Source organism: Acinetobacter soli, from assembly GCF_000760595.1.
Lineage (GTDB): Bacteria > Pseudomonadota > Gammaproteobacteria > Pseudomonadales > Moraxellaceae > Acinetobacter > Acinetobacter soli.
The window spans coordinates 346,029-403,699 of sequence record NZ_BBNM01000002.1; the positions used below are offsets into that span (position 1 = coordinate 346,029).

The following is a 57,671-nucleotide window of genomic DNA, read 5'->3' on the forward strand; positions in this document are numbered from 1 at the left end:
TGGCCCCGATTCGTCGGGGCTTTTGATTTTATATTGCGCTAAACTTCGCTAACATAGCGTGTATGACATGAAAACAGAACAAGACCAATGACGACATTTTTTAAATTGAGTGTATTACTTTTAGGCACTGCAATCGCACAAATTAGTGCTGCCGAAATTTCATATGAACAAGAACTTAAGCAAGGCTGCGCCAAGATTAAATCCTATGCACAGCTAGGGAAAAAATATTACGATCAGCGCGACTATGCCAAAGCGATCGATCAGTTTGAATTACAGGCGTCATGGACACATTTTTGTATTTTAAATCAGGAAGAAAGTGGCTCTAAATTGACTGCACGCGATATGGATCTGGCCAACAATAATGTGGGGCTCAGTTATGCCAAAAATGGACAGCCGCTCTGGGCGCGTGCATGGTTCTTGCGCGATGGCACGACAGATACCAGTCGTTTTAATTTAAAACAGTTGCCTCCACCTGCAATCTCTAGCAGCCTTGAAGGCACCTATGTACGACCAAATGGTTTCGGGCAATGGAATTACGTTTTTGTCAGCAAAAAAGCCAAAAGCTATCAAATCGATTTTCAAGGTTATTATTTTGGTTTACGCGGTCTGATTTATGGCCCCAATATGGGTAACTTCACGATTCAAATGCCGCTGAGTCAAAAACAGGCACAGTACCGTTATCAAGACTGTAAAATCGATTTAGCATTTAATGCAGATACCAAAATCGGTCAGTTTATTACCATCAAACAAAGTGAAAGTGACTCCGCATGTGGCTTTGGTCACAACGTATTTGCCGATGGCATCTATCAAAAAGTCGAGTCGGACTTAAATCAAAAAACCAGCAAAGGCTCGCCATAACTTCAAAATACGGAAATACCCATACACAATGATGCGTTAATGCGAAAATAGACAGACTTGTATAAATATTTACTTAACTCTATAATTTTTAAAATTTTATTACGATTAAAAAAATCCTTAATAAAAATTAGGGTCTGTCGAGTTTAAGTTATGGTCATTGAAGTTTTTTTACGTGCATTTTTACTGCTTTTTATTTCCGGAATTGGTTGGGGCGTTGGTAAAAGGTTTAAGTTAGATTCTAAAGATATTGCGGCACTCTTGGTCTATGTAATTTCGCCATTTGTTATTTTTTACGCCATTACTGAGTCACCAGCCAACTGGCGCTATTTAAAATATTCTGCTGGTGCTTTCTTATTGGCTTCTTTTATGGCCATGCTGGGGCTGATATTCGCGCGACTCTTCTGGAAAGACAGTCGTGTCCATTTATTTGGTTTTGCCGCAGGAACAGGAAATACGGGTTATTTTGCCTTGCCTCTGGTTTTGGCAATTTTTGATCCAACACAAATCGCGATTGCCATATTTATTATTATTGGCATCAATTTATATGAATTTACAGTTGGCTATTTTATTACGGCAAAAGGCAACAGTACGTATCGAGAAAGTTTGATCAAAGTCATCAAAATGCCAATTATTTATGCGGCGATACTGGGTATATTATTTAAATATCTCGATCTGAATCTTAATCCGATCGTGTCATCATTTTTAAGTAATTTTAAAGGCGCTTATAGTGTTTTAGGAATGATGACGATTGGAATCACCATCGCGAAATTCACCAAGATCGAATTTGACTGGCTCTATTCAATTTTATCAATTTTCTGGAAACATATCGTGTATCCGGTGGTGGGTTTTGTCATTTTCTATCTCATTTTTCCGACTGATATTTTAGTGCTACAAGTGATTGCCTTAATGGTAGCAACACCTATGGCCGCCAATGTGGTGGTGATTTCAAATAATTTAGGTTTACATCCAGAAAAAGCTGCCACTTCGGTGATGCTCAGCACCGTACTTTCCGTCGTGACTGTTCCGCTCGCGCTGTACTTCGTCACTCAGTATTTGTAGGCTTAAATTGTTCTATAAAAAACCCTGTTTTCAAACAGGGTTTTTTTCATTAAACAGCAATATCAGCCAAGTTGCCTTTTTGTTCTAACCAGTGCTTACGGTCGGCTGAGCGCTTCTTGGCCAGTAACTTGTCGAGTAAACCCGCGGTCATGTGTGCATCATCCAGATCCAGCTGAACCAGTCTGCGCGTATCTGGGTCCATGGTGGTTTCACGCAGCTGACTGGCGTTCATTTCACCCAAGCCCTTAAATCGGGTAATTTGCGGATTTTTGGTTTTTAGCTTGCTCAGGATTGAATCGAGTTCTTCATCGTCCAAGGCATAAAACACATCCTTTCCGGCATCGATTCGAAACAAAGGCGGCATGGCCACATACAAATGCCCTTCTTCGACCAAAGCTGGAAAATGCTTTACAAACAAAGCGCACAGCAAAGTGGCAATATGCAAACCATCCGAGTCCGCATCGGCCAGAATACAGACTTTACCGTAGCGCAGTTCTGATAAATCATCACTGCCCGGATCGACACCAATGGCAATCGCAATGTCGTGCACTTCCTGTGAGGCCAGTACCTCATCTGACGACACTTCCCACGTATTTAAAATTTTGCCGCGAATCGGCATGATGGCCTGAAAGTTTTTATCTCGCGCCTGCTTGGCACTGCCCCCTGCCGAGTCACCTTCGACAATAAACAGCTCAGATTCTTCTCGGGTTTGGCCCACACAGTCGGCCAGTTTGCCGGGCAATGCCGGCCCTGAGACTATTTTTTTGCGCTCAACTTTTTTTGCGGCTTTTAAACGACGCCCTGCTTTAGAAATGGCCATTTCCGCCAGTTGCATGGCAATTTCGGCATGCTGATTCAGCCACAGCGCAAAGGCATCTTTGGCAATATTGAGTACAATTCCCGAGGCTTCACGGCTCGATAAACGCTCTTTGGTTTGGCCAGAAAATTGCGGCTCTTGAAACTTAAGCGACAAAATAAAATTCACGCCATCCCAAACATCTTCTGCCGAAAGTTTAAGGTTACGTGGCAATAAGTTACGTAGCTCACAAAACTCACGCAAGGCTTCTGTCACGCCAGAGCGTAAACCATTGACATGCGTACCGCCTTGCGCCGTTGGAATGAGGTTGACATAACTTTCCTGAATCTGCTCGCCACCTTCAACATTCCAGCAAATGGCAAATTCACAGCTGGCGCGCTCTGCCTGTCCGCTACTTAAAAAAGCTGGTGCAGGCAAAATCTCACGATCTTCGAGTTCGTCCATGAGATAATCGACCAAACCATTTTCGAATTGCCATTCGATGGTTTCGTTATTGATTTGATCCTCATAAATAATTTGTAAGCCGGCTGCCAAAACAGCTTTGGCCTTTAAATTGTGCTTGAGTGCTTTCAGTGCAAATTTAGGTGAATCAAAATATTTGGCTTCTGGCCAGAATCGAACCGTGGTTCCGGAGGCACGTTTCGGCGCTTTACCCGTCTGTACTGCTAAAGGGCCAGTCGGTTCACCATGCTCAAATACCATTTTATACAGGTTGCCCTGACGCTGAACATCGACCTCTACCCGGCTCGACAAGGCATTGACCACAGAAATGCCCACACCGTGTAATCCACCAGAAAACTGATAATTATCGGTGCTAAATTTTCCCCCAGCATGCAGCTTGGTCAAAATAATCTCGATACCGCTTTGGCCATATTCTGGGTGGATATCCACCGGCATGCCTCGACCGTTATCTTCGACCGATAACGAGCCATCTTGATACACGGTGACGCGGATTTTGTTGGCGTGCCCGGCCAATGCTTCATCGACAGCATTGTCAATCACTTCCTGCGCCAGATGGTTTGGTCGTGTTGTATCGGTATACATACCGGGACGACGACGAACCGGATCTAAACCTGACAAAACTTCAAGTGACTGAGCCGTATATTGTGACACGTTGGGGGACTTCCTTTATTTTAGCGAATAGGATAAAAATGCCAGAATAAATGGCAGTTTTTTTTCAAAATCTTCCATGGCATGGTTACCATGTGCATCCGTGAAAATCAAGGATACAGGCGATGACTGAGTATAATAGCGCTGTGCTTCGCGATAATCCAAAACTTCGTCGCCCTGTTGTAACAGCACGAGTATTTTGTCGGCAACCTCGATTTGAGCGACCGCGATCTGTTCAAGTTCAATCAGTTGCTGATGATCAAGCGTCCAGCCAGCTGCCACGGTATATGGCAAGGCTTCATCTGCAAACAGCTCGCGAAACAGTTGCCATGGTCGCATGGCCGGATTAATGAGCACAGCAGGCAGATGATGTTTTGCGACAAGTTGAGTCGCATAAAAGCCGCCCAGACTACTGCCGACCAGCGCGACATCGGAAAGTGATTCAACCAATTGATCAAGTTTTTGCATGACCTGAAGCGGCGGCAGATTTAGATCGGGTAAATGTACAGATACCTCTGGATCGTTCTCGGCAAATTGCTTGAGCTGCTGCCCCTTGATGGACTGCGGGCTGCTTCTAAAGCCATGTAAGTAGATCAGATTCATCACGGCGAACCACGTATAATGAGTAAAAACGGTAAGGCTATATAGGTTTTTTGTTGCAATACGCGATTGTCAGACAAAAAACATCTCTCTACGCGCCATTCATCAGTATGTTGAAACATTGCACTGTATAGCGCTTAAGATGACATATAAACTGTTTTATAGCCTGAAGCATATGAAAAATAAAGTATCGGGCCTTGTGAGTCGGGGAAAATAATCATGACCAGTCTAACTCCACTTCATGAGACATATTGCAAATGGGACCGTACACCGCCCAGTCAAGCGGATGTACTTGAAGGCCTTGCGCAACTGGTGAGCACCAGCTTGTGGGGGGTGCATGATATTGTGCAAATCATTCATCATGAAATTTTAAAAAATACGCTGGGGATGAGCGAACAACAATCCAGCCGGTTTTTGCGTATTCCGCAAGTTCAGAATATCTACACCTTTTCATACAGCATGCTGCAGCGTTATGGCCGTATGTTTATTGCACCCAGCTTGCGTCGTATTATCGAAAAATTTCCAATTTTGCATGACAAACCGCTGACCCCGATGCTGCATTTTTTGGTGGGCGCATTAAACGGTGTGCTCGGTGATTATTTACTCAAATATCAAAATCCGTTGGCACTTCCGATGGTGCTTTATGATCATTATGGCGCCTTGCAACAAGGTGATCTGGCTGGCCGTGTGGTAATTTTTGTGCATGGCCTGTGCATGAATCATACCGATTGGTCAAACCGTAATTTTGGCGGCATTGGAGAGCGGCTGCTGGCCCAGCGCGACAACAATTTTATGTTGTATCTGAATTACAATACGGGTCGGCGTATTTCTGCCAATGGCCGTAGCCTGTCAAATACACTTGAAGATCTGATTAACCGAAATCCGGGCATTACCAGTATTGATTTAATCGGTCATAGTATGGGTGGACTGGTGTCGCGCAGTGCGCTGTTTTATGGCAAGCAAAATATGTATCGCTGGATACAGATGGTCGATAATCTGGTCTGTATTGGCTCGCCTCACCACGGCGCGGTACTTGAGCGTTTTGGCTTTTCATTGCAAGATCGACTCGGGCGCTTTCCCTTTGTGAAGTTAATTGGCCATCTGGTCAATATTCGCAGCAACGGGATTTTAGACTTGCGTCATGGCAGTGTCCGAGATGATGACTGGGAACATTTAGAAGCCCGAATTGGGCTCATGGATGACAATCGTAAACCGGCTCCACTGCCGTCTCATATCAATACCTTTTTAATTGCGGGCACAGTCGAGTTTAAAAACGTTAAAAACAAGGCCCTGTCGATTATTGGAGATTATCTGGTCAGTGTAAAAAGTGCTTTGGGCGAACATCCCAATCCACGCTTTCATTTAAAAGTTCCCGATGCCCACAAAGCGGTTTTTAATGGACTGAACCATTTTGAAATTCAGTACCATTCGAGTGTTGCAGAGCAGATCACACGCTGGTTTTATCCTGAGCATCAAGATTATGTCACCACAGGTGTCCAAACGCATATGATCAATGTTCCTCAGCATTCAACGCCATCACTTCATGGCATTGCGGAAACCTAAAATCAACTCGAAAAAAATCCCGAATGATGCAACATCATTCGGGATTGTGTATTGCATTTCTATTTTTTCTTGGCGTAGATCGGGTAATGGCGTAAAAGCTGCCACACGCAGATCGCCAAGATGAGCACAAAATACGCCAAAGACCATACCGGTAAGGACTGACCCAGAAAGGTCCAGTCAATTGCGGCACACTCACCAGAGCCTTGTAACACTTGCTGCATGACAGTTTTAAGTGGCAATGCATCGAGCAAATAGTTCAGGCCCGGCCCACAGCTAGGTACTTGATCAGGTGGTAACGTCTGTAACCAGACATGACGCGATGCCACACCCACCGACCACAAAATCCCCACTGACGCCAAGAAGGCATAAAAGCGTTTCACTGCATTCGAAACTGGATTATGCAAAAATGCGATCAGTGCAATGATGCCCATCGCCATCAGTCCGACACGCTGAAAAATACACAGCGGGCAAGGTTCAAGTCCTTTTACATGCTCCAAGTAGAGCGCAAAAGACATGCCGACAATACTGGCCAGAACCAATACACCACTTACGAAGCGATAACTCCACTGCATGCGCATTCCTCAAAATTGTTATCGAAATTGAGCAAGATAATCCTCAAAGCTGAGCGAGGATTCTTGTTCGAGTTGATACTGTTGTTGACGTGACTGTTGAGCAAGCTGCTCGAAATAGGCTTGTTTTTCAGCACTTAACGAATATTGATCATAGATATTTGCATGTTGCTCGGCCAAAACACTGCCAAAGCTCCATGTTCCACCGTGGGTCAAGGTGTCTTTTATCACTTGTGCCGACAAAGACTGATTCACGTCATCAATGCGCTGCTGCATAACGCGCAAAGCATCACTGTACAACGATGTCTGGTAGCTTTCATCGAGTAACTCGGCACAGGCTTGCATTTCATTCACATGCTGACGCGCCCAGTCACGTACAGCGTAAACTCCGTCAGAGGTCTCAATTTGAGCCGTTTTCGCGCGACCCCGATTGACCACTTCAGTTTGGTTACGCTCAATCATATCTTGCTCATCACTCTCAAGTGGCGGGCTGTCCAGAAGCAAGCAATACAAAGCGAGTACCTCTAAAAAGCCTGCTGTGTTTTCATCAATTCCGATCGGACTATACGGATTGACATCAACAGCACGCAACTCTACATAGCCAACCCCACGGTTGCGTAACGCATCCGATGGCGTTTCACCGCCTTGCGGCACCTGCTTTGGGCGCACCAGACTGTAATATTCGTTTTCGATTTGCAGCACATGATCATTAATCTGGATCGGCTTACCTTGAGCATCATTTAAGCCCAGCGCGCTAAAGGCCTCATACGGCGTTTTTACCGCATTTTGCAAACCTTCCAGATATCCATTTAGATTGTTGTAATGAATGCCGAGTTTCTTCTGGGCCGAGTTTTGATAACCCAGACGGCCCATTCTCAATGCGGTTGCATCGGGTAAATATAATGTTCCACGAACCAGTGGCAGCAAATGATGCTCGCGTCCAGTCAGAAAACAGCGGCATACGGACGGACTGGCCCCAACCAAAAAAATTACCAGTGGCGTCAGGCGGATAAAATTACGAATCAGGGCAAAATAGCGATGGCTTCGATAATCTTGCAAGTTCATCTGCTGAAGCGCGTGGTCGGTTTCATGCGCCTGCAAGGCTTCAAACAACGTGTCTGGAAATGACAGATTGTAATGCACACCCGAAATAGTTTGCATACGACGGCCGTAGCGTACACCTAGCCCGCGTCGATACAGCGTTTTAAAGCGACCAATATTGGATGTGCCATAATTGGCCAGCGGAATTTGTTCTTCTTCATCATCGAGCATACATGGCATTGAAAGTGGCCATAACTTCTCACCTTCATCGAGATGCCCATGCACCACCGCATGAATGTCTTTAAGTTCGCTTAAAACTTCTTCAATACTGGCTTTGGGCGGTGTAATAAACTCCATCAAGGCTTCAGAGTAATCGGTGGTGATGCGTGAATGCGTCAGTGCCGAGCCCAGACCGTGCGGATGGGGTTGCTGTGATAAAAAGCCGTTGCCTTGCATGCGCAAGCTCTCGCGCTCGATGCCCCGCAACATGCCGTTTAATAATGACGAATCCACCCAAGTTTGCACTACAGATTGAGAGGTCGAATTGGGTTGACTCATGGACAATGCTCGCTAATGATAGAACTACTACACAAAATCATAATGTTATTAGTATAACGTGAATTATGTTGGGCATAGCAGCGGCAAAACTAATTTCGAAAAAATTGAATATTTTCATTTCGGCACTTTTTTATCACAAACTTGGTATTTAAGACATGCAAGATTTGTGATTTTATTGAAGAATATCTGCTAAAGAGCTGTAATTTCGATGAATTATCAAGACGTATTGGATTTCTGGTTTGCCCCCGAACACACCGATTTTTGGTATGCCAAAGACCTGGCATTTGATCAGCTGATTCGAACACGTTTTGAGGCAATACATCGGCAGGCCTGTGCCGTCGAGCTTTGGTCATGGCGACACACACCAGAAGGCCGTCTGGCCGAAATCATTGTGCTAGATCAGTTTTCACGCAATCTTTATCGTGACAACGCCAGTGCATTTGCTCAAGATCCACTCGCGCTGGGCCTTGCACAAGAGGCGATCGCGCTCAAACTCGATGCACAGTTAAGCCCAGAGCAGCGCTCATTTTTATATATGCCGTTTATGCACAGTGAATCCAAAGCCATTCATGAGTTTGCGCTCAAACTGTTTCAGCGCTTGGGCAATGAAACCAACCTAAGCTTTGAAAAAAAGCATAAGCAGATTATTGATCGATTTGGCCGCTATCCGCACCGTAACGCCATTTTGGGGCGCACCTCCAGTGCGGAGGAGCTTGAATTTCTTACCCAGCCCGGCAGTCATTTCTGATGTGTCTGGGCTAATTTTGCCTCGTCCTTGTTGGAGGTTGTTATGAAATATCTTCCTGTTTCGATATTGCTTGCCACGAGTCTGGCTTTTACCGGCTGTGCCAGCTTACCGCATAAACCCAGAACCTTCGATCAACTGGGGCAATTTTCCAGTTATCCGCTCAATAGCCAAAGTTTTCGCATTGGATTTAAAGCGGATTCCTCCGTGAGTTATGGCGCCGCAGAAGAAATCACCTTGGTCAAGGCTGCGCAAACAACACTCAAAAATGGCTTTCGCTTTTTTAAGGTGCTGAATGATCCAAGCAATATGGCCCAGAAACCACCGCGTCAGGCTGTAGTGTATTCATCACCAAGTATGTATTACCCTTACGGTTATTACCGACGCCATCCTGCCTTTTGGCCGGATCCATTCTTTGATACCCCACAAGTGGTCAATCTCGATCCGGTTGAAGTGTCTTATACTATTGCATGTTTTAAAGATCAGAAAACAGCGCCTTCAGATGCTTTTGATGCCAATTTGATTCTTCGCTCACTGGGTGCCAAGTATGGTTTGGGCCCAAATGGCGAAGTGCTTATGCCTCAGCCTGCTGCTGCGCCGAATATGCCCAAAAACTGACCCCAAGGACTAAGCAAAGCCTATGCAGCCAGCGTCTACAACCCACTCTCCCAACCTCCACCGTAGCAAACGTCTGGCGACGATCGCGCTGATCAGTGCGGTCGTGATGTGGATTTTGCTGATGATTGCAGCAAAATTCTTCCCTGAATATGCATGGGTGATCCATATTTTTATGCTGGGTGCCGAAGCGGGCGTGGTGGGTGGGCTCGCAGACTGGTATGCCATCACAGTTCTGTTTCGCAATCCTTTTGGAAAAATTCCAATTCCCAAGTTTTTACTTGATCACACCGAAATTATTCCGCGTAATAAAGCCCGAATTGCCGAGTCGATGGGACGCTTTGTACAGGAAAACTTTCTGTCGCCGCAGGTGGTCGAGCAAAGCCTGAACAAGACCGACCTGAGCCTGGCAGTCGGTCAATGGCTTGAAAATCCTAAAAATAATACCCAAGTGGTGCAGTTGATCCAGCAGACCGTGCCGAAATTATTTGAATTTGTAGGGCAGCAGCAAATCGCGCAGTTTATTCAGAGTAACAGCGTAGAGTGGGTAAAAAGTACTAAAATCAATGCACTGGCCAGCGAAATGCTGCGTGCGGTGCTTGAAAATGACTTTCATCAGGATGTGTTGCAGCGTGGTCTAGATCTCGCACATGAATGGATTGTGACGCACCCAGAACAAGCCCGTGAACTGACCCGTACCTTGTTTAAAGAGCTGGGGGTATGGAAACTGGCCAAAGGAGCCAGCTGGATTGGAATTGATGTACAACAACGTACCATCGATTCACTGATCGAAAAAGTGGAATCGATGCTGGCCGATCCTGAACATCCGTGGCGCCAAGGTATTGAAGAATATACCCAAACCCTGATGCTGCAACTTTCGGATGGTCAAAGTGATGCCAGCCAGCGCCTCAATGCAGGCAAAGATGCCTTGCTGGACAGTCCACAGGTCTTAAATTTTATCAGCGGTGCCGTGGTGATTTTATGTGATGCCGTGAAGCGCGATTTACTTAAAGCCGACTCTGGCATTGCACACAACTTGCAGGTGGCCATTCAGCAGGTGGGGCATAATCTGGTTCAAAACGCGGCCGTGCGTCAGGTACTTAACGAGAAAATGACTGGCTTGGCCATCGTCTTTAGTGATCAGTACAGCGATAAAATTATTCGCTACATCAGTGAACGCATTCACGAATGGGATTCCAGCGAAATGATCGGAAAGATTGAAAATGAAGTGGGTGGCGATTTACACATGATCCGGGTCAATGGCGTGGTCGTGGGTGCCTTTATTGGACTGACGCTCGGGATTATCCGTGCATTGTTCGATTATATGCTATAACCGATTGATCATTATTGCGTGGACATTCAACCAATGCAGCCCCTTCAGTTTAAGCTGGCCAATCAGGGTGTGACCATTTTCAGCACCATGACTGCTCTGGCGCAGCGCCTTAAAGCCATTAATCTGTCTCAGGGATTTCCTGACTTTGCCGCACCCGATGCACTGATTGAAGCCCTGTGTGATGCGACACGCAGTGGTTATAATCAATATGCACCAGGCGATGGCTGGCTGCCCCTAAGGGAACAGGTTGCAGCATTGTTTCTGAGCCGCGATCAGCTCCTGATTGATCCTGTGCATGAAGTAACCATCACGCCGGGAGCCACCATTGGGATTTTTGCAGCGATTCAAGCGGTGGTGCAGGCAGGCGATGAAGTGATTGTATTTGATCCCAGCTATGACAGTTACGCACCGGCAGTGCGGGTCGCGGGTGGAATTCCGGTCCATATTGCGCTTAAGGCACCCAATTTTGCGGTGGACTGGAGCGAGGTGAAGGCCGCAATCCGCCCACATACCCGCATGATTATTGTCAATACCCCGCATAATCCCACTGGAACATTATGGTCATTAGACGACTGGCAGCAGCTGATTGAGCTGATCGAACAACATGACTTACTGGTGTTGTCCGATGAAGTCTATGAGCATCTGGTCTTCGATCAGCAGCGTCATTATAGCGCATTGCATTTTCCAGCGCTCAGGGCACGTAGTTTTGTGGTGGGTTCATTTGGCAAAACCTTTCATGTGACTGGCTGGAAAACCGGCTACTGCGTGGCCAGTCCAGTGCTCATGCAGGGCTTTCGGCAAATTTATCAATATGCCAATTTTTGTGGCAATACCCCAGCACAAGTTGCCTTGGCTGAGTACATGCGCCAGCACCCCACTCATATTCCAGCACTTCCTGATTTTTATCAGGCCAAACGCGATCTGTTTAATCAAGGGCTCAGCACAAGCCATTTTCAGTTTACGCCCACACCGGGAACATATTTCCAATGCGTCGATTACAGCGCTATTCGACCCGATTTAACCGATGTGGAGATGTGCTATTTCTTGGCTGAACAGTATGGTGTGGTGGCTATTCCCTTAAGTGTTTTTTATCAATCACCCGATCCGAAGATGCGTTTAATCCGCTTCTGCTTTGCAAAAACAGAACAGACACTCACACAAGCGACACAGCGTCTTGCAGAGTGCTCGCCTTGGCTATCATAAAATAGAAAATATATTCACTATACCCTACCCCGCACGTGCTATTTTGAAATCAAAGATCAATAAAATCGCACGTGCCAAGGAGAGCCAATGTCCCCAAAACGCTCGTTGATTACAGAGCAGAAGTTATGGAAAACTTTTTTAATTTTTTTGCTTCCTTTAATTGCAACCAATACCTTACAAAGTCTATCGGGAACCATTAATACCGTCTTTGTCGGACAAATGATGGGTGTCAATGCCGTTGCGGCAGTGGCCGTCTTTTTTCCAATTCTGTTTTGTATGATGGCGTTTATTATTGGGCTATCGGCAGGCTCTACAGTCTTAATTGGTCAGGCTTGGGGCGCACAAAATATTGAAAAAGTCCGAACCGTAGTCGGCTCTACGTTGTTTATGACCCTCATCATAGGTTGTGTGATTGCAGGACTCGGCGTGTTCTTTAGCCGTGAAATTCTGACCCTTCTGGGCACCGATGCCAAAGTGATGCATTTGTCGTTGCCCTATGTGCAATGGATGCTGGCGGGTAGTCCGCTGTTGTTTGTCTATATTATTTATACCTCGATCTTACGTGGTGTAGGCGACAGCATCACGCCACTGATTGCGCTTGGTATGACCAGCTTGATTGGACTGGTGATCACACCCGTGTTAATCGGCGGTTATTTTGGTTTTCCCAAAATGGGCATTGTCTCACCCGCCATCGCAACTATTTTCGGTTATGTACTGGTTTTAGGGTTTCTGGCGATTTACCTGAATAAAAAGAATCATCCGCTGAAGCCTGACTGGGCACTGCTGCGTCATATTCGGCATAACCGCGAAGTCAGTCCACTGATTTTACGTTTGGGTATTCCAACCGGTATTCAGATGATCACCACCTCGGTGGCCGGACTGGTCATTGTCGGGCTGGTCAATCGCTTCGGTGCCAATGCAACTGCGGCCTATGGTGCAGTGAATCAAGTGTTGAATTATATTCAGTTTCCGGCACTCTCTATCTCGATTGCGGCTTCTATTTTTGGGGCACAAGCAATTGGTATGGGGAAATCGGATCTATTGTCCCGAGTCACGCGTACGGCTTTAGGAATGAACATCGCCATTACTGGTAGTCTGGTGGTTTTAGCGTATTTATTTTCAAAGTACTTAATGGCACTGTTTATCACTGATCCAAGTGTGGTCGAGTTGGGTCAAGAATTGCTGTTTATTGTACTCTGGTCGATTTTATTTTTTGGCGCCGGTTCAATTTTTGCCTCGATCATGCGTGCCAGCGGGACAGTGAATGTGCCGATGATCATCAATATTGTGGCCATTTTATTGATTGAAGTCCCTTGTGCTTATTGGTTCAGTTCAATGTGGGGCTTAAAAGGTATCTGGATTGCTTATGCGCTGGCTTTTGTATGCTTGAGTTTTTTACAGGCGGCTTATTATCAGTTTGTCTGGAAGAAAAAGGCCGTTCGCGCACTGATTTAATTAGGGCGATAAAAAAGGACCGATACAGTATCGGTCCTTTTTTTCAGCGCATAGCATGAAATACTTAGAATTTTTTACTCATCGACGTCGCCAGTGCAGTCACTTTCTGGTATCCCGTTGGGAACAGACGCTGCATTAGATCCAGTGTCTTGGCATCGTTACCAATCAGTACACGGCGCTTGTCTTTACGCACCGCATCTAAGATTTGGCGAGCCGCCTCTTCAGGTGGACAACGCAACAGCTTATTAAACGATTTGATCGATTTTTCCGGATGCATTCCCAGTGTTTTCAAGCTGTCATTCATTTTGGCAGCGTTGGCAATATTGGTTCGAATTCCTCCCGGATGAACACATAATGCGCTCACGCCACAATTTTCAATATCCAGTTCTTGACGCAACGATTCGGTAAAGCCACGTACTGCAAATTTTGATGCATTATAAGCCGATTGGGTGGGCTGCGCCGTCAAACCAAAAAGACTGGAAATATTGATAATATGCCCCTCTTTGCTTTGTTTAATCAGCGGCAAAAACTCTTTGGTGCCATAAATCACGCCCCAAAAGTTAATGTTCATTATCCATTCCAGATCTTCATAGCTTTCGCCTTCAACTGTTGAACCAAGCGCGACACCGGCATTATTGAAGATCATATTGACCGAGCCGTGGTTTTGCACGGTTTCTTGTGCCCACTGCTTAACAGCGTGGCGGTCGGCCACGTCGACTTTTTTGGTGGTCACGCGAATTTGATAGGGTTTGAGTAGCGCAACTGTGGCCTCTAAGCCTGCTTCGTTTACATCACTCAACGACAAGTGACAGCCTTCTTTTGCAAGCAATAGCGCCAATTGCTGACCAATCCCTGAACCTGCACCGGTAATCGCTGCCACTTTATTTTTAAAATTTTTCATGTTCGCTTCCTTCAAGTTTGAGCGATTGACCCATTTTGCCACGTCGCACTCAACATCACTATATTTTTGACAATCCACATTGTCAATATAGTCCAAGTACCAGCAAATACCAACACCAGCCGATGACTGATTCGGTCATTTGTAAAAAAACTTGCTACACTAACAACAGACTTTCGGAGAACCCTTGCAGCGATGACCGCAGCCAAACTTGATCGACACAGTGCGTCGTCTTCCAAAAAAAAATCGCAGGAGCGCCAGTTTAAGGGGCTGTCCCTGACCGAGCGGAAAACGGCAAGACGAGAAAAACTTATCGAAGCTGGAATTGAAGCCTATGGCACTTCAGGCTTTTTTTCTGTAACCGTCAAAGACATTTGTAATCAAGCCAAGCTCACAGAGCGTTACTTTTACGAATCTTTTAAAAAGAGCGAAGACCTGTTTCAGACGATCTTTTTAAAACAGATCGAAACGCTGCAAAATAATGTGATGCAAGCCGTCATGAAACACAACGCCACGCCGGAAAACATGATCGATGCGGGCTTAACTGCCCTCTTGCGCACGCTTAAAGACGATCCACGCTTGGCACGTATTATTTATATCGATGCCATGCTGGTACAGGAATTACATAATCAGGCCACCATACAAGAAACCATGATGCGTTTTGATCGCATGATTCAGGCACTGGTGATGCTGAGCATGCCCAATCTGCGTTATAGCGAGCAAGAGCTTTCACTGGTTTCTTCAGGTCTGAACGGTTATGTCACACAGGTGGCGATTCGCTGGGTGATGGGTGGCTTCAAACAATCTCTAGATGATGTGCTGTTTGCCTGCCGGATTGTGTTTGTGTCGCTGCTGGAAAAGCTGTCACACGATCCGGCTCAATCTAAAACTTGACCACAGCCTAGATCGATGAAATCTCAATGACGACGCCCGTATTAAACGATCGGATTGTGGGTTTATTTGTCACAATTCATTGCAAAAATCCACTTCAGTGCAATTTTTGCAATGATACTGTCATAATTAATCTTTGTAATAAGCCTGTCATAAATAAAAGCGGTTTACCGTTTGAACCCCTATAGGATATTGCGCTGTGAAAGATGACTATATTTTAATCGTCGATGATGAATTACCCATCCGCGAAATGATCCATACCTCTTTGGATATGGCAGGCTTTCAATGTTTGCAGGCAGAAGATGCGAAACAGGCACATCAGATGATTGTCGATCAGCGCCCAGTTCTGGTATTACTCGACTGGATGTTACCCGGCGGGATCAGTGGGGTCGATCTGTGTCGCCGTCTGAAACGTGACGAAAATCTGGCTGAAATTCCAGTGATTATGCTCACTGCACGTGGCGAAGAAGACCATAAGGTACAAGGCCTAGATGCAGGTGCAGACGACTACATGACCAAACCGTTTTCCACACGTGAATTGGTTTCTCGTATTAAAGCCGTGTTGCGTCGTGCCAATGCACTCAGCGGTGAAAAAGTAATTGATGCCAACGGCTTGATTTTAGATCCAGTCAGTCAGCGTGTCAGTTTTGGCAGCAATATCTTAGACATGGGGCCAACCGAGTATCGTCTTTTGGCCTTTTTTATGACCCATCCTGAACGCGCCTATACCCGCGCACAGTTGCTCGATCAGGTCTGGGGTGGCAATGTTTATATTGAAGACCGAACTATTGATGTACATATCCGACGCTTGCGTAAGGTACTCGAACCTTTTGGTGTCGATCGTTTTGTACAGACCGTGCGTGGCACGGGATATCGCTTCTCGACCCGCGCAGATTTGGCAGCAGGCTAAGACTTGACTATGTACGAACCGTATCCTGTCCCCGAACTGGCACGTGAGCATAAACGTTTTCGTTACAGTAGCTTATGGGCATTTGCCAAACAGGATTTACGCCTACTGGCCTTTCTTCTGGTGATTGCCGCCTGTATTGGTCTGGGTTTAGGCTACTTTTGGGCCGGTATTTTTATTGCCTTTCTGATTTTTTTTGGCTTGCAGCTTCGGTCGTTGTACATTGTCAATGAATGGATCTCGAATCGTCCCTACGATACCCCGCCCAATTTAAACGGTATCTGGGGCGCGTTGTTATTCAATGTATATCGCGCACAGCGTCAAGAGCGGATTGTACAGGCCGAAATGGTCGGACTGATTGACCGTGCGCAATCGTCATTGATTGCACTCAATGAAGCCGTGGTGCTAATTGATGACCTGCACCAGATTGAATGGTGTAACCCAGCGGCAGAAGGTTTACTGGGCATCAAGATTCTCGATCGCGGTCACAATATTTTAAGTATTTTACGCCAGCCCAAATTTATTGAATATTTTAATCATATTGATCAGGCGCCCGACGGCATCAAAATCAAATCGTCGTTGTTTGACGATCAGTATGTACAGATCAAACTGACTCGTTTTGGCGAGCAAAGTCGTTTGCTGGTGGCCTACGATGTTACTCGAATTCACAATCTTGAGCAGATGCGTAAAGATTTTGTCGACAATATTTCGCATGAATTGCGTACGCCTCTGACCGTTTTGAGCGGCTATATCGAAACATTCACCGATCAGGAAGATTTAAATCCACGCTGGAAACGCGCTTTCGATCAAATGCAATCACAAACCAAACGCATGAATGCACTGGTGAATGATCTGCTGTTACTTTCGAATCTGGAAAATAATAAAACCATTGCCAAAAATCAGATCATTGAAATGCCAAGTCTGATGAATCAGCTTTTTGACGACGCCCAAGCCTACAATGTTGACTACGGACATACCCTAAATCTGGATATCGACAGCCACTGTGATCTGATTGGCTCCGATATGGAAATTGCCAGCGCCTTTAGTAATCTGATCACCAATGCCATCAAGTACACGCCCAAGGGCGGAATTATTACCATTGGTTGGCACGACGATGGCGAACACGGCTACTTTACCGTACAAGACAACGGCATTGGTATAGATCCCAAACACTTGCCGCGTTTGACCGAACGTTTTTACCGTGTCGACAGTGCCCGCAGCCGTGCCACAGGCGGAACGGGCCTTGGGCTAGCTATCGTTAAACATGTGCTGATGCAGCACGGCGCTTATCTCGATGTCGTATCTAAAGAAAATGAAGGTTCGACGTTCAAGGCCATTTTCCCCAAAGAACGTTTGTACCAGATGATGTAAACACACCCTCTGCTCTGTATTGCTGGGCAGCACAATATGCTGATTCCATCTGTTAAAACCGCCACAATCTGCGTATAGTGGCGGTTATTGTTTTTATAATCATAACAAATCTTGATTAAGCCCCCTTCAAGATGGGCTATACGAGCAATCGACATGACACAGTACACCGACCAGAGCCCAAAACAGTACTATCAGGCTCTGATTCAGCAGCAAGCCATTTTGGCTGATCCTTCGCAGCAGGCGGCAATTGAACAATTAAATGGGATCTGGGAGAAACTGGAACGCCCCAAAGCATTTTTTATACAGCGCCCTATTCGTGGGCTTTATATGTGGGGCAGCGTTGGCAGCGGAAAAACATGGCTGATGGATATTTTTTACCAGTCCTTAAGCTATAAAAAGAAAGTCCGCATCCATTTTCATCATTTTCTCAAAAATATTCATCAGCAGCTGGTGCATTACCGTGGCACGCGTGATCCACTTCAGCACATTGCCAATGATCTGATTAAAAAATATAAACTGATTTGCTTCGATGAGTTTTTTGTCAGCAATGTCACTGATGCGATGATCTTGTCCAATCTGTTTAACTTACTGTTTGCCAAGCGCGTGATTTTAGTGGCAACGTCGAATATCGATCCAGATAATTTGTACAAGCATGGCTTACATCGAGAGCGTTTCTTACCGACCATCCGCCATATTCATACGCATTGCCACATTCTCAAGATTGGCAATGCCCTCGATTATCGCGTGGTAAAAGGCCACCATATTCTGGATCAGTTTTTCTATTCGCCCCTCGATGCAACGGCCGATGCATGGTTAAGCAGTATTTATCGGCATCTGACCCAGCACAATGCACATCCCACGCTGATTCAAATCAATCATCGCGATTTAGAGGCACTTGGCGTACATGAGCGCGTGGCGTGGTTCAGCTTTGATCGGCTGTGCCGCGATGCACGTAGTCCGGCAGATTTTATCGAGCTGTGTCGTCGCTATGACCATGTGCTGATTAGCAATATCACCGAGTTAACGGACGCCATTTACGATGCAGTGCGACGCTTTATTTATCTGATTGATGAGTTGTATGAGCAAAAAGTAGTGCTGTATTTGACTGCTGAGCAGCCGATTGAACAGCTCTACACAGGTGAAAAGCTCAAATTCGAATTTCAGCGCACCTTTTCGCGCTTACAAGAAATGCAAAGTCGTGACTATCACGAGGCACGTATAGCCGTCACGCACAAAGAGATTCATTAACACCATAAGCTGCTGCGTAGAGGTCTTGCTTGCCACATCTCGATCTCGCGCAGTCGATGATTCACACAATAAAAACGGAGTTTAGCGTGGCTTTTATCGATTTTTCCATCGTTCAGATCAGTGTCATGCTCATGGCTGTTCTGTGTTCGTATATTATTTTTGGCATGATTGGCTTTGGAACGGCGCTGATTGCCAGCCCAGTTCTCCTCCAGTTTTTACCATTGGCCGAGATTATTCCATTACTGGCACTTCTAGATTTATGTGCTGCCCTGTCGAATCTCATCAGGGATGGTAAAAAAGCCGATATGACCGAGCTTAAACGGCTGATTCCACTGATGTGTGTGGGTAGTCTGATCGGATTTTTATTGCTGCTTAAAATTAAACCTGAAACGTCTTTATTGGCTTTTGCGGTATTTATTTTACTTTATGCGCTTTATGCATTAAGTGGAATTCAACCTGAGCGTCGCTTTGGCCCTAAACATGTCGTTCCTTTTGGATTCAGCGGTGGGTTATTGGGTGCCATGTTTGGCAGTGGCGGATTTATGTATTCGATTTATTTAAATGGTCGCTTACAAGATCCACAAAAAATCCGTATCACACAAACCACACTCATTGGCTGTAGTACGCTGCTACGCGTCATCCTATTTGCACTTGCTGGGGTGTATTTTTCGTGGCACATCTTCGCACTGATGCTGCTTTTTATACCATCGATGCTGATTGGCAGCTACGTGGGCAAACACATCACGCTTAAACTCTCTAAAGCGCAATTTTTAAAAATTATTCATGTGGTGATTTTTTTCTCTGGGCTTTCAATTTTACTGAAATATGCTTTGACCCATTCATAATTTTTGACCATGTACAGCCTGTCTACTCAGGCTGTACACGACACACATATTGATTAAAGCGTGTGACCGAGTCTCTCACCCATGACCACCACCGAGTTGGCTTTAAACTGGCTTTCCCAAGCCATTTTGTCTTTTTCAAACAAAACAATCGCGGTAGAACCCAAGTAAAAACGACCCAACTCATCGCCTTTTTCAAGCACCACATCATGATGGTTCAGCTCAAGGCGTCCAGTCGGTTTCACCTTGCCTGTGACCACGGTTTCAATTCCAGCCACAATCATCGCGCCCACCAGCACAACGGCCATACGGCCCAGCTCGGTATCAAACAGGCACACCATACGCTCGTTACGTGCAAACAGACCCGGAATATTTTCGGCTGTCACCTGATTCACCGAAAACAGCTCCCCCGGAATATACAAGGTTTCGGTTAAACGGCCTGTTAGCGGCATATGCACACGATGATAATCGCGTGGCGATAGATACACCGTTGCAAATTGCCCGTGTTTAAATGGCTGCGCCAGTTGCGGATCGCCAATCAGTTTTTCAACCGAAAAAGACTGTCCTTTGGCCTGAAACACCTCACCGTCATCGATACTGCCGATTTGTGAAATAGCACCATCGGCAGGCGACACAATACTGTCTTGGGCATTGTCGACCACACGGACGCCATCTTTTAAGGCACGGGTAAAAAATTCGTTAAAAGATTTGTACTTTAGGGCATCGGCCTGTTGTGCAATCGATAAATCAATGCCGTATTTGCTTTTGAACGCCTGAATGACCGCGGTTTTGACCAGCAGATTTTCGCTCTCGGCAAGCTTACCCACCACGCGACTTAACTGATGCTGTGGCACAAGCGATTGTGCTTTTATAAATAAATCTTTTTTTAATCGTGACGTTAAGCTCAAAATGGCTGTTCTCCGGTAATCACAGGACTATCGAGGCGATTGCCCCATTCACTCCATGCCCCGTCGTAAGCACGCACCGGCCAATCAAGCAAACGTGCCAAAATATACGCCAATCCCGAACGATGGTGGGACTGACAATACACAATAACAGGCTGGTCAAGACGAAAGCCGAGCTGTTGCAATCGGTGCTGAGTGCGTTCAAATGGATGCAATTTTAGATGATTTTCGCGGTTTAGGGCAGTACTCCATTCAAAATGAAGTGCGCCGGGCATATGTCCACCGCGTCGGGCAGCCAGTCTTAATCCGGTATATTCGTCATGTGTGCGGCAATCCCAAAGCTGTACCGATTGACTGTCAATCAAGGCGCGCAGCTCATCATACTGGATTTGATATTGGGCAGCATGTGAAGTATCAACCGGGTATAAATGACTGACGGGTTCAATCGTATCCACCTCGGACGTGGTGGGTAATCCGGCGCCAAGCCACGCATGAATCCCGCCATTAAGCAAACTGGTTTGGGTAAATCCGAGGCAGTGTAAGGTCCAGATCAGTCGTCCTGCCCATGCACCACCCTCGTCGTCGTAGACCACCACATGATGTGAGGGTGAAAGATTCAAATGGCGAATTAGGGCTTCAAGTTGTGCCTGATCGGGTAAGAGTCCCGTAGCGAGTTCTTCCTGACGAACCAGTTGTGCCGGACGAAGCGCGTAAGCATGTGCCAAATGCAATTGTTCATACACCGAGCTTCGGCTTAAATCGACAATACGCAACTGCGGATGATCCAGATACGCCAGCAGTTCGTCGGGCTCTATCAATAAACCCAAATTGATTTCAGGTACGGCCATTTCGTTTTAATCACATTCTCTAGGTTTGCCATGCCTCATCTTAGCATAGGCTTTTTTCAGGTCTTTCTGTTTTTCATGCATCTTTAGCAGAAAAAGTGCAATCACTTTTACACCAGTGCCACATCTTCAATGTCAAATACCTGACGTAAATAGGCCAAGAACGTGTCGTTATCGGTCATGGTTTTGCCCGGACTGTCTGAAATTTTCGCCACAGACTGTCCATTGCACTCGACCAGCTTTAATACGATATTGAGTGGGGTTTGTCCCATATCATTGGTGAGGTTGGTGCCAATCCCAAAACTGACTTTAAAGCGATCTTTAAAATACTGATGCAATTCCCATGCCTTTTGTAAGGTCAGGCCATCGCTGAAAGTTAGCATTTTGGTTTTGGTATCAATTTTTAATTGTCGATAATGTGCATAGGCCTTGTCGCCCCATTCGTACGGGTCGCCACTATCGTGACGCAACCCATCGAACAGCTTGGCAAAGTACAGATCAAAATCGCGCAAGAACGCGTCCATCCCCACCACATCGGTCAGGGCAATACCCAAATCGCCACGATATTCTTGTACCCATGCCTCTAGGGCCGCTTTTTGAAAATTGCGTAATCTTACGTCAAGCGCCTGAAATGCCTGCAAAAATTCATGTGCCATGGTACCAATTGGCGTAATATTTAATTCTTTGGCCAGCAATACATTGCTGGTACCCCGAAACACATGCGGTGAGCTACGATGAAACGACTCGACCACGTGCTTTTGCCATTCTAGACTGTAGCGACGACGGGTACCAAAATCGGACACCAGAAATGGCGGTTCGTCGTTTGCGTGCTGCGCTTCATACTGCTTGAGTAATTCAAGTTTGGCTTGCAGGCGTCGTTCACCCTCTTCAAGCACAGCCTCAGTACGAATACGTCGGAAATACAATTCATTGACAATCGCCAGTACAAAAATCTCAAACATCATGGCCTGAATCATCGGGCCTTCAACACTAATGTCCAAACGGCCTTTGGCATCGATACTGGCACGAATAAAACGGCGTTTGAGCTGAAACAGCTCTAAATAATCGACAAAGTCGCTTTTAATAAATCGAAAGGAACGCAAATATTGCAGTTCATCATCTTTGAACTTGAGCGCACATAAGTGATCGAGTTGTTCATTCAGATCATCCAGAATATCCGTCAGTGGATAAACCGTTTGATCCAGATTACGGCAGCGAAACTGGTACACACTGTGCGTCTGGGGGAATTGATGTAGCACCACCTGCAACATGGTAAATTTATAAAGATCGGTATCGAGTAATGAATGAATGATTGGAGACATAGACAACAAACATGCAGGTTAGCTTTATGCATTAAACCACATTTTTTTGGCAAGAATCACCTTGATTTGTATAAGACCTTTGTCCTGTCAGCACTGTGGCAATGTGCTGACTTTTGCTGTATTTCTGATAGTATTTTGCACATTTCGTTTTTGAGATCTGTCATGCGCGCACTACTACAACGCGTCCTTGAAGCCCACGTGGTGGTCGATGGACATACCACTGGAGCGATCCAGCATGGACTTCTGGTTTTTTTAGGTCTAGGTAAAGACGATGACCTCGACAAAGGTAAAAAACTGATCGATAAGATTTTAAAGTACCGGATTTTCGATGATGAAAACGGCAAAATGGGCTGGAATATCGATCAGGCGCAGGGTGGCTTACTGCTGGTGTCACAGTTTACCTTAATGGCCCAGACCCAAAAAGGCTTGCGTCCCGATTTCGGGCCAGCGATGCCACCGCAAGACGCCAAAGTACTCTATGAACAATTGGTGGAGTATGCCAAATCGCAATTTTCTCGGGTTGAAACCGGAATATTTGCAGCCGATATGAAAGTGCATCTGATCAACGATGGCCCAGTGACGTTTCAGCTCGAGATTTAAAACTGACCTTAAAAAAACAGGCGCCCGATACCGAGCGCCTGCTGTACACATCTCTTCTGACTTAGAACGATTTGCCGGTTTTTTCTTTTAAAAACTGGCGAGCTTGCTTGATCTTGAGCTTCACTGGCTTTGGTAGCTTTGGTGGAATCAGTTTTGCTGCCTGATTAAACCAGACCAACAGACTAAAATCGCCTTCCATTTTGATCGTGCCATTTTGCATCCCCGTCATAAACGCGGTTGGATCACCTTTGATCAAGGTTTTAACGCCCTGCTCACTGTCGGCAAATTGCAAAATAAAATCTGCTTTTTCTGCACTGCCCGCGGCTGTCTCGATTTGACCGTGATTGACGATGATTTGGCGCGCAAAACCCAAATCGGTGCCAATCTGAATACGAAAGGCACGGTCATGTGTGAGTTCAATAAATTTCGGGCAGGTACGTGCCAACTGCTTCATACGTAAAGCCAAACCCATGACCAGTAAGTCAAGCGGATCGGTACTTAAGTCGACCAGAGGTAACTTCACGACAGGTAGAGAAGAAAGTTTCATGACATTTAAGCCTATTTGTATTCTTATCAAAAAATGAACTGGGTCATCCTAGCACAAATGTATCGGCAGCTATACTGTGTTTCGTTCATAAAAGATGATAAAAAAAGTAAAAAAGGCGCAGCCGTACTGCACCTGATTTATGACTGGATCACACCGTTTAGCGGCTCGAATATTGCTGCTGATCGTCCTCATAGACAGGGGTGTGTTCGATATACTGACGATTTGCCAAGGCTTTTTGTGCGCGCTTGTCTTCTCGCAGTAGAATGATGGTGACCGTGACCATCGACAGGCTTAATGCCGCAAGATAACTGTAGGTGACCGGCAGTTCAAATACGGTCTGTACCCCAAAACGTACAACCTCGATCAAGCCCCAAAAAAACATACCTGCAAACATGAAACCGAGCCAATGACGGTACGGCGAAAAGAATACAACAGCTAGTGCAAGCACGATCATCCCGACACCAAGCAGTGTGGCGAAGCTGGCTGTTACCATACTAAACCTCCGTCTAAGATTAAGTTTCTGCATCCCGAGCAGAACATCAAGTTAAGTCCCTTCACGCATTCAACATCGTGCATTCAACAACGCATCTGTTTTTGTCTGTAGCTGCATTATGGAGGGTTTTTTTTAGAAAAAAAGAGTCAAAATGGCTTGTGACGACACACCCTGTCGCAACATTATTTTGTCATTACACATTTTCAACCATCAAAAAAAGCGCCGTTCTAGAGCTGATCGTTGTTGGCGTGTCATTACAACGCCATATCCTCAAAAAGCTGTGTTTTTTAATTTTTTTTTGCGCGATACGTTTCAAAATTTATCAATCGACGTATTGGGCTAAAGGGCTGGATTGGATGGGAATTTCATATAAAAAACGCCGCTCATCGAGCAGCGTTCAAAGCCTGAAAATCGAGCCTTTTAGGCACGTGTCAGATCCTTGTCATGTACCCCAAGTAAATACAGTACACCGTCCAAACCTACACTCGAAATGGCCTGATTGGCATTTTGACGCACCAATGGCTTGGCACGAAATGCCACACCCAATCCGGCAATCGACAGCATTGGCAGATCGTTCGCGCCATCACCAACTGCAATGGCCTGTTCAAGTGAAATGCCCATTCGCTGTGCCAGATCACGCAACAGTTCGGCTTTACGGGCGCCATCAACAATGGCACCTTTTACCTCACCAGTCACCACACCTGCCTCAACATCTAAAATATTGGCATGTACTTCGTCTATGCCGAGTTTATCTTGTAGATATTCGGCAAAATATTGAAAACCACCCGATAAAATCGCGGTGCGGTAGCCCAATGCTTTTAAAGTCGAAATCAGGCGCTCTGCCCCTTCGGTAATGGTCAGACGTTCGGCAATACGCGGCAATACCGAGGCATCCAAACCTTTAAGCAGCGCCACACGTGCACGGAAGCTTTGCTGGAAATCCAGCTCGCCCTGCATGGCACGCTCGGTAATTTCAGCCACCTGCTCGCCAACCCCTGCTTCACATGCCAGTTCGTCAATCACTTCTTGCTCAATCAGGGTCGAGTCCATATCGAAACAGACCAAACGACGATTACGGCGATAGGCGTTGTCTTCTTGAACTGCCACATCGATATTGAGTTCACCAGAAAGACTTAAACATGCCGCACGCATGGCCTGAGCATCGAGCATTTGCCCACTTAAACCAAACTGTACACAGGCACGTTGCGGTGCATCTTGCTGCGAACCCAGTGCTGGGCGGCCCGACAAACGGGTCACTGTTTCAATATTGAAGCCCTGATCGGAGACAATTTTGGTAACAGCTTGTAAATGTGAAGCGGTCAATTCTGGCGCCAATGCAGTCACGATATAGCGTGTACGGCCACCTTCGCTGACCCACTGATCGTATTCTGCACTTGAGATGGGTTTAAAGCGCACAGTCAGTCCAATATCATGTGCTAGAATCAAAATTTCCTTCATCGCTAGTGCTGTAGCGGTTTCGTCATCGGATGCAACCACGATGCCCAAGGTGAGCTGATTATGAATAACGGCCTGGCCGACATCTAGAATATGTAAGGAATGAACGGACAATACCTGCATTAATCGGGTGAACTGATTAGGTTGGTCGGGTCCCAAAAAAGAGATAAGAATGATTTCTCGCATGAATTGACTCGGGTTTGAGCTACAACTATTGTAAGAATCATAATCGAAATTGAATCTATTTGCCTTGGAAGTTTACGTTGAATGCACCTCGACAAGGGCTATTTGCTAGCCTATTAATCGTAAGTTTTGCTTTGCATACCTTTTTAATGGTGATTGCAACCACCCATCAACTCAATGAGAACCGTGCGAGTCAGGGGCAACTGATGACCAGTCAACTGGTCACCGACAGTCTGACCGAGCTGGAACCGGCCAATACGGTATCCTTGGCATTGATTGCCAACCGTTATGCCACCAACCCAAGCGTGGCCTCAATCCGTATTCTGGATGCCAACAAACAGGTACTGGCCACCAGTGGTATGGAAAAAACTCGCCAAGGCGAAGTGTTTGTACGGGATGCACTGCAAAACGAAAAGAAAGTCGGCACCATTGAAATCACGCTGATTAAACCCAGCATTGGTGAAATCTTAAGAACCCAGTGGTTGACCATTTTGGCCATGTTTGTCATTCACTTGCTCCTCTGGCTGGCATATCGCGCCATTGCTCGACCAAGCCGCAGTGAATATTTGGCACGCATCAACAGTGAAACTCGCTTAAAGCATGAAATCCAGCAATTGATTCAGGCGCTTGAAACAGAAAAGCAAAATACCATCACCTTGGTGGCACAGGCCAAACAGCAGGCGCAGCAAAAAGCCATTCAGATTCCAGACGTGGTATTGCCTGAGCACACACAAGGCGATCAGGCGGTGGCACTGAATATTCAGTTTTACGATCCGAAACAATTACTCAATAGCGTCAACCAGTCTGTTTCGGTGCCCTACTTCAAGCTCTGCCAGATCTTTTTACAAAAAAGCATTGAGCTGAGCTGCAAGCATTACCATGTGAATCCAAACGAGATTCAGGTGGTCAATGAATTTCAGCAGCAGGGCGCCAACTTGATCATGAGTAAGCCAACTACACAAGGTACACTGTGTTTACTCATGACAGGTGCCGTGTTCCAGTTGCTTTCTGACGTACTGTACAAGCGTTATCGTGAAGACAAACGTTTTGCCCTACAAACCCGTTTTGCCGTCTCGACTGCCGTTGAGGCCATGCAACTTAATCCACTCGAGGCAGCGCAGCGCCTGACTGGCTATTTGCATGCCAAAGAATCTGCATTGCACCTCAATCACCATCAGCTTAAAGTAGTGGGTGAGGCCTTCCAGTTGGTTGCCATGCCGAATCCAAGTAATGTGATGACCCGTCATGCCTTTATGATGAACGGTATGAACAATGACTGCGCCGAGACTGCACAGCGTATTCGCACCGAGATTCTGATGGGAAAAAAGGCGCGCGCATCGATTGATGCCTCTTTAGACCATACCTCAAAAATCTAAGTCTGCTTTCACATCACCAAAACCCGCGCTGGCGGGTTTTTTTTGTTTTTTTATGGGCTGAATTATCAGAAAATGCGAAAAGTTCATTCTTTTTATGACTAAAACGTTGATTATTTCGTGGACAGAATGCTTTAATTTCGATCCATTTAGGCTTTTCAAGTGACTTCGGTTCTGTGTATAAAGGGATGCCAGAAAGTAAATGCATGCAGCATAGGCAAATTCGGTGAAAACACGCTAAACTATGCTGCAAATTGTGAAAGATAATCGTCTTCGGACACAGTGAGAAGGGAAAGGCTTATGCCACTAAGTGATGTGGAAGCGCTTGTCGAAGATATCCGTGCAGGCAAAATGGTCATTCTAATTGATGATGAAGACCGTGAAAATGAAGGTGATCTAGTCATTGCTGCGACGCATGTACGTCCGCAAGACATCAACTTTATGATCACGCACGCGCGTGGACTGGTCTGCCTGACCCTAAGCCGCGAACGCTGCCAGCAGTTAAACCTGCCGCTCATGGTCGACCAGAACGGCGCACAGCACAGCACGAACTTTACCTTGTCGATCGAAGCCGCAGAAGGCATCACCACCGGTATTTCGGTAGCAGAACGTGCCCACACCATTCGCACTGCCGTGGCTGCGCATGCCAAACCAAGCGATATTGTACAACCGGGCCATATCTTTCCTTTAATGGCACAACCAGGCGGTGTTCTTCACCGTGCCGGTCATACTGAAGCAGGCTGTGATCTGGCTCGTCTAGCCGGGCTTGAACCTGCGTCGGTGATTTGCGAAATCATCAACGAAGACGGCACCATGGCACGTCGCCCCGATTTAGAAGTCTTTGCAGAAAAGCATGGTTTAAAGATTGGAACCATTGCCGATCTCATTCATTACCGTATGACCAACGAACAGACGGTCGAGCGCTTGAGCCAGCAAACTATCGAAACCGAATACGGTCACTTTGAGCTCTTCCGCTACCGTGAAGTTGGAAATCCGGATATCCATCTGGCACTGGTCAAAGGTGAGCCGCGTGAAGGCGTTACCACCGTGCGTGTTCATGGCTTTAACCCGACCCGCGACTTGCTCAAACTCAATAAGCAAGGCGGTGAGCCGGCGTGGAATCTGGATCGTGCTTTAAGCACCATTGCTGCCGCAGAGCGTGGCGTACTGGTCTGGATTGGACAGGATCATTTACAAGATTTGGGCCCTGCCCTTGAAAGCTTGACCAAACCGAAACCGTTAAAATCAAATGCTGCGCTGTCACAGCAATATCAAACGATTGGGGTCGGTGCACAAATTTTACGTGATTTGGGCGTGGAAAAAATGAATCTGCTCAGTTCACCTTTACGTTTTAACGCGCTGTCTGGCTTTAACTTGGAAGTGGTGAAATACATCACCGCAGATCAAACTCTAGAAAACTAATCGAGGTTGTTATGGCAATTCGCCGTATTGAAGGTTTATTACATCTCGCGAGCGAAGGCCGTTACGCGATTTTAGTGGGTCGTTTTAACAGTTTTGTCGTTGAGCATTTACTCGAAGGTGCAATTGACACCTTGAAACGTCATGGCGTTAGCGAGGATAATATCACTGTTGCTTACGCACCAGGTGCTTGGGAATTGCCAATCGTTGCTAAAAAATTGGCTGATTCTAACAAATTTGATGCCATTATTGCTTTGGGCGCAGTCATTCGTGGAAGTACTCCACATTTCGACTTCGTTGCAGGCGAATGTGCCAAAGGCCTTGGTGTGGTTGCACTTGAAAGTAGTCTTCCGGTTATCAATGGTGTATTGACAACTGACAGTATCGAACAGGCAATTGAACGTTCGGGTACAAAAGCAGGTAATAAAGGTTCTGAAGCAGCCTTAACTGCAATTGAAATGGTTAATCTGTTAAAGGCAATCTAAAGCATGTCGCAAACACTCCAAGCCGCTTATGCAGCGAAACGTAAAGCACGTCGTTTTGCTGTACAAGGCATTTATGAATGGCAAATGAGCCACAACCCTGTGCATGAAATTGAAGCACGTACCCGTGTCGAAAATGCGATGCACAAGGTCGATCTCAGCTACTATCATGAATTGCTCACGCAAGTGGTTGCACAACATGAAACATTGGATACGTTACTTGTTCCGGTACTAGACCGCGAACTCAGTGCCCTGGATGGCGTCGAATTGGCAACCTTACGTTTAGGTGCATATGAACTTCGAGACCATCTCGAGATCCCGTATCGTGTTGTTCTGGACGAAGCGATTGAGCTGGCCAAACATTTTGGTGGTGCCGATAGCCACAAATACATCAATGGTGTTCTTGATCGTTTGGCTTCTCGACTTCGTGAAGCTGAAAAACAACAAGCCAACTAAGGCGTGTTGCGTGCATGGCTGAGTTTTCTGTAATTGACCAATATTTTTCCCGTTCGGCCTTACATGGCGATGAACTCGGTGTTGGTGACGACTCAGCCCTGCTTACGCCGCCACATGGCCAGCAACTGGTCATCTGTACAGATACCCTGATTGCGGGTCGGCATTTTCCACTTAGCACCTCTGCCCATGCCATTGGCTGGAAAAGTGTTGCAGTTAATTTGTCTGATATTGCTGCAATGGGAGCTAAACCACACAGTATTTTGCTGGCACTTAGCCTTCCAGAAGTCGATCATAACTGGTTAAGTGAGTTTAGTCGTGGCCTATATCAATGCTGTGATCAATTTGGGGTACACCTCATTGGTGGCGATACCACACAGAGCCCGCACCTCACCATTACGGTGACGGCGCTTGGTTATGTCGATCAGCAGCAAGCCGTATGCCGATCTGGCGCACAGGTGGGTGACTATGTGGTGGTCAGTGGTCAAGTGGGTGACGCTGCCTATGGTCTGGCACATTTAGGCTCTGCCTTGCAGCAGCGACTGGATTATCCAACACCACGCTGCGAACTCGGACAACGCCTGAAAGGGTTTGCATCAAGCATGATTGATGTTTCCGACGGTTTGGCCCAAGATCTGGGGCATATTTTAAAAGCATCTCATGTTGGGGCGCAGCTCGATCTTGAGCAGCTACCGCTCGACCCTGCACTCGAAGCGCTTGAAAATACAGCCAAGTGGCAGTTTGCACTTGCAGGGGGCGACGACTATGAGCTGTGTTTTACCATCTCACCTGAACATTTTGAACAACTTCAACAGTATTCTCTCGATACCAAAATCACAAAAATTGGTCAGATTACCGCACAACAACAATTGACCTATCATTATCAAGGACAGGACTACCCGCTTCAACTGCATGGATACCAACACTTTGCCTAAACCTTCAATCGACTTTAAACGCATGTCTTGGTTCAATCGCTGCATCGTATTTTGTGGTGTTGGCTTTGGTTCAGGCTTGGCGCCCAAAGCACCCGGCACTTTTGGCTCGGCCTTTGCCTTACTGTTCATTCCGTTTTGGGTCTGTATCGGTTTTTATCCAAGTGTGGCTCTGATTGCACTGATGAGTGTAATCGGGATTTTTTTCTGTGGGAAAACCGCAGAACTGATGGGTGTACACGATGATGGCCGGATTGTCTGGGACGAATTTGCAGGACAATCGATTACCGTATTGCCTTTAATCTATTTTAATGTAATGGATGTAAAATGGGCCCTCATCAGTTTTGCCCTATTCCGGCTGTTCGATGTGTGGAAGCCGTGGCCCATTCGAGTGATTGATCGACAGGTGCACGGCGGATTTGGCATTATGCTTGATGATCTGATTGCAGGGCTCTGGGCTGCACTGTGTATTTTGATATATTTATCACTGGTCTAAACCGTTAAGTAGGTTATTCATGACAACGACCGTTATTATTCTTGCTGCGGGCAAAGGAACGCGTATGCGCTCTAGCCTTCCTAAAGTATTACAGCCTTTGGCGGGCCGTCCTTTGCTCGGACACGTCATTCAAACGGCAAAACAACTGCATGCACAAAATATTATTACCATCTATGGACACGGTGGTGAACACGTTCAGCAACAATTTCAGCAAGAAAATATTCAGTGGGTTGAGCAAGCCGAACAACTGGGCACAGGTCATGCGGTTCAGATGACGTTACCCGTGTTACCACAAGAAGGCATGTCACTGATTTTGTATGGTGATGTACCGTTGGTGCGCCAAGAAACTCTCGATCAGCTCCTTGCCGTATCAAGTGCGACAGGCATTGGCATGATTACGCTCAATGTGGACAATCCGACCGGATATGGACGCATCATTCGTGACAACGACAAGATTCAGGCGATTGTGGAACATAAAGATGCCACTGAGCAACAGCGTCAGATTCAGGAAATCAATACCGGCATCTATTGCGTCAGTAATCAGAAACTGCACGCATGGTTGCCAAAGCTATCGAATAACAACGCCCAAGGTGAATACTATCTCACCGATATTGTGGCCATGGCCGTTGCCGACGGTTTGGAAATTGCATCAATTCAGCCCGAACTGGCCTATGAAGTAGAAGGCGTCAATGACCGTCTACAACTGGCAGCGCTCGAGCGCGAATTTCAATTGCAACAAGCCAAAGGACTGATGCAACAGGGTCTCACCTTGAGTGATCCGGCTCGTTTTGATATACGTGGTACGCTCAAAATCGGACAAGATGTCAAAATCGATATCAATGTGATTATTGAAGGTGACTGTGAACTGGGCGATTTTGTCGAAATTGGCGCGGGTTGCGTATTAAAAAATACCCGTATTGCTGCTGGCACAAAAGTGCAACCTTACAGCGTGTTTGAAAATGCGGTTGTGGGTGAAAATACTCTGATCGGACCATTTGCGCGCTTGCGTCCGGGTGCAGAGCTGGCCAACGACGTACACATCGGCAACTTCGTTGAAGTGAAAAATACCCGTATCGGGGTCGGCTCAAAAGCCAACCATTTTACCTATCTGGGCGATGCCGAAGTTGGTGCTGGTTCGAATATTGGTGCAGGGACCATTACCTGCAATTATGATGGTGCAAATAAATTTAAAACCGTGATTGGTGATGCTGCATTTATTGGCTCCAACAGTTCACTGGTTGCACCTGTACATATTGGTAATGGTGCCACCGTGGGTGCAGGTTCGGTGATTACTCGTGATGTGAGCGACAATGCACTGGCATTTGAGCGCGCGCAACAAATTGAAAAAGCAAATTATCAACGTCCGCAAAAGTTGAAAAAATAAGAGGTATTAGGCATGTGTGGTATCGTCGGAGGCGTTGCAGAACGCAACATTAGTGAGATTTTAATTGAAGGTCTCAAACGCCTTGAATACCGCGGATACGACTCTGCGGGCGTTGCATTGGTGAGTCCATCGCATATTCTGCGTGAGCGCCGTGTGGGAAAAGTGGCTAATCTGGCCGAGGCCGTTGTACAGAGCAAATTAAGCGGCTCTTTAGGTATTGCACATACACGCTGGGCCACGCATGGTAAACCGACCGAGCACAATGCGCATCCACATATTTCGGGTGATGTGGCTGTGGTGCACAATGGTATTATTGAAAACTACCAAGAGCTTAAAGACGACCTAGAAGCGCTAGGCTACATCTTTACCTCACAAACCGATACCGAAGTCGTGGCGCATCTGGTGCATCACGCACTCAAAAAGCAACCAAGCCTGCTCGATGCCGTTCGTAGCGTAGTGCCAGAGCTTAAAGGCGCCTATGCACTAGGCATTGTACATAAGGATCATCCAGATGAGTTGATCACCGTACGTGAAGGTTCGCCTCTGGTGATTGGTGTGGGGATTGGTGAAAACTTTATCAGTTCAGATCAGTTGGCGCTTTTACCTGTGACCAATCGCTTTGTGTATTTGGAAGAAGGTGATATTGCCCGTCTGACCCGTGACAGCATTGAAATTTATGCACATGGCGAAAAAATCGAGCGTCCGGTTAAGGAGCTTGATGCTGCGGTCAGTAATGCATCAAAAGGCGAATACAAGCACTACATGCTCAAAGAGATTTATGAGCAGCCTGAAGCCATTCAACAAACCATTTCACAAGCCTTAAATGGCAATGCATTGCGTGATGATTTCTTGCACTTGGCCGAAGTGGATTTTAAACAGATCCAAAACGTACAGATTATTGCCTGCGGTACCAGTTACCACGCCGGTATGATTGCCAAGTACTGGTTTGAGCAATTGATTAATGTGCCGTGTCAGGTGGAGATTGCCAGCGAGTTTCGTTATCGCTCACCAGTGATTGTGGCGAATACTTTGTATATCTGTATTTCTCAGTCTGGTGAAACTGCCGATACCTTGGCAGCGCTACGTGACACACAAAAGCGTGCCAAAGCCAAACATATTCAGATCTCGACTCTGACCATTTGTAACGTGGCCACCTCATCGATGGTACGCGAAACAGATCATCATTTGCTAACCCTCGCAGGCCCAGAAATTGGCGTGGCTTCGACCAAAGCCTTTACCACCCAGCTTGCAGCATTGATGCTACTCATTTTGAAAATTGGTCAGGTGAAGCAGCAAATTGCCGCTGAACAAATTTCAGAGATTGCATCGCAATTGTGGCATTGTCCAAAAGTCATGCTCGATACTTTGCAACACAATACGGAAATTTTACGTTTATCTGAACTGTTTGTTGAAAAGCAGCACTGCTTGTTCTTGGGCCGCGGTACACATTATCCGATTGCCCTTGAAGGTGCATTGAAACTGAAAGAAATTTCGTATATTCATGCCGAAGGCTATGCCGCGGGTGAATTAAAACATGGCCCGTTGGCCTTGGTCGATAACGAAATGCCTGTGGTCATTTTGGCGCCGCAAGACGATATGCTCGATAAACTAAAATCGAATATGGAAGAAGTTCAGGCACGTGGCGGTGAACTGTTTGTGTTTGCCGATGAAAACAGCGGTATTCGCGACAAAGACCGTCAGCATGTGGTTTTAATTCCAGATGTGAATGCTTGGCTGGCACCGATTGTGTACAGTATTCCGGTACAGTTACTGTCGTATCATGTGGCGGTATTGCGTGGTACAGATGTCGATCAGCCACGTAACCTTGCAAAATCAGTTACCGTAGAGTAAGCAACTGATTTTGAAAACTAATTTTTGTATGAGAGTAATAAATATATACTTAGTGAAATCATATAATCAAACCTAATCAAAAAAGATCTGTTCTTAACAAAACAGATCTTTTTTTATTCAAAATAAAAGTTATATTCTAAGTAAAACTATAATCAAATAATCTAAGGACAATGCAATGGACTTGGTTAGATTGAATGCAAAAGTCTATAGAAGTAAAACAGGTGTCTACACTGAAATTCCAGTCCTTTTGACGGAGTATGGGGTCATAGACTCCTTTGTTGAGTTTTTCCTTGATCATAGCCATATACGTAGCAGAAGCTGGATGGAGAAACACATAATAGCCATAAAATTATTTTTAAATTTTTTAGAAGTAAACTTTCAAACTCTCAGTACTCCAAAAGAATTATTCAAAGTTTTTGTTCAACAATTATACACTGGTAGTATTGGTTTAGATGGATTTGATCCATCTAAACTTTATTGGAAACCTAGAAAAATTACGACAGCAAATAGTCTGATTAATTCATTAACAGATTATTTTGATTGGATTTCAGAAAATAAAAATCTTGAAAGTATTAATCCTTATATACCTAGCAGTAGCTATGAAGAAAAGTTATTTTGGGGTGCATGGCATCATAAGCATAATCGTTCCTTTTTAGCACATACTTGGGATAAAAATGCAGCACAAACCCTTTCTGAAAAAACTAGATTTTCTCAAAAAGCTCGCAACATATCCTCACACTTAGATCCTGTGAAATTTTTCCCCGATCAATATTTCACTCAATTATTGTTTGAGGGATTTACAAATTATGGAAGTGAACAATCATTATCAGTTTTCGAAAAACTAAATATTAGAGATATTTTAATTACATTACTGCTCAATGGTGGTGGTTTAAGAACTAGTGAACCATTCCACCTATATTTATCAGATGTAACTTTAGATCCAATTTTATACAGAGAAAAACATATCGAAACTGCTCTTGTAAGAATCTATCACCCCTCAGAAGGAACTGCACCAGAGGGTTGGAGCAATGCCAATCCCAAGGTACAAAGAACACATAGAGAAAGTTATCTCAAAAGCAAGTTTGGTCTATTGCCCCGCAATAAGGTCAGTGATAGAACTTATAGAGCAGGCTGGAAGATTCGTAAATTAGATAGTGAAAAAGAAAAATTTATAACAGTGCAATGGTTTCCCCAAATTTATGGTCAGTTGTTTTATAAACTATGGAAATTATACCTAGTACAAATTAGAGAGATTGAAAAGAACCATCCTTTTGCCTTTATCACATTATCAGGCGCAACAATAGGTTCACCTTTATCAATTTCTGCCTATTATCAAAACCATGCCAATGCAGTTAAAAAAATTGGACTACCATCAGCTAAAAATAATGGCACTAGCCCACATGGTCATAGGCATGCATATGGTCAAAGACTTAAAGATGCCAATATAGATCCGATTATTAGAAGAAATGCCTTGCACCATGCAAGCCTAGAGTCTCAGCTTGTTTATTGTGAACCTCAAGTTGAACAGGTATCAAAAATTTTAAACTCGATCGAAGATAATATTGCTTCAAGTAAAGCATCAGACCCGAATATTAAAGTGTTTTTAGAAAACTGCTTTAAGGATGTAGATCCTACTGAACTATTATCAGGACAATCATGGTTATTAAAGGGATAATAAAATGGGAAAATTACATGCAAGAGGTAATGGCATTACAGAAGATATCGACTTTAATTGGTTATATCAAATGTATGGCATGGAATATAAAAATTGGAGCAATTTGGCACAGAGATGGCTGAAGCTACAACCCAAAGCTCTTTCAAGTAGAAGAAATTCGCTCAGCCGTTTTTTTCGCTCCTTTTTAATTCCATTAAAACTACCAACTAACCCATTAATTTTCTTCGATCGTAATACAAATATTCCTGACTTTTTTGAGGAATGCATTCATCCAAGCCGAGATGACCAAATCTCAATTACTCATAGACAGGCTGTAACCTATAACAATTATGTACGTGAATTTTTAGATTTTTCTTTACAAGAATTAGTCGGAATTGAAGATGATTTTGGTCACAACACAATTCCAAACCAATATAGAAATCCGTTAAAGAAAAAAACTCGTTCAGGTATTACGGTTTCAGAAACTATAAAAACTCCCTTACCTTATAACTATATTCAAGAATTACGAGAAATTATTTGCTCTGCTGAAGCGACCAGTTTCAAGGATTGGAAATGGGCGCAAGAGGCTGGTGATGCTATAAGTTTAGGCAAATCTGGCGGTGACTGGTACGAGGTAACTTCTGAGAATATTAATTTCGAAGATCCTAATTGTGTATGGCGTAAACGTATTATCCCCAAAGGAAAAATGTATCAAGGTTTAAAATTATATAAAGATCGATCAGTCCTAGAGATGTGGTGTCCTGCTAATGCTGTTGCCTTATATGTAAAATTAGAATTACCGCTTAGAACCTCTCAAGTTCGTTGGCTTGATTCAGGAGAAGCTGATTTATGGCGTTACGAAAATGGTAATTGGATACTTAACTCTCATCACCTAGCTCCAGTAACTAAAATAGAGCGAGCCAATTATTCCATAGGTCGTGGAGTATTTAGAAAAGTTTCTGATCTTCAAAATAATTCAACTTCTTTATTTATCAATACAAATAAGACAGCGGATGTTTATAAAGATGGGATGTCAAAAGGATACACAATTCCGTGGCAGCACGAACGTGTCCTAAAGTGGCTAGAGGCTCTCCGTAATTGGCAAGAAAAATATAATCCAATTGAACGACCAACGAGATGGACTGAATTAAAACGGAAAAATATTGGTGATTTAAAGAGTGAACAACAACTAAAAGAGATGCCTCCAACGTGCTTTTTATTTAGAAATAGAGCTGTTGAACTAAGTGAAGATTTTGCATTTCCTGTTTCAGACAAAGATGTTATGCGTTTATGGTTCAAATTATTAAAAAATCTTGAACAACGATGCTTTAATCGTGGTGAGACCTTAACAAACGGAGAGCCCATTCAATTTGTCAAACCAAGCCAAGGTATTTTTACCAACTACACTACAACATTCTTTCCTCTGCACTCTCTAAGAGTGTCATTAATTACGAGTTTTGCTCTTGAAGGTGGTGTACCTATTCCGATCCTTTCTAAGCTCGTTGCTGGTCATAGTCGAATCATCATGACTTTGTATTACACAAAGGTTGGACAAGCCTATATGCAAAAAGTTATGAATGAAGCAGAATCAAAACTAGAACTTACATCAAAAGAAAAATTTAAAGAATTTCTTATCAATTCAGAATATGAACAAATCAAAAACTCGGTAGCTTTTCAGGATATTTCATCTCTAAATGCAATTGCTACGAAAACAGAAGTAAGTTGGCAAATGATGGATCGAGGGATCTGCCCCGTTGGATGTCAAGGATGTGAAAATGGTGGAGAACAATTTGCTAAACTTGGAAATGCCCCTATTAGTTATAGTCCAGTAGCTCGTGATTTTCAGGGAAACTCCAAAAATTGTGTTCGTTGCAGATGGTTTATTACAGGACCTGCTTTTCTACCCAGTTTAATTGTTCATTTTAATAATCTAAGTTATGAATCAAGTTGTTCTTCAGATCGATATAGAAAATTCGAGTCTGAGCTTGAAGAACTAAAACTAAATAAATTTACTTCTGAAGATCGAAAAGAAATTTTCTATGATGAACAAAAATTAAAAAATGCTGAATTTCAATATGAAAGAGAAGCAACAAAAATAGATTCAATCATGAATGATATGCATGCAACCTACAAACTCATTTCTCAGTGTATTCAGATTATGAATCAAAATTCAGATAAAAAAATTCAATTGATTGGTAATCAATTACCTGAAAATATCACGATCAATATTGAAGAAGTAAGTGAGTTTTCACAATTAGAAATTATTTGCAGACATGCTGAATTTTACCCATCCTATGATGCAACTAAAGCAGCTCTTAAGCGTGGTCAAGCGATTGATTTAATGCTTAAGGCTAATCAACAAGATCCTATTCTTTTATACTTATCGGAAGAGGAGCAACTGAAAGTTGGAAATCAAATTATGATTTTAATTGAAAATAGAGTTGGGTCATTTGAAGGGGCAATCAGATTCATCGAGAGTCAAGGTAAATTATCAGAAATCAATCTTCTTGATATTCAAAGGCTAGCTTTCGACTCAACCAGTCCAAAACATATTCAAATTAGAACTATTTCATAATTACATTAGAGACTATTTGCTATGGAAATAGAAAAACTTTTTGAAAATCTTATGAATGAGGCTAGTTCAAGAAGACAAACCTCGCTTCGTATTATTAATAATATATGCAATGAGCAAATATTAAGAAATAGCCCTGATTTTTCTATCGCAACTATTGGGAAAATTTCTAAATTACAAGGTGGTCCATCTGAACAAGCCATAAGAAACAAAAATGGTGAATCCTATCGCTTGCTCATAACAGCTTGGTCCAATAAATCCAAACAGAAGAATAAGTCCATTTCTAGACCTGATAATTTTGACCTTTTACAACATATTCAAAATCCATCTATCCGAGCTGAAGTTGGCTTACTGCTCGCTGAAGTTAAGCAACTTCGAGGTGAAAATAGAATACTCAAAGCCTTAAGCAAAGATAAAATTATTATTGATCGCAGTATGCATATTGATAATCACACCACCTCTAATATTGAATTTATACCTAATTTCACATTTACTACAGCCGAAAAGCATGCTTTACATCAAGCTATAAATCCTCAGATTATTGAAGACAACGGTTGGTCAATTCAACAAAATGGTTCTATCTTAAATGAAAATGGTCGAAAGATTTTCGAAGCCTATTTTGTTTCAGCCATCAAAAAAGTCCTAGATTCTGATCATTAATCATTGTTTGATAACTCTGTAAACTGTAGCAACACCGCAGCCCACGGCTTTGGCTATTTCTTCTTTTGTTAAGCCTTTATTATTTAGTTCTTTAATTCGTGCATGTTTGGCTATATCTGCCTTTTTTCCTGTAGGCTTATATCCACTTCTTTCTAAACCTTGCTTAATTCGCTCTCTACGCTTGTCGTTATCTAAACGAGCCATAGTCGCTAACAAATCAATCAGCATATTATTGACAAGGCTGAGAATTGAGCTAGTGATGTTATCAGCTGAATTGACTAACATATGTGTAGTAGGTAAATCAGCAACTACTAGTTTTAAACCTTTCTCTTTAATGCGACCTTTCAACACTTCAAAGTCATTTTGTGAAAGTCGAGATAGGCGATCTACACTCTCAACTAATAATGTATCGCCATTAGATGAATCGTCAAGGAGTTGATTTAGAACTGGTCTATCAAGCTTTGTGCCCGATTCATTCTCTATATACTCATTAACGTCACCTTTAATGGATAAGGCAAAGTTTTTAAGATCAGCTAGTGCCCTTTCTGCATCTTGATCTTTAGTACTAGCTCGAACATAAATTCTTGTAGTCATCTATCATTTAACAACTAAATTCAAACATCAATGATAATACTATCATTAAATTCAAATAAATAGTTATATGATAGTTAGATTATCACTTAATCAGATTCTCTTTAGGGTATAGTCAAATAATAAAGAACTAGTGGGTGTGCTAGAATGTGGAGTTGTGATTTTAAAAGTACAAATGGCTCTAAAAGTTTAGAACCATTTGTTAATTTTATCAAAGAAGTACTTTTATAATTCCAATTGTTGTTTTTGCAGATACTAGGCAAGCTATTCTATGGAAGTCATCATTTTTTCCTGGTGTCCCATTATCAACAACTGCTTTAGCACTAAAAAACATTGGTTTAAAATCTGTTAATCTTGCTGCTTCATAAAGAGCATATGATTCCATTTCAAATGCTGCAATTTTTCTATGTTGCATATTTATAATTTTATTAAAATTTTCATCTGCAACTACTGCACTACCACTAGATAAAATACCCAATTTAATGGAAGTGCTAATTTTTTCAAGATGTTGAGGTATTTCAGATCTATTGGGAGAAATATCACTAAGGATATGATTAACAAAACCCTCTCTAGAAATTAATTCTTTGATCTTTAATTTCACTGTATGATCAAGCTGAATTGAGTAGGGTTCAGGTGTAAATCCATCTGCAGTCCATTTACCAGAATCATGTTGGTAACATAGTTCGGGAATAGTAATATCATAAATTTCTGATTCCCCTTCTATTCCTGCACAAATTCCACTCATTGCAATCAGCTTAGGTCTGAATATCTGTAATGCCATAGTTGAAGTAATAGCTGCATCAACTAATCCCATTCTTGGGCAAGTAATTACTAATCCTTTGAGGCTGTCTAGTTTAATCTCTAAACAGTCTAGACCTTGAATTGATTTAGATTCAGAAATGTCTAGACCTATACTTCTATATGCATTGGTTTCTTTGGGTAAAGCACATACAATAACAAAATCATATTTGGGTGGGGGGAGATTATCTATTAAGCGCTGTAGAAGTGGTTTTCTCCAAGCTTCTTTCTCACAAGAAAAAGTTATTACATTGATATTATGACTATTTAATTCTTCAAAATTATCAATAGCAACAGCATCAAACTGTGTTAGAGCAAGTACAGGAGTCCTAATATTTGGACAATCTTCATCTCTTAAGTCATATATAATCGATCCACTTAAATCGATTGGGGCACTTTGAGGATGTGTAGGTACAATTAAATCAATAATAATTAGATCATAAATTTCACGCTCTAACTTTTTGATAAAATTAGTACGATCTTCAGAACGATCAATTTTTATGTCAGGGTTAAAATTTAAAATTTCTTCTGAAATTAAATTAAATTTATGAGTTTCATCTTCAAGAATTAAAATTTTCATACGATTGTAAAAGCTCTTTGAGGTCTTCTTTCCATGTTGTTGTATCTTCTGAATATTGTATACATCCTAACACTGTACAATCTAGCAATTCTTTAATATTAGAAGAGGCAAGATCAATAGGAAAATATTCACCACATATTTCAACATCAGGATATTGAGTCAGAACGATACAATCATCTTTACGATCTAAATATTGAACTTCAAGAATTACTTGTAATCCTCCATTCAGTAAACTTATTGGAGAACCTGTTCCTGATTCTATAGGGTGGCTTGGTATTGCCATATCAACTAATATTAAGTGAAAAATAGATTCATTGATTAGGGTTATAGCGTTTTGAAGGTTTGTAGCTACTACAATATTAATATGTTCCATATTGGCATAGAGAAAATCCTTTAAACTTTTTAATTTAAAACTATCATCCTCTACAATTAAAATATCAAACATTATGTAATACCTTATATGAGAATATTATATTTACTTTGCGGTTTGAACATTCAATTTTTTCTATTACGAAATTATTATCATATTTCATAAGATGGTATAATTTTTTTATTCCACTTCGATCTTCAGATAACTGTGCATTATCAATGTCCATTTCTTGATCGACTTGGAGTCTACTATTGATATAATCTTCGTTGTCGGTATCTTTTATATCAGAGCTAACAGAAACTATAATTTTATAATTTGATGGATCAATTGTATAGAGTTTTTCTAAATGGCTAGTTGGTTTTCCATGTTTCGCTGCATTATAGATAATCACATATAATGCATCATATATAACATGATACGCTCCACCAAATAATTCGAAATCGAATTGATTATCTCCATCTATATCTTTGAACAAAGGAAACGTGTCTCTGACTTCTTCGATAACAGCTTTAAAGAGAAGTGATAAACTTGCTTTAGGTGCCACTGAATGAGGTCTTTTGAACCATTCATATATAGAAATAAATTTATCATTAATTGTTCTATGTAACTCTAATGTAAAACTAGTTGTTAGTTCCTTAATTCTTTGATTTTGGTTGGTTTTTAATTGTTCTATTTTTGTTTTATTTAATATTTCATTTTTTTGATTTTTAAGAAAATCATTAATATTTCTTAAATCAATTACGATTAAGCGCCAGCAATATTCAACAATAACGGTACTTAAAGAACTAGTGCCATTTTTTGAAATAAATTCAGAAATTATATTCTTGGCACAAGCATGAGCAACATCTGTTTTACTAGGAGAATTTAGGTCAGTTTGTATTAAACCATCTTTATTTTTGGTAGATTGAATATGTAAATTATGCCGAATGATATTATCAATTGTTTTCTCATATTCATTTTTCCAAATTTTCCATTGAGTTAGAAAGGAAGGGTCGGATAGAAGCACTTCGTATTGTTCCTCTAAAGGGATAATTACATTTGAAAATAAATGTCCTTTAAAAGTACCATGTCTAATTCTCCGACCAAGATATGATGAAATCCCAAATATCTTATTATTACAAAATTCAAAGTATGCTTTTTCTATTAGTAATAATAATTGAGGAGAGTCATAATAATCTAATAAACCATTTTGACTCAAACTTGATAAACAGCTATTAAATTCTCTTAATATATCATCGCATATCCATTCATTAAATCTAAAAGAATCAACATAAATTCTGTTGTCATCAATTTCATTTCTTATTCTATTAATTTGGTGATCAATTAGAAGGGTTCTTGCTCTATCATTATATTGTCTGTCCCCTGTAAAATCACCCATCCAAGTATGTAGGTCTGCTCTTGTTTCAGTTATTTTTAAAGTTGTAGGAATAATTTGAGACATTGTAGCAATGAAATCTTCCGTGCATAATTCATAAGTATACTCAGCCACAGCTTTTGATTTTGTTGATAAGTATTTTACAAAGTCGACTAAATTGCTATTGAATCTTTCAATAGTAATTTTTTGAATATATTTTTTTAATCGATGATTATCTTTTTCATTTCTACTTTTTTTACCTATGAGGAGATAAAAAATGATCTGTGACTCTAGACAGTCCGTTTTTTCTGCTGCCATTCTTAAGTGTTTTTGATCTACTGTCCGTGATAGATCTTGGGTTCTTCCCATTAAATTATATAAACTTGATAATGAGATTATTACATTACCTTCATTTTTCATCATAATGTTATTAAAAATTGAAGATCGTGTTATAGATCCAGATTCTTCTAAGATTTTTAAATCTGAATAATTATGTGTCGTCAAACTTTGTGAAATGGATAATTCATCTAAACTTAAATCAGCTATCCATTCATTTATTATATGTAGTTGTTCTTTAATTTCTATTTTCCCCATAGATTCACTATAGAAATTGTCATTTAAAATTCTATATTTATAAATATCATTGATCTCGTACCATGCACTGGAATGTTTGTAAAATATATCTTCACTATCTGTTTCATAATTATTCATATAGAATTTTGCTAAGTCATTTAAATCTATGCATGGATTTTTTATTGATATAATATTGTCAATTATATCTAGAATTTTTAGATTTAGAAAATTATTATTATATTTTAAAAAGAACAAACCATCTATTAAAGAGCTTTGTATATTGCTTAATAATTTTTCATTTATTTCTTCAAGATTGTGGCTTTGTAAATGTGTGAAAGGTATTTCTGATATGTGTTTGCAAAACAAGCTTTTTTCATGCCTATTAATTATGGATTTTTTAAGTCCTAAATAATCTATATCGATTTGATAGCATTGCTGTAACGAGCTAATAATTAAATTTCGCCCCGTAGAGTTGTATTCACTAATAAATTTTTGAACAAAATTTAGATTATTTTTATCATTATTTAATTCTTTTATTAGAAGAATCTTTCTTAATAAAAAATGACTATAACCAAATTTTTGGTAAATTTTTTCAATTTCAGAATCAGATTCTTTATACTTTTTGGTTACAATTAATTTATTTAAATTATCTATTTTTTTAAAAAAATCATTTAACTTGTTTTTATTTTGTAATGCTAATAATTCTACGATCTTTACTTGTTTTTTAAACTCAATACATTTTAGGCGTTGAAAGTCATCATAAACTTGGGCGGTAGTAGGGAAGTAGTCAGGAATAACTTTTCTTTCATAATCTTCAATCTTAGTTAGAGCATTATAAATTTTTACTAAATCTTTGCACTGATACAGTTTTCTAAATTTATTTAAAACTTTAATTTGATCTTGGTTTGGATCAAAGAGAATTGGTCGTAAAAGATTGCGAGAAGCAACATCTAATTTCTTAAAGTTCTGAAGAAACTCTGATTGATTAATTGTTATTTTTTTAATATTAAAGTGATTGGTATTTGTACTTATATTCATCAATCTTTCCTCCCCCTTTGATTGAGCTATAGATTTTACTGCTAATTTGATTTAATTTCATTCACTTTTAATTGGGCTTAGGTTAATAATTTGCATCCTTGATTAATCCAATTTTATTAGATATGCAAATACAATAAAGGTAAAAGATGCGTTTGACTATATCTTTGATAAAAATAATGCTTTAAGGAGTTTCAATGCATACATGATAGGGGTGGCATATGATGATAGTGATTCTTTCTTTTTCGTTAATCTCACCATAGATGATGAAGATATAGAAAATAATGCGCTTTACTACCATGCTCATGTTATAAGTGGAAAAATTCGAAGTCCAGAGGGAGAAGAGGATTTTTACAGTGCAGAGAGCATTGAAGACTTGCTTGATCAATTGCCCCTGATTGCTTCTGATTTAAGCTATCATGTCTATAAGCTAGATGAGGATGTGTTAGGGCTAAGTAGTGAATATACCTTAAAATCGCTCTTTCCTAGACTACCTAACCCTGACATTCATGATCTAGATGAATTTAAAGTAGAGGCTATTAAGTTGGTATCTATGCTTAACCATTAATATGATAGAGTTATTTTTTATTCAAGTTATTGTAATAGCAGGTTTTTTACTTTTAAAAACGAGTACCTTGGTGAGTACCTTTAGAATTTTTAATTTCAATAAATTTAATTAAAACAAATAGATGTGACTGTATATTGATCCCGACCCTCGGAATAGGTTTTTCATTAATTCTATAAATTAAAGAAAGTTAAAAATTGTGGTTAGCTGGATAGCTTACTACGATAAGAAACTAAACCATGCTGGATGTATGATGATATATAATCAAAAACTATTTACATAAAATTAGATACTTAGTAAGTTTGATTATACACTCACTAAGTGTTTATAAAGTACTTTCATACAATTTTGTATGAGAGTACTTTGTAAATATTACTTAATAGAGTCTCATACTGAATTACTTAAAAAATCCACACAAGCGATGCTCTAGAAAAGCATCGCTGTGTGGATTTTTTTATGTTTGTGAAATAAGCCGCTAAATTTAGATTCTATTTGGCATCAACAATTCAACCTGCATCTATTGCAGGTTTTTTTATCTATTTAAATTTTTATCTATCAATATAATTACATTATACATAAATAAATTTCGTATTGCGTAATTATAAAAAATCCGTATGATGAAAGATAAAGAGATTACTGATATGCCAAGGAATGCTGACATGAGCGCGCATTTATCTTCATTTATCGAGGTTTCCCCGACTTCGGATTTTCCTATTCAGAATTTGCCTTACGGAATTTTTAGCGAAACCACAACAGGTAAACGCCGTGTAGGCGTGGCACTCGGCGACTGGGTGGTCGATCTGGCGGCACTTGAGCGTGCAGGGCTTTTAACTCTCCAAGAGGGTGAACAGTTTTTCGACCAACCTACCTTAAATAAATTTATTGAAAGTGGTAAAGCACATTGGCACAGCACGCGACAAACCTTGCAGCGCTTATTGTCTAAAAATGAAGCGACGCTTCGCGATAACACCACGCTTCGCCAGCACGCTTTTTATCAGCAAAGCGACGTGGTGATGCATTTACCTGTACATATTCCGGGCTATACCGATTTTTATTCGTCTAAAGAACACGCCACCAATGTGGGCTGCATGTTTCGTGACCCCAAAAATGCGTTATTGCCGAACTGGTCTGAGCTACCTGTGGGCTATAACGGACGCGCCAGCTCGGTGGTGGTAAGCGGTACCAATATTGTGCGTCCATCGGGTCAAATCAAATTGCCCGATCAGGAGCGTCCTGTCTTTTCAGCCTGTCGCAAGCTGGATTTTGAACTGGAAACGGGCTTTATTGTGGGCAAGGCAACTCACCTAGGTGAACCGATTTCAATTGAAAACGCATGGGATCATATTTTTGGTGTGGTGCTGTTTAACGACTGGTCGGCGCGCGATTTGCAACAGTGGGAATATGTACCACTCGGGCCGTTCAATGCCAAAACTTTTGCCTCTTCCATCTCGCCATGGATTGTCACGCTAGAGGCACTTGAACCGTTTCGAACGCATTCGCCACAACAAGATCCACTGCCACTGGCTTATTTACAAGAAGATCTTTCGGCCAACAGTTACGACATTCATTTATCGGTAGAACTCAAAGCTGCCGAACAACAACATGCAGATGTGATTTGCAGCACCAATTTTAAATATATGTACTGGTCGATGGCACAACAACTAACCCATCACACGGTGGCAGGCTGTAATGTACAAGTGGGTGACTTGATGGGGTCAGGCACTATTTCTGGCCCGACTCCAGATTCTTATGGCTCGCTGCTTGAACTCACATGGAATAATACGCGTCCATTACAACTTTCAAACGGTGAGCAGCGCGGCTTTTTACAAGATGGCGATACGCTAATCATGAAAGGTTATTGTGAAAAAAATGGCTTACGGATTGGCTTTGGCGAAGTGACAGGCACGATCTTGCCGGCACGTCAATTCGCTTTTCAAGAAACCGAAGCACAGGAACGCACCGACTATGCAACTGTATAGCTATTTTAGAAGCTCGGCGGCGTTTCGAGTCCGCATTGCACTTGCCATTAAGGGACTGACTGCCGAAATTGTACCCGTTCATTTACTTCAAGATGGCGGTCAGCAACACTCACCTGCGTATGCACAGCTTAATCCGAGCGAGCTGGTGCCGACCTTACAAGACCAAGAGCGTGTTCTGACCCAGTCGCTGAGTATTCTTGAATATCTTGAAGAGCAATATCCAGATCGAAGACTTTTGCCGCAAGCGGCCCATTTACGCGCCCAAGTTCGTGCCTTTTGTCTCAATATTGCCTGTGATATTCATCCGCTAAATAACCTGCGGGTACTGCAATATTTAACAGGTACGCTTAAGCTCTCTGATATCGAAAAAAATCAATGGTATCAGCACTGGATTGTGACTGGCCTAAATAGCCTGGAAGCCCAATTACAGGCGACGGCAGGTAAATTTTGTTTTGGTGATCAGCTGACCATGGCAGATTGCTGCCTGATTCCACAAGTTTATAACGCCAAACGCTTTCAAATTGATTTAAGCGCCTATCCACTCATTGAAGCGGTCTATGCACAGTGTATGACCCTCCCGGCGTTTATTGAAGCGGCGCCAGAACAACAACCCGATGCTGCATAAAATAAGGACATGAGCATGACATTTAAAATCGAACAAATCCACCATGTGGCTTATCGCTGCAAAGACGCCAAAGAAACCGTCGAATGGTACAAAAAGAATCTGCATATGGATTTTATTTTGGCCTTTGCCGAAGATCATGTGCCTTCAACCAAAGCCTTCGACCCATATATGCATCTGTTTTTAGATGCGGGCAATGGCAACGTACTGGCATTTTTTGAGTTGCCACACCAACCGGATATGGGCCGAGATGAAAACACCCCGAAATGGGTACAGCATCTGGCACTGCGTGTAAAAGACGAAGCCACCTTACTTGAGGCCAAAGCACATCTGGAAAACAATGGTGTGGACGTTCTAGGCGTGACCAATCACGGAATTTTCCACTCGATTTACTTTTTCGATCCGAATGGACACCGTATCGAACTCACTTATGATGATCCGCGCTCGCCTGAAAAGATTGCAAAAATTACCGATCAGATCAAACAAGAGATGCTAGACGAGTGGACACGCACCAAACGTGCCCCACATCATACACAGTTTTTACATGCTGAAGAATTGAGCGAAATCTAATTTTGAGGAGTTATGTATACTGGCGCTATTTTTTTGATTTTTCATGCTATGTTCGAGGCGTGCCGCAATAAGCAGCCCCATAATATCGTATAAGCAGGAGAATGCTTTGGACATACAAAAAATAGAAGATGGCAAACAGGGCATGTTTCAGGCCCTAGATGACGACAAAGTCGCGGGTGAAATGCACTTTACTTGGGTAGGCGATCATAGCCTGAGTATTGACCACACCGAAGTCGAAAGTGCGTATCGTGGAAGAGGCATTGGCCGTGAGTTGCTCGATGCATTGATCAACTTTGCTCGACAAGATCAAATCAAGGTCATTCCACTTTGCCCATATGCAAAATCGGTATTTGATAAACGCCCTGAATTGCAAGATGTGTTGCGAGACGCATAAATATGATTTTGGTCAGTGCCTGTTTGGCTGGTGAACCAGTACGTTACGATGCAAAAAGTTGTCCTGTTGCACTGGTTCAACGTCTGCTGGCACAAGGTCTGGCCAAAAGTATTTGTCCCGAATGCTTGGGCGGATTACCTACCCCTCGCCCTGCTGCCGAAATTCAGGGCGGTTCGGGTGAGGATGTTTTGGCTGGTCGCGCACGGGTGATAGATGCGACGGGTGAAGATGTTACAGCCGCCTTCATCGAAGGTGCCCATCAGGCACTACGCATTGTAAAGCTGCATAATGCCAGCGCAATTGTACTTAAAGAAAATAGCCCCTCATGCGGTTCACACTTTATTTATAACGGGCATTTTAATGGCCAGAAACAGGCAGGTTTAGGCGTAACTGCCGCACTGCTCAAACAGTACGGATTTGATGTTTTGTCTGAACATGAACTTGAAGATTGGTATCAACGACAACACTAATCAACAGATGTTGTATCTGTTTCGTCACGACTTTGACGCGCCCAATAAGTCGCCAGCAACGCGCCTGAGATGTTATGCCACAAACTAAACAAGGCACTCGGTACAGCGGTCAATGGTGACGCCGCGAAATGAACCGCGGCCAGTGCCACACCTAAACCTGAATTTTGCATCCCCACTTCAACCGCAATCGCCTTGCCATCGCGATGCGAGAGCTTAAATGCTCGACTGGCCCAGTAGCCAATTAAAAACCCAAGTCCGTTATGCAGTATCACCACAGATAAAATTAACGCACCCGACTGTAAAATCGCGGCTTTACTGGCCCCAATAATTGCCGCCACAATCGCAACAATCGCCACGACTGAAATCAGCGGCATCACCTTGATATATCGATTCACTTGTACTGCAAAAAAACGTCGTAGCAAGAGTCCAATCACGATGGGCACCAGAATCACTTGTAAAATCGATACAAACATCGACATGGCATCAATCTGAATCCATTGACTGGCCAACAGATAAAAAATAGCAGGTGTCAACAGCGGTGCCAGCAAGGTCGAAACACTGGTACATGCCACCGAGAGCGCAACGTTGCCTCGCGCCATATAGGTAATTACATTCGATGCCGTTCCACCCGGACAACATCCCACCAAAATCACGCCAATCGCGATCGCTGAAGGCAACTGAAATAATTGACACAATAAAAAGGCCAGTCCCGGCATCACCACAAACTGCGCCACCACGCCAATCAATACGGCTTTAGGATGGCGCAGCATGCCTTGAAAATCGTCTAGCGACATGGTCATGCCCATGCCCAGCATAATGATCCCCAGCAGCCATGGAATATAAGCTTTAAGCCATACAAATAAATCCGGCGTCCAGAGTGCCAGCGCAGCAAAGACCACCACCCAAAGGGCAAAGGTTTTTTGCACAAATGCCGTAAAACGAAGTAAAGCTGTCATCAAGAGATAAAACCTTTAAAAACCAAAAGTGAAAAGCATGCTTGCTGAACCTAGTTCAATAACTCACGCGATGAAATGCGTTTCACCCCTGCTTTTAACATATCTTGCCACGCATGCTGTAAAGAGCCATTCATATCGATGGCTTTACAGGCATCAACCACCACGTAGCTATCAAACCCAGCCGCGCAGGCATCTATGGCAGTCCATGCCACACAAAAATCGGTCGCGATACCCACAATATAGACAGTATCGATATCACGCGCCTTTAAATATGCCGCCAGACCAGTTGTGGTCTTACGATCTGCTTCCATAAAAGCGGAGTAGCTGTCGATATCACGGTGAACGCCTTTTCTTAAAATCAACTGTGCCGAAGGTAAATCAAGTGCGGGATGCAATTCGGCATCATGCGTCCCTTGAACGCAATGGCTCGGCCACAGGACCTGATCACCATAAGGCAGTTGAATGTGCTGGTATGGCTGTTTACCTGCATGATTTTGGGCAAAGGAAATATGATCTTCGGGATGCCAATCCTGCGTGATGACAATCGTATCAAAACAAGCACCCAACTGATTAATACACGGAATAATCTGATCGGCATCTGCAACCGCGAGGTGCCCACCGGGCGTAAATCCATTTTGTACATCGACCACAATTAAAGCAACGTGATTGGGTTGTTTCATTTTTCTCTCCATGGAAATTCATGCCCACCGTCGCAGAGCGCTTCAGCAGTCTTTCTTATATGAGGAATCGATCATATTTTAAATATTTCACAGCATAGCAACTCATACGCCGCTGACAAGTCATGTTAAAAAATTCAATGATTGAATGCGTCGCACTGATTATGTGACAGATCGGCCACACCATCCTTTTGAGACTTTGTATTGTGTCAAAGTTTTTACATGCTTTGATCAAAGGATATTGTTCTTATCTCTCTGATCAGTCATAATTTGCATAATAGTCATCCAGCCTACTTGTTTAGGCCGTGACTTACACTCAAAATACTGCAGACCGTCCACTTTTCGTATTTACTATTTCATCCGGATGGAACAATAGGATATTTTTTTAAAATGACTCAGCAAGCACCGACCATTCAAGGTTCAATCGTCGCAATCGTCACCCCTATGTATAAAGATGGCAGTGTAGATTGGAAGGGTCTTGAGAAGCTCGTTGAGTGGCATATCCAACAAGGTACAAACAGTATTGTCGCCGTCGGCACCACTGGCGAAGCGTCAACACTTAGCATGGAAGAACACACAACCGTTATTAAAGAAATTATTCGTGTGGCGAACAAACGTATTCCAATTATTGCAGGTACTGGTGCAAATTCCACTCACGAAGCCATTGAATTGACAAAAGCCGCAAAAGAGCTTGGCGCAGATGCCGCACTTTTGGTGACGCCATATTATAATAAACCAACACAAGAAGGCCTTTATCAGCATTATAAAGCCATTGCAGAAGCCGTAGATATTCCACAAATTCTATACAACGTTCCGGGCCGTACCGGCGTGGATATGTCGAACGAGACAGCAATTCGTCTGTCCGAGATTCCAAATATTATCGGCATTAAGGATGCAACTGGTGACGTGCCACGTGGCAAAGCATTGATCGACGGTTTAAAGGGCAACATGGCGGTGTATTCGGGTGATGACGAAACCGCATGGGAATTGATTACGCTTGGCGCCAAAGGCAATATTTCGGTCACTGCCAATATTATTCCTAAAGCAATGAGTGAGTTATGTGCAACTGCTTTGCAAGGTGAGTCGGAGCAGGCAAAATCGCTCAATGAGCAAGTTGCAAATGTACACAATATTCTGTTTTGCGAATCGAACCCAATTCCTGTGAAATGGGCGCTACATGAGATGGGCTTAATCGAAACCGGAATTCGTCTTCCTTTGACTCCTCTCGCCGAACAATATCGCGAACCTCTCCGTCATCAGCTAAAAGCTGCGGGAATTATTCAATAAGAGCAAATTATGATGCAGTTACGTCTTGGGTTTACCTTCGCAATCGCCAGTATCGCTTTGGCCGGTTGTAACAGCTTGAGTTTAAATAATCATTCTTTGGACTATAAAAAAGCATCTAATGTTGCTCCGCTTGAATTGCCTGCCAATGCAACCATGCGCCCGTTTACACCGCTGTATCCGGCGCCGATTGTTGATGATCTGGCAATTCAGCATGCACCAAATTTTGAAAATAAACGCGGTAACCGCTATGCAGCGCCTCGTCCGGAACAGGTACAAGCGCAACCTGCAACTGCATCTAATACCAGCATGAGCATGAGTCGTCCGCGTTTGGTGACCGATGGAAACAAAAATCCGTTATTGCAAATTGACGGTCCATCAGAAGCGGTATGGCAATACACCATGGCGACGCTCAGCAGCATGAACTACACCGTGATTGCACAAGACAAAAATGCGTATCAAGCCACCATTAAAGTGGGTGAGCAAGTTTTTGTCCTCAGATTAACTGCCGTTGGTACAAGTAACAATCTGGCACTGTTTACGCCAAGTAACAGCTTTGCCGATACAGCGACTGCCAACCAAGTGTTAAACCAGATTAACCAAAACTGGCCAGCCTAGACTCTCTAGGCGATTTTTTTTTGAAAAAGGTTCCCCCATGTTAAAACAAACCTTGCTCTATACTGGCAAAGCAAAATCTGTATACGAGACAGACAGCGCAGACCATTTGATTTTAGTCTTTCGTGATGATGCCTCCGCGTTCAATGGCGAAAAAATCGAACAACTAGATCGTAAGGGCAAGGTCAACAACCGTTTTAATGCCTTTATTATGGAAAAACTGGCCGAAGCAGGTATCGAAACGCATTTTGAACAGCTGCTTACACCAAACGAAGTGTTGGTGAAAAAGCTCGACATGATTCCAGTCGAGTGCGTGATTCGTAACTATGCGGCAGGTTCATTGTGCCGTCGCTTAGGTGTAGAAGAAGGCAAAGAACTGACTCCGCCAACATTTGAATTGTTCTTTAAAGACGATGGCCTTGGCGATCCAATGGTGAACGAATCTCAAGCCATTGCTTTAGGCTGGGCGACAGCGGATCAGTTGGCTAAAATGAAAGAACTTACCTATCAAGTCAATGATGTGCTAAAAGCATTGTTTGATGCGGGTAACATGATTCTGGTCGATTTCAAACTTGAATTTGGTGTGTTCCACGACCGTATCGTCCTTGGTGATGAGTTCTCTCCAGACGGTTGCCGTTTGTGGGACAAAGACACCAAGAAGAAACTTGATAAAGACCGTTTCCGCCAAGGTTTAGGCGGCGTGGTTGAAGCCTACGAAGAAGTGGCAGCACGCTTGGGTATCGATTTAACAGATATCTAATTGTCTTGTGTTTAAAAAAAACAGCGCTTGGCGCTGTTTTTTTATGTTTGCTCCATCTTTATTTTCTTAGTCTATCGTCGAAGGCAATTCTGGTGCAAAAATTAAGCATCGATCAAAAATGATCCAAAAAAGTACATTTTAATGCATTTAGAACATTCATCCACTACTTACTTCACTATATCAACCACATTAAGATACTGAAAAATATTATTTTTTTAAAAAATATTTTTTAGTATTCGATTCAGCCTCGATATCGATGTTTATCTTCTGGTCTGACCTGGTCTTACCAGAAGGGGCTATTTCCGTTTTTTTATACTCATTATTAAGCATTTTAAATAGTCCAACTTTTTATTGATTCAATTATGAAAACCTTAAAGCAATTTAAAATCATATACTTATATTAATTAATTTTCTTTTTTTCATCATGGCATGGTTGTTGCTAAATCTAGATACACAATCTGTTCTCCCCTATGCTTGCTGGAGTGACCATGTCAAACCGTACATCCTTTGTTTTTGCTTTAACCACGCTTTCTGCTGTTTTAGTTTCAAACTTTGCTCATGCCGATGCCCTAGCCGATATTAAAAAAGCCGGTGTAATTAAAATTGCAATTCCGCAAGATTTTCCGCCATTTGGCACTGTGGGGACCGATTTAAAAGCACAGGGCTACGATATTGATGTGGCCAAACTGATTGCACAAGATTTAGGAGTAAAATTGCAATTGGTGCCAGTCACCAGTGCCAACCGTATTCCCTATCTGACCACCAAAAAAGTGGATTTGGTGATTTCAAGTTTAGGTAAAAATCCTGAGCGAGAAAAAGTCATTGATTTTGCTGGACCCTATGCGCCTTTTTATAATGGCGTGTTTGGACAAAAGAATATCGCGGTAAAATCTGCTGCGGATTTAGCGGGTAAAACGATTGCCGTCACACGTGGTTCAATCGAAGATTTAGAGCTGAGCAAAGTCGCACCAAGCTCAACCACCATTAAGCGTTTTGAAGACAATAACTCGACCGTATCGGCTTTTTACTCAGGTCAGGTGAATTTGATTGCAACTGGCAACGTGGTCGCGGGAAGCTTAAGTAAACACTTTAGCAAAAAGCCGCTTGATACCAAATTCATTATTAAAAACTCGCCATGTTATATCGGTCTAAATAAAGGCGAAGCAGCTTTACAAGGCAAGCTCAATGCCATTATTAAAACCGCAAAAAGTAACGGTCAGCTCAATCGAATTTCGGTGCAATGGTTGGGTGCTCCTCTTCCAAAACAACTCTAATGTCACCCACGTCCGTTTGAATGAGAGATCGAGATGGCCTACGAGTTTGAGTTTTCCAGTGTTCTGCCCTACACCGGCATGATTGCCGAAGGGCTGGGCCGTACAGTGGTGCTAACACTGATTGGTACGGTGTTTGGCTTGGCACTGGGGGTGATTGGGGGAGCATGCCGTGCTTGGCGTATTCAACCGGTCAGTGCCATGTTTCGGATTTATGTCGAAGTGATCCGTAATACCCCGTTTCTGGTGCAGTTGTTTTTTATTTTCTTTGGCTTACCCGCCATTGGCGTGACCATGAATGCATGGACTGCATCCATTTTGGCCATGATTATCAATTTGGGTGCTTATAGTACCGAAATCGTTCGTGCTGGTATTCAGGCCACGCCCAAAGGTCAAATCGAGGCAGCAGCTTCACTGGCCATGACCCGCTTTCAAATTTTGCGACATGTGGTTTTGCCACCGTCACTGGGTCGGGTCTGGCCAGCGCTGTGTAGCCAAATTATTATTGTGATGCTGGGTTCTTCGGTGTGTTCGCAAATTTCGATGGAAGAACTCACCTTTGTCGCCAACTTTATTCAGTCGCGTAATTTCCGTGGCTTTGAAATCTATATTGTGGTGGCGGTGCTGTATCTGGTGTTGGCGGTATGCGTTCGCGCAATCTTGATGCGAATTGGACGTGTCTGCTTTAAAGGGAGCGTTTAATCATGATGATGATGCAAGAATTTACGCTCTGGAACATTATTCAAAATCTGCTGAATGGCTTGGGTTGGTCATTACTGTTATCGCTGATGGTGTTTGTGCTCGGTGGCTTGTGTGGCTTACTGGTTCTAATGCTTCGGATTAACCCAGATCCGATATTACAAAAAGTTGCTGTGGTGTATATCGAATTTTTTCAGGGTACGCCGCTGCTGATTCAATTATTTATGACCTTTTTTGGCCTGTCACTGTTGGGTATTGATATTTCACCATGGGCTGCTGCTGCCTTTTCACTCACAGCCTATGCCGCTGCCTATTTTGCCGAAATCTGGCGCGGCTGTGTACAAGCGATTCCAAGCGGTCAATGGGAAGCGGCTGCAAGCCTTGCGATGACACGTTTACAGCAGTTTCGTTATGTGATTTTGCCTCAGGCAACTCGTATCGCCATTGCACCAACAGTCGGGTTTTCCGTACAGATTGTAAAAGCCACTGCCGTTACCTCGATCATTGGTTTTACCGAACTGACCAAAACGGGTTCTGTACTGGCCAACGCCACCTTTGAACCATTCTTGGTTTTTGGATTGGTTGCGATCGGTTATTTCATCTTGTGTTATCCACTGTCTGCCTTGGCAGCTTATCTTGAGAAGAAACTTCATGGCTCTGCTACACATTCATAATTTGCATAAACGCTTTGGCGATCACCATGTACTCAAAGGTATTGGACTAGAAGTGGAAGCTGGTTCAGTGGTGTCGATTATTGGCCGCAGTGGTTCGGGCAAAAGTACTTTGTTACGATCAATCAATGGCCTCGAAACCATCGATGAAGGATACATCGAGGTCGATGGAACCTTACTTGAAGTCGGGCAAACCGATTTAACGGCACTGCGCCTAAAAGTCGGGATGATTTTTCAGCAGTTTAATTTATTTCCACATTTGAGCGTGATTCAAAATGTGATGCTGGCGGTCCAGATTGTCAAAAAAGTCGATAAGGCGGCGACTCGTGATCTGGCCATGCTGATGCTGGATAAAGTTGGTTTAAAACACAAAGCCGATGCCATGCCGAGTCAGCTTTCTGGCGGACAGCAGCAGCGTGTTGCGATTGCACGTGCATTGGCCATGTCGCCTAAAATCTTGCTCTGTGACGAGATTACCTCGGCACTCGATCCAGAATTGGTCAATGAAGTTTTGGCAGTCGTACGAGACTTGGCCCAAGATGGCATGACCTTGATCATGGTCACGCATGAAATGCGCTTTGCCCGTGACGTGGGCGATTACTTGCTGTTTATGCATGAAGGTCGCGTACATGAATACGGCCGTGCTAAAGAATTATTTGCAGCACCGCAAACCGATGAATTACGTTCGTTTATTCATTTAACTCACGCCTAAAACCTGTTCAGGGCAATTCATCTGCAGGATGTATTGCCTACTTTTTTCTACCGTCCTCAGTGATCTAAGATTACATAAATCACCTCGTTGAATACTGGACTCTTTGTAAAAATCTTATAAAAATAAAGAGAATAACACGCATAAATCAATGCCAGATGCTGGCTTATATGCATTTCAAAATCACATGATCACAATAAAGGAAATTGCAATGAGCGAGACTGAAAAAGAAAAAGCCGAGGTTGAAAAAGAAAAAAACGACAACAATCTAAGCTGGCAAGAGCGAATGGCAGTGGAAGAACACGAAAAGCTTTCGCCCCGCTTGGTTTATGAAATTATCCGCCGCGATGGCATTGAGGAGCTGAACCGTCCGACCAAGGCGCTGATTTTCTCGGGTATTACCGCAGGCGTGATTATCAGCTTCTCCTTTGTTTTTAAGGCCATTCTAACCGCCTACTTGCCCGCAGATACACTTTGGGTAGATCTGGTCACCAACATGGGCTACACGGTCGGATTTGTACTGGTCATTATTGGACACATGCAACTTTTTACCGAAAACACCATTACTACGGTGGTTCCACTCTTTAATCCGTTTACCTTTGATAAGCTCAAAGGCGTATTTCGGCTGTGGAGTATTGTATTTGTCTGCAATTTAATCGGAACGGCGCTGGCGGCCTTATTTTTACTCAACGCCCAGCTTTTTCCACCAGAAGTTGATCAGGCTTTACACGAGCTGGCCCATCATGTAGCTGCGTTGAGTGCCACAGACAATATTATTAAGGGAATCCCTGCGGGTATCCTGATTGCATCCTTGGTCTG

56 protein-coding genes (1 of these 56 only partly in view) are annotated in these 57,671 nt (G+C 43.1%); 39 read left to right on the forward strand and 17 right to left on the reverse strand.

From position 1 onward, the window contains the following. Window positions 1–87: 87 nt before the first annotated feature. Together Aso01_RS03975 and Aso01_RS03980 are read left to right on the forward strand one after the other, a co-directional pair. The gene (locus tag Aso01_RS03975) at window positions 88–858 is read left to right on the forward strand and encodes a hypothetical protein (RefSeq protein ID WP_004933812.1); all 771 of its coding nucleotides are present in this window, start codon (window positions 88–90) and stop codon (window positions 856–858) included. Window positions 859–1,008: 150 nt separating this feature from the next. Continuing rightward, window positions 1,009–1,917, forward strand: a complete 909-nt coding sequence (locus tag Aso01_RS03980; RefSeq protein WP_004933810.1) for an AEC family transporter — start codon at window positions 1,009–1,011, stop codon at window positions 1,915–1,917. Window positions 1,918–1,966: 49 nt separating this feature from the next. Here Aso01_RS03980 and parE read toward each other — a convergent pair whose 3' ends face one another. Together parE and Aso01_RS03990 are read right to left on the reverse strand one after the other, a co-directional pair. Beyond that, on the reverse strand, window positions 1,967–3,847 hold the full coding sequence (gene parE, locus Aso01_RS03985; protein WP_004933809.1) for a DNA topoisomerase IV subunit B: 1,881 nt from the start codon (window positions 3,845–3,847) through the stop codon (window positions 1,967–1,969). 15 nt (window positions 3,848–3,862) lie between these two features. Then, complete coding sequence (locus Aso01_RS03990) at window positions 3,863–4,447, reverse strand: YqiA/YcfP family alpha/beta fold hydrolase (protein ID WP_004933807.1); 585 nt, start codon at window positions 4,445–4,447, stop codon at window positions 3,863–3,865. A 216-nt stretch (window positions 4,448–4,663) separates the two neighbouring features. On the opposite strand from Aso01_RS03990, the gene Aso01_RS03995 reads away from it, so the two are divergent. After that, the gene (locus Aso01_RS03995; RefSeq protein ID WP_004933805.1) at window positions 4,664–6,007 is read left to right on the forward strand and encodes a GPI inositol-deacylase; all 1,344 of its coding nucleotides are present in this window, start codon (window positions 4,664–4,666) and stop codon (window positions 6,005–6,007) included. Window positions 6,008–6,066: 59 nt separating this feature from the next. Here the strand turns inward: Aso01_RS03995 and Aso01_RS04000 are convergent, their stop codons facing one another. Continuing rightward, the gene (locus Aso01_RS04000; RefSeq protein WP_004933803.1) at window positions 6,067–6,579 is read right to left on the reverse strand and encodes a disulfide bond formation protein B; all 513 of its coding nucleotides are present in this window, start codon (window positions 6,577–6,579) and stop codon (window positions 6,067–6,069) included. 18 nt (window positions 6,580–6,597) lie between these two features. After that, on the reverse strand, window positions 6,598–8,175 hold the full coding sequence (gene gshA, locus Aso01_RS04005; RefSeq protein ID WP_004933801.1) for a glutamate--cysteine ligase: 1,578 nt from the start codon (window positions 8,173–8,175) through the stop codon (window positions 6,598–6,600). A 208-nt stretch (window positions 8,176–8,383) separates the two neighbouring features. Between gshA and Aso01_RS04010 the strand changes: the two genes are divergently transcribed. The 5 genes from Aso01_RS04010 to Aso01_RS04030 all read left to right on the forward strand — a co-directional run bounded on the left by Aso01_RS04010 (window position 8,384) and on the right by Aso01_RS04030 (window position 13,526). Next, complete coding sequence (locus Aso01_RS04010) at window positions 8,384–8,923, forward strand: DUF924 family protein (RefSeq protein WP_004933797.1); 540 nt, start codon at window positions 8,384–8,386, stop codon at window positions 8,921–8,923. A gap of 42 nt (window positions 8,924–8,965) precedes the next feature. Continuing rightward, entirely contained in the window at window positions 8,966–9,538 is a 573-nt protein-coding gene (locus Aso01_RS04015; protein ID WP_004933793.1) for a CC0125/CC1285 family lipoprotein, read from the forward strand. A gap of 22 nt (window positions 9,539–9,560) precedes the next feature. Further along, window positions 9,561–10,868: a DUF445 domain-containing protein gene (locus Aso01_RS04020; RefSeq protein ID WP_004933790.1), complete on the forward strand. Its 1,308-nt coding sequence runs from the start codon at window positions 9,561–9,563 to the stop codon at window positions 10,866–10,868. Window positions 10,869–10,901: 33 nt separating this feature from the next. After that, the gene (locus tag Aso01_RS04025; protein WP_004933787.1) at window positions 10,902–12,071 is read left to right on the forward strand and encodes a methionine aminotransferase; all 1,170 of its coding nucleotides are present in this window, start codon (window positions 10,902–10,904) and stop codon (window positions 12,069–12,071) included. Window positions 12,072–12,158: 87 nt separating this feature from the next. Beyond that, window positions 12,159–13,526: an MATE family efflux transporter gene (locus Aso01_RS04030; RefSeq protein ID WP_004933784.1), complete on the forward strand. Its 1,368-nt coding sequence runs from the start codon at window positions 12,159–12,161 to the stop codon at window positions 13,524–13,526. 64 nt (window positions 13,527–13,590) lie between these two features. Here the strand turns inward: Aso01_RS04030 and Aso01_RS04035 are convergent, their stop codons facing one another. Continuing rightward, a complete protein-coding gene (locus Aso01_RS04035) occupies window positions 13,591–14,427 on the reverse strand; it encodes an SDR family NAD(P)-dependent oxidoreductase (protein WP_004933779.1) in 837 nt (278 codons plus the stop codon). Between the two features lie 192 nt (window positions 14,428–14,619). On the opposite strand from Aso01_RS04035, the gene Aso01_RS04040 reads away from it, so the two are divergent. From Aso01_RS04040 to Aso01_RS04060, 5 genes are all read left to right on the forward strand, one after another. After that, entirely contained in the window at window positions 14,620–15,318 is a 699-nt protein-coding gene (locus Aso01_RS04040; RefSeq protein ID WP_004933776.1) for a TetR/AcrR family transcriptional regulator, read from the forward strand. A 196-nt stretch (window positions 15,319–15,514) separates the two neighbouring features. Beyond that, complete coding sequence (gene phoB / locus Aso01_RS04045; RefSeq protein WP_004933773.1) at window positions 15,515–16,225, forward strand: phosphate regulon transcriptional regulator PhoB; 711 nt, start codon at window positions 15,515–15,517, stop codon at window positions 16,223–16,225. 9 nt (window positions 16,226–16,234) lie between these two features. Further along, complete coding sequence (phoR, locus tag Aso01_RS04050) at window positions 16,235–17,593, forward strand: phosphate regulon sensor histidine kinase PhoR (protein ID WP_004933769.1); 1,359 nt, start codon at window positions 16,235–16,237, stop codon at window positions 17,591–17,593. Window positions 17,594–17,746: 153 nt separating this feature from the next. Continuing rightward, a complete protein-coding gene (gene zapE / locus Aso01_RS04055) occupies window positions 17,747–18,841 on the forward strand; it encodes a cell division protein ZapE (RefSeq protein WP_004933765.1) in 1,095 nt (364 codons plus the stop codon). An 86-nt stretch (window positions 18,842–18,927) separates the two neighbouring features. Next, a complete protein-coding gene (locus Aso01_RS04060; protein ID WP_004933763.1) occupies window positions 18,928–19,686 on the forward strand; it encodes a sulfite exporter TauE/SafE family protein in 759 nt (252 codons plus the stop codon). A 53-nt stretch (window positions 19,687–19,739) separates the two neighbouring features. Here the strand turns inward: Aso01_RS04060 and asd are convergent, their stop codons facing one another. From asd to pncB, 3 genes are all read right to left on the reverse strand, one after another. After that, window positions 19,740–20,591, reverse strand: coding sequence for an archaetidylserine decarboxylase (gene asd / locus Aso01_RS04065; RefSeq protein ID WP_004933759.1), 852 nt, complete (start codon window positions 20,589–20,591; stop codon window positions 19,740–19,742). Further along, window positions 20,588–21,436: a sulfurtransferase gene (locus tag Aso01_RS04070; protein WP_004933755.1), complete on the reverse strand. Its 849-nt coding sequence runs from the start codon at window positions 21,434–21,436 to the stop codon at window positions 20,588–20,590. The genes asd and Aso01_RS04070 overlap by 4 nt, the downstream gene beginning before the upstream one ends. Window positions 21,437–21,543: 107 nt before the next feature. After that, window positions 21,544–22,755: a nicotinate phosphoribosyltransferase gene (gene pncB, locus Aso01_RS04075; RefSeq protein ID WP_004933750.1), complete on the reverse strand. Its 1,212-nt coding sequence runs from the start codon at window positions 22,753–22,755 to the stop codon at window positions 21,544–21,546. A 162-nt stretch (window positions 22,756–22,917) separates the two neighbouring features. Here pncB and dtd point away from each other — a divergent pair, with 162 nt between their 5' ends. Beyond that, window positions 22,918–23,355, forward strand: a complete 438-nt coding sequence (dtd, locus tag Aso01_RS04080) for a D-aminoacyl-tRNA deacylase (protein WP_004933748.1) — start codon at window positions 22,918–22,920, stop codon at window positions 23,353–23,355. Window positions 23,356–23,416: 61 nt separating this feature from the next. Here the strand turns inward: dtd and Aso01_RS04085 are convergent, their stop codons facing one another. From Aso01_RS04085 to serB, 3 genes are all read right to left on the reverse strand, one after another. Further along, the gene (locus Aso01_RS04085) at window positions 23,417–23,902 is read right to left on the reverse strand and encodes a hypothetical protein (protein WP_004933745.1); all 486 of its coding nucleotides are present in this window, start codon (window positions 23,900–23,902) and stop codon (window positions 23,417–23,419) included. Window positions 23,903–24,059: 157 nt separating this feature from the next. Then, window positions 24,060–24,395: a ciprofloxacin tolerance protein AciT gene (gene aciT / locus Aso01_RS04090; RefSeq protein ID WP_004933743.1), complete on the reverse strand. Its 336-nt coding sequence runs from the start codon at window positions 24,393–24,395 to the stop codon at window positions 24,060–24,062. Between the two features lie 420 nt (window positions 24,396–24,815). Beyond that, window positions 24,816–26,036 (reverse strand): phosphoserine phosphatase SerB, encoded by a 1,221-nt coding sequence (gene serB, locus Aso01_RS04095; RefSeq protein ID WP_004933741.1) that lies wholly within the window; start codon window positions 26,034–26,036, stop codon window positions 24,816–24,818. 59 nt (window positions 26,037–26,095) lie between these two features. Here serB and Aso01_RS04100 point away from each other — a divergent pair, with 59 nt between their 5' ends. The 11 genes from Aso01_RS04100 (at window position 26,096) to gmtX (ending at window position 39,309) form a co-directional block, all read left to right on the forward strand. Next, window positions 26,096–27,409, forward strand: a complete 1,314-nt coding sequence (locus tag Aso01_RS04100) for a hypothetical protein (RefSeq protein WP_171063718.1) — start codon at window positions 26,096–26,098, stop codon at window positions 27,407–27,409. 297 nt (window positions 27,410–27,706) lie between these two features. Further along, window positions 27,707–28,828 (forward strand): bifunctional 3,4-dihydroxy-2-butanone-4-phosphate synthase/GTP cyclohydrolase II, encoded by a 1,122-nt coding sequence (ribBA, locus tag Aso01_RS04105; protein WP_004933737.1) that lies wholly within the window; start codon window positions 27,707–27,709, stop codon window positions 28,826–28,828. A gap of 11 nt (window positions 28,829–28,839) precedes the next feature. Further along, window positions 28,840–29,310 carry a 6,7-dimethyl-8-ribityllumazine synthase gene (ribH, locus tag Aso01_RS04110; RefSeq protein ID WP_004933736.1) on the forward strand — a complete coding sequence of 157 codons (471 nt, stop codon included), beginning with the start codon at window positions 28,840–28,842 and terminating at the stop codon, window positions 29,308–29,310. A gap of 3 nt (window positions 29,311–29,313) precedes the next feature. Then, window positions 29,314–29,763, forward strand: a complete 450-nt coding sequence (gene nusB, locus Aso01_RS04115; protein ID WP_004933735.1) for a transcription antitermination factor NusB — start codon at window positions 29,314–29,316, stop codon at window positions 29,761–29,763. Between the two features lie 14 nt (window positions 29,764–29,777). After that, on the forward strand, window positions 29,778–30,695 hold the full coding sequence (gene thiL, locus Aso01_RS04120) for a thiamine-phosphate kinase (protein ID WP_004933733.1): 918 nt from the start codon (window positions 29,778–29,780) through the stop codon (window positions 30,693–30,695). Continuing rightward, window positions 30,673–31,188 carry a phosphatidylglycerophosphatase A family protein gene (locus tag Aso01_RS04125; RefSeq protein WP_004933730.1) on the forward strand — a complete coding sequence of 172 codons (516 nt, stop codon included), beginning with the start codon at window positions 30,673–30,675 and terminating at the stop codon, window positions 31,186–31,188. Before thiL ends, Aso01_RS04125 begins: the two co-directional genes overlap by 23 nt. Window positions 31,189–31,207: 19 nt before the next feature. Then, window positions 31,208–32,572, forward strand: a complete 1,365-nt coding sequence (gene glmU, locus Aso01_RS04130; protein WP_004933728.1) for a bifunctional UDP-N-acetylglucosamine diphosphorylase/glucosamine-1-phosphate N-acetyltransferase GlmU — start codon at window positions 31,208–31,210, stop codon at window positions 32,570–32,572. A gap of 12 nt (window positions 32,573–32,584) precedes the next feature. Beyond that, window positions 32,585–34,423 (forward strand): glutamine--fructose-6-phosphate transaminase (isomerizing), encoded by a 1,839-nt coding sequence (gene glmS, locus Aso01_RS04135; RefSeq protein WP_004933726.1) that lies wholly within the window; start codon window positions 32,585–32,587, stop codon window positions 34,421–34,423. Window positions 34,424–34,598: 175 nt separating this feature from the next. Next, window positions 34,599–36,098 (forward strand): gamma-mobile-trio recombinase GmtY, encoded by a 1,500-nt coding sequence (gene gmtY / locus Aso01_RS04140; RefSeq protein WP_004933724.1) that lies wholly within the window; start codon window positions 34,599–34,601, stop codon window positions 36,096–36,098. A gap of 4 nt (window positions 36,099–36,102) precedes the next feature. Then, entirely contained in the window at window positions 36,103–38,652 is a 2,550-nt protein-coding gene (gmtZ, locus tag Aso01_RS04145) for a gamma-mobile-trio integrase GmtZ (protein ID WP_004933721.1), read from the forward strand. A 21-nt stretch (window positions 38,653–38,673) separates the two neighbouring features. Continuing rightward, complete coding sequence (gene gmtX / locus Aso01_RS04150) at window positions 38,674–39,309, forward strand: gamma-mobile-trio protein GmtX (RefSeq protein ID WP_004933719.1); 636 nt, start codon at window positions 38,674–38,676, stop codon at window positions 39,307–39,309. Here the strand turns inward: gmtX and Aso01_RS04155 are convergent, their stop codons facing one another. From Aso01_RS04155 to Aso01_RS15965, 4 genes are all read right to left on the reverse strand, one after another. Beyond that, a complete protein-coding gene (locus Aso01_RS04155; protein WP_004933717.1) occupies window positions 39,310–39,903 on the reverse strand; it encodes a recombinase family protein in 594 nt (197 codons plus the stop codon). 208 nt (window positions 39,904–40,111) lie between these two features. Next, window positions 40,112–41,278: a 5'-methylthioadenosine/S-adenosylhomocysteine nucleosidase family protein gene (locus Aso01_RS04160; protein ID WP_004933715.1), complete on the reverse strand. Its 1,167-nt coding sequence runs from the start codon at window positions 41,276–41,278 to the stop codon at window positions 40,112–40,114. After that, window positions 41,259–41,723, reverse strand: a complete 465-nt coding sequence (locus Aso01_RS04165) for a response regulator transcription factor (RefSeq protein ID WP_004933710.1) — start codon at window positions 41,721–41,723, stop codon at window positions 41,259–41,261. The genes Aso01_RS04160 and Aso01_RS04165 overlap by 20 nt, the downstream gene beginning before the upstream one ends. Then, window positions 41,716–44,613 carry a hypothetical protein gene (locus tag Aso01_RS15965; protein WP_004933708.1) on the reverse strand — a complete coding sequence of 966 codons (2,898 nt, stop codon included), beginning with the start codon at window positions 44,611–44,613 and terminating at the stop codon, window positions 41,716–41,718. The genes Aso01_RS04165 and Aso01_RS15965 overlap by 8 nt, the downstream gene beginning before the upstream one ends. A gap of 202 nt (window positions 44,614–44,815) precedes the next feature. Here Aso01_RS15965 and Aso01_RS04185 point away from each other — a divergent pair, with 202 nt between their 5' ends. The 6 genes from Aso01_RS04185 to Aso01_RS04210 all read left to right on the forward strand — a co-directional run bounded on the left by Aso01_RS04185 (window position 44,816) and on the right by Aso01_RS04210 (window position 49,210). Next, window positions 44,816–45,178 (forward strand): hypothetical protein, encoded by a 363-nt coding sequence (locus Aso01_RS04185; protein ID WP_004933706.1) that lies wholly within the window; start codon window positions 44,816–44,818, stop codon window positions 45,176–45,178. 656 nt (window positions 45,179–45,834) lie between these two features. Next, the gene (fahA, locus tag Aso01_RS04190) at window positions 45,835–47,154 is read left to right on the forward strand and encodes a fumarylacetoacetase (protein ID WP_004933705.1); all 1,320 of its coding nucleotides are present in this window, start codon (window positions 45,835–45,837) and stop codon (window positions 47,152–47,154) included. Further along, the gene (maiA, locus tag Aso01_RS04195; RefSeq protein WP_004933700.1) at window positions 47,141–47,779 is read left to right on the forward strand and encodes a maleylacetoacetate isomerase; all 639 of its coding nucleotides are present in this window, start codon (window positions 47,141–47,143) and stop codon (window positions 47,777–47,779) included. The genes fahA and maiA overlap by 14 nt, the downstream gene beginning before the upstream one ends. Window positions 47,780–47,794: 15 nt before the next feature. Next, entirely contained in the window at window positions 47,795–48,346 is a 552-nt protein-coding gene (locus Aso01_RS04200) for a VOC family protein (protein WP_004933698.1), read from the forward strand. A gap of 106 nt (window positions 48,347–48,452) precedes the next feature. Next, entirely contained in the window at window positions 48,453–48,740 is a 288-nt protein-coding gene (locus Aso01_RS04205) for a GNAT family N-acetyltransferase (protein ID WP_004933696.1), read from the forward strand. Window positions 48,741–48,742: 2 nt separating this feature from the next. Then, on the forward strand, window positions 48,743–49,210 hold the full coding sequence (locus tag Aso01_RS04210) for a 2-thiouracil desulfurase family protein (protein WP_004933694.1): 468 nt from the start codon (window positions 48,743–48,745) through the stop codon (window positions 49,208–49,210). Here Aso01_RS04210 and Aso01_RS04215 read toward each other — a convergent pair. Further along, window positions 49,207–50,166: a bile acid:sodium symporter family protein gene (locus Aso01_RS04215; protein ID WP_004933692.1), complete on the reverse strand. Its 960-nt coding sequence runs from the start codon at window positions 50,164–50,166 to the stop codon at window positions 49,207–49,209. The two genes, Aso01_RS04210 and Aso01_RS04215, sit on opposite strands and share 4 nt — an antisense overlap. A 50-nt stretch (window positions 50,167–50,216) precedes the next feature. After that, the gene (gene pncA / locus Aso01_RS04220) at window positions 50,217–50,846 is read right to left on the reverse strand and encodes a bifunctional nicotinamidase/pyrazinamidase (RefSeq protein WP_004933690.1); all 630 of its coding nucleotides are present in this window, start codon (window positions 50,844–50,846) and stop codon (window positions 50,217–50,219) included. A gap of 387 nt (window positions 50,847–51,233) precedes the next feature. Here pncA and dapA point away from each other — a divergent pair, with 387 nt between their 5' ends. The 8 genes from dapA to Aso01_RS04260 form a co-directional block, all read left to right on the forward strand. Beyond that, entirely contained in the window at window positions 51,234–52,130 is an 897-nt protein-coding gene (dapA, locus tag Aso01_RS04225) for a 4-hydroxy-tetrahydrodipicolinate synthase (protein WP_004933688.1), read from the forward strand. A gap of 9 nt (window positions 52,131–52,139) precedes the next feature. Next, window positions 52,140–52,745, forward strand: coding sequence for a hypothetical protein (locus Aso01_RS04230; protein ID WP_004933685.1), 606 nt, complete (start codon window positions 52,140–52,142; stop codon window positions 52,743–52,745). A gap of 37 nt (window positions 52,746–52,782) precedes the next feature. Further along, on the forward strand, window positions 52,783–53,502 hold the full coding sequence (gene purC / locus Aso01_RS04235; RefSeq protein ID WP_004933683.1) for a phosphoribosylaminoimidazolesuccinocarboxamide synthase: 720 nt from the start codon (window positions 52,783–52,785) through the stop codon (window positions 53,500–53,502). A 488-nt stretch (window positions 53,503–53,990) separates the two neighbouring features. Further along, on the forward strand, window positions 53,991–54,776 hold the full coding sequence (locus tag Aso01_RS04240; protein WP_004933682.1) for a transporter substrate-binding domain-containing protein: 786 nt from the start codon (window positions 53,991–53,993) through the stop codon (window positions 54,774–54,776). A 33-nt stretch (window positions 54,777–54,809) separates the two neighbouring features. Beyond that, window positions 54,810–55,475, forward strand: a complete 666-nt coding sequence (locus tag Aso01_RS04245; protein WP_004933680.1) for an amino acid ABC transporter permease — start codon at window positions 54,810–54,812, stop codon at window positions 55,473–55,475. A gap of 2 nt (window positions 55,476–55,477) precedes the next feature. Beyond that, window positions 55,478–56,146 (forward strand): amino acid ABC transporter permease, encoded by a 669-nt coding sequence (locus Aso01_RS04250; protein ID WP_004933676.1) that lies wholly within the window; start codon window positions 55,478–55,480, stop codon window positions 56,144–56,146. Then, window positions 56,124–56,855 carry an amino acid ABC transporter ATP-binding protein gene (locus Aso01_RS04255; protein WP_004933673.1) on the forward strand — a complete coding sequence of 244 codons (732 nt, stop codon included), beginning with the start codon at window positions 56,124–56,126 and terminating at the stop codon, window positions 56,853–56,855. Before Aso01_RS04250 ends, Aso01_RS04255 begins: the two co-directional genes overlap by 23 nt. Before the next feature lie 208 nt (window positions 56,856–57,063). After that, window positions 57,064–57,671: the 5' portion of a formate/nitrite transporter family protein gene (locus tag Aso01_RS04260; RefSeq protein WP_004933670.1), read on the forward strand. It continues 247 nt past the right edge of the window; 608 of the gene's 855 nt are visible here — the first part of the coding sequence; its start codon is at window positions 57,064–57,066; the stop codon falls past the right edge of the window.

Bases quoted from the DNA above. Each gene is read 5' to 3' on its own strand.
- Aso01_RS03975 (WP_004933812.1), top strand. From the start codon at position 88: ATGACGACATTTTTTAAATTGAGTGTATTACTTTTAGGCACTGCAATC.
- Aso01_RS03980 (WP_004933810.1), top strand. From the start codon at position 1,009: ATGGTCATTGAAGTTTTTTTACGTGCATTTTTACTGCTTTTTATTTCC.
- Aso01_RS03990 (WP_004933807.1), bottom strand. From the start codon at position 4,447: ATGAATCTGATCTACTTACATGGCTTTAGAAGCAGCCCGCAGTCCATC.
- Aso01_RS03995 (WP_004933805.1), top strand. From the start codon at position 4,664: ATGACCAGTCTAACTCCACTTCATGAGACATATTGCAAATGGGACCGT.
- Aso01_RS04000 (WP_004933803.1), bottom strand. From the start codon at position 6,579: ATGCAGTGGAGTTATCGCTTCGTAAGTGGTGTATTGGTTCTGGCCAGT.
- gshA (WP_004933801.1), bottom strand. From the start codon at position 8,175: ATGAGTCAACCCAATTCGACCTCTCAATCTGTAGTGCAAACTTGGGTG.
- Aso01_RS04010 (WP_004933797.1), top strand. From the start codon at position 8,384: ATGAATTATCAAGACGTATTGGATTTCTGGTTTGCCCCCGAACACACC.
- Aso01_RS04015 (WP_004933793.1), top strand. From the start codon at position 8,966: ATGAAATATCTTCCTGTTTCGATATTGCTTGCCACGAGTCTGGCTTTT.
- Aso01_RS04020 (WP_004933790.1), top strand. From the start codon at position 9,561: ATGCAGCCAGCGTCTACAACCCACTCTCCCAACCTCCACCGTAGCAAA.
- Aso01_RS04025 (WP_004933787.1), top strand. From the start codon at position 10,902: ATGCAGCCCCTTCAGTTTAAGCTGGCCAATCAGGGTGTGACCATTTTC.
- Aso01_RS04030 (WP_004933784.1), top strand. From the start codon at position 12,159: ATGTCCCCAAAACGCTCGTTGATTACAGAGCAGAAGTTATGGAAAACT.
- Aso01_RS04035 (WP_004933779.1), bottom strand. From the start codon at position 14,427: ATGAAAAATTTTAAAAATAAAGTGGCAGCGATTACCGGTGCAGGTTCA.
- Aso01_RS04040 (WP_004933776.1), top strand. From the start codon at position 14,620: ATGACCGCAGCCAAACTTGATCGACACAGTGCGTCGTCTTCCAAAAAA.
- phoR (WP_004933769.1), top strand. From the start codon at position 16,235: ATGTACGAACCGTATCCTGTCCCCGAACTGGCACGTGAGCATAAACGT.
- zapE (WP_004933765.1), top strand. From the start codon at position 17,747: ATGACACAGTACACCGACCAGAGCCCAAAACAGTACTATCAGGCTCTG.
- Aso01_RS04070 (WP_004933755.1), bottom strand. From the start codon at position 21,436: ATGGCCGTACCTGAAATCAATTTGGGTTTATTGATAGAGCCCGACGAA.
- pncB (WP_004933750.1), bottom strand. From the start codon at position 22,755: ATGTCTCCAATCATTCATTCATTACTCGATACCGATCTTTATAAATTT.
- dtd (WP_004933748.1), top strand. From the start codon at position 22,918: ATGCGCGCACTACTACAACGCGTCCTTGAAGCCCACGTGGTGGTCGAT.
- Aso01_RS04085 (WP_004933745.1), bottom strand. From the start codon at position 23,902: ATGAAACTTTCTTCTCTACCTGTCGTGAAGTTACCTCTGGTCGACTTA.
- aciT (WP_004933743.1), bottom strand. From the start codon at position 24,395: ATGGTAACAGCCAGCTTCGCCACACTGCTTGGTGTCGGGATGATCGTG.
- serB (WP_004933741.1), bottom strand. From the start codon at position 26,036: ATGCGAGAAATCATTCTTATCTCTTTTTTGGGACCCGACCAACCTAAT.
- ribBA (WP_004933737.1), top strand. From the start codon at position 27,707: ATGCCACTAAGTGATGTGGAAGCGCTTGTCGAAGATATCCGTGCAGGC.
- ribH (WP_004933736.1), top strand. From the start codon at position 28,840: ATGGCAATTCGCCGTATTGAAGGTTTATTACATCTCGCGAGCGAAGGC.
- nusB (WP_004933735.1), top strand. From the start codon at position 29,314: ATGTCGCAAACACTCCAAGCCGCTTATGCAGCGAAACGTAAAGCACGT.
- thiL (WP_004933733.1), top strand. From the start codon at position 29,778: ATGGCTGAGTTTTCTGTAATTGACCAATATTTTTCCCGTTCGGCCTTA.
- Aso01_RS04125 (WP_004933730.1), top strand. From the start codon at position 30,673: ATGGATACCAACACTTTGCCTAAACCTTCAATCGACTTTAAACGCATG.
- glmU (WP_004933728.1), top strand. From the start codon at position 31,208: ATGACAACGACCGTTATTATTCTTGCTGCGGGCAAAGGAACGCGTATG.
- glmS (WP_004933726.1), top strand. From the start codon at position 32,585: ATGTGTGGTATCGTCGGAGGCGTTGCAGAACGCAACATTAGTGAGATT.
- gmtY (WP_004933724.1), top strand. From the start codon at position 34,599: ATGGACTTGGTTAGATTGAATGCAAAAGTCTATAGAAGTAAAACAGGT.
- gmtZ (WP_004933721.1), top strand. From the start codon at position 36,103: ATGGGAAAATTACATGCAAGAGGTAATGGCATTACAGAAGATATCGAC.
- gmtX (WP_004933719.1), top strand. From the start codon at position 38,674: ATGGAAATAGAAAAACTTTTTGAAAATCTTATGAATGAGGCTAGTTCA.
- Aso01_RS04155 (WP_004933717.1), bottom strand. From the start codon at position 39,903: ATGACTACAAGAATTTATGTTCGAGCTAGTACTAAAGATCAAGATGCA.
- Aso01_RS04160 (WP_004933715.1), bottom strand. From the start codon at position 41,278: ATGAAAATTTTAATTCTTGAAGATGAAACTCATAAATTTAATTTAATT.
- Aso01_RS04165 (WP_004933710.1), bottom strand. From the start codon at position 41,723: ATGTTTGATATTTTAATTGTAGAGGATGATAGTTTTAAATTAAAAAGT.
- Aso01_RS15965 (WP_004933708.1), bottom strand. From the start codon at position 44,613: ATGAATATAAGTACAAATACCAATCACTTTAATATTAAAAAAATAACA.
- Aso01_RS04185 (WP_004933706.1), top strand. From the start codon at position 44,816: ATGATAGGGGTGGCATATGATGATAGTGATTCTTTCTTTTTCGTTAAT.
- fahA (WP_004933705.1), top strand. From the start codon at position 45,835: ATGAGCGCGCATTTATCTTCATTTATCGAGGTTTCCCCGACTTCGGAT.
- maiA (WP_004933700.1), top strand. From the start codon at position 47,141: ATGCAACTGTATAGCTATTTTAGAAGCTCGGCGGCGTTTCGAGTCCGC.
- Aso01_RS04200 (WP_004933698.1), top strand. From the start codon at position 47,795: ATGACATTTAAAATCGAACAAATCCACCATGTGGCTTATCGCTGCAAA.
- Aso01_RS04210 (WP_004933694.1), top strand. From the start codon at position 48,743: ATGATTTTGGTCAGTGCCTGTTTGGCTGGTGAACCAGTACGTTACGAT.
- Aso01_RS04215 (WP_004933692.1), bottom strand. From the start codon at position 50,166: ATGACAGCTTTACTTCGTTTTACGGCATTTGTGCAAAAAACCTTTGCC.
- pncA (WP_004933690.1), bottom strand. From the start codon at position 50,846: ATGAAACAACCCAATCACGTTGCTTTAATTGTGGTCGATGTACAAAAT.
- dapA (WP_004933688.1), top strand. From the start codon at position 51,234: ATGACTCAGCAAGCACCGACCATTCAAGGTTCAATCGTCGCAATCGTC.
- Aso01_RS04230 (WP_004933685.1), top strand. From the start codon at position 52,140: ATGATGCAGTTACGTCTTGGGTTTACCTTCGCAATCGCCAGTATCGCT.
- purC (WP_004933683.1), top strand. From the start codon at position 52,783: ATGTTAAAACAAACCTTGCTCTATACTGGCAAAGCAAAATCTGTATAC.
- Aso01_RS04240 (WP_004933682.1), top strand. From the start codon at position 53,991: ATGTCAAACCGTACATCCTTTGTTTTTGCTTTAACCACGCTTTCTGCT.
- Aso01_RS04245 (WP_004933680.1), top strand. From the start codon at position 54,810: ATGGCCTACGAGTTTGAGTTTTCCAGTGTTCTGCCCTACACCGGCATG.
- Aso01_RS04250 (WP_004933676.1), top strand. From the start codon at position 55,478: ATGATGATGATGCAAGAATTTACGCTCTGGAACATTATTCAAAATCTG.
- Aso01_RS04255 (WP_004933673.1), top strand. From the start codon at position 56,124: ATGGCTCTGCTACACATTCATAATTTGCATAAACGCTTTGGCGATCAC.